Source organism: Streptococcus sp. HMSC076C09, assembly GCF_001837905.1.
Lineage (GTDB): Bacteria > Bacillota > Bacilli > Lactobacillales > Streptococcaceae > Streptococcus > Streptococcus parasanguinis_I.
The window spans coordinates 431-48578 of sequence record NZ_KV834642.1 but is presented as its reverse complement, the minus strand read 5'-3'; the positions used below and the strand labels follow the sequence as shown (position 1 = coordinate 48578).

Annotated in this window: 57 protein-coding genes and 2 pseudogenes; 7 read left to right on the top strand and 52 right to left on the bottom strand. The window is 42.1% G+C overall.

Features of this window, described 5'->3' with window-relative positions; all coding sequences use genetic code 11:
• Nucleotides 1–113: 113 nt before the first annotated feature.
• From HMPREF2704_RS05595 to tgt, 31 genes are all read right to left on the bottom strand, one after another.
• The gene (locus HMPREF2704_RS05595) at nucleotides 114–1385 is read right to left on the bottom strand and encodes a glutamate-cysteine ligase family protein (RefSeq protein ID WP_070845931.1); all 1272 of its coding nucleotides are present in this window, start codon (nucleotides 1383–1385) and stop codon (nucleotides 114–116) included.
• Nucleotides 1386–1638: 253 nt separating this feature from the next.
• Nucleotides 1639–2025 carry a 50S ribosomal protein L17 gene (rplQ, locus tag HMPREF2704_RS05590; RefSeq protein WP_003002399.1) on the bottom strand — a complete coding sequence of 129 codons (387 nt, stop codon included), beginning with the start codon at nucleotides 2023–2025 and terminating at the stop codon, nucleotides 1639–1641.
• A gap of 11 nt (nucleotides 2026–2036) precedes the next feature.
• Complete coding sequence (locus HMPREF2704_RS05585) at nucleotides 2037–2975, bottom strand: DNA-directed RNA polymerase subunit alpha (protein ID WP_003009635.1); 939 nt, start codon at nucleotides 2973–2975, stop codon at nucleotides 2037–2039.
• 45 nt (nucleotides 2976–3020) lie between these two features.
• On the bottom strand, nucleotides 3021–3404 hold the full coding sequence (gene rpsK, locus HMPREF2704_RS05580) for a 30S ribosomal protein S11 (protein ID WP_003002390.1): 384 nt from the start codon (nucleotides 3402–3404) through the stop codon (nucleotides 3021–3023).
• Between the two features lie 23 nt (nucleotides 3405–3427).
• Entirely contained in the window at nucleotides 3428–3793 is a 366-nt protein-coding gene (gene rpsM / locus HMPREF2704_RS05575) for a 30S ribosomal protein S13 (RefSeq protein WP_003009631.1), read from the bottom strand.
• A gap of 17 nt (nucleotides 3794–3810) precedes the next feature.
• Complete coding sequence (rpmJ, locus tag HMPREF2704_RS10825) at nucleotides 3811–3927, bottom strand: 50S ribosomal protein L36 (RefSeq protein ID WP_001808836.1); 117 nt, start codon at nucleotides 3925–3927, stop codon at nucleotides 3811–3813.
• A 23-nt stretch (nucleotides 3928–3950) separates the two neighbouring features.
• Entirely contained in the window at nucleotides 3951–4169 is a 219-nt protein-coding gene (gene infA, locus HMPREF2704_RS05570) for a translation initiation factor IF-1 (protein ID WP_001029883.1), read from the bottom strand.
• 116 nt (nucleotides 4170–4285) lie between these two features.
• Nucleotides 4286–4924: an adenylate kinase gene (locus tag HMPREF2704_RS05565; protein ID WP_021154254.1), complete on the bottom strand. Its 639-nt coding sequence runs from the start codon at nucleotides 4922–4924 to the stop codon at nucleotides 4286–4288.
• 96 nt (nucleotides 4925–5020) lie between these two features.
• On the bottom strand, nucleotides 5021–6331 hold the full coding sequence (secY, locus tag HMPREF2704_RS05560; protein WP_023920186.1) for a preprotein translocase subunit SecY: 1311 nt from the start codon (nucleotides 6329–6331) through the stop codon (nucleotides 5021–5023).
• Between the two features lie 12 nt (nucleotides 6332–6343).
• Nucleotides 6344–6784, bottom strand: coding sequence for a 50S ribosomal protein L15 (gene rplO / locus HMPREF2704_RS05555; RefSeq protein WP_003002405.1), 441 nt, complete (start codon nucleotides 6782–6784; stop codon nucleotides 6344–6346).
• Nucleotides 6785–6929: 145 nt separating this feature from the next.
• The gene (gene rpmD, locus HMPREF2704_RS05550; RefSeq protein WP_002894509.1) at nucleotides 6930–7112 is read right to left on the bottom strand and encodes a 50S ribosomal protein L30; all 183 of its coding nucleotides are present in this window, start codon (nucleotides 7110–7112) and stop codon (nucleotides 6930–6932) included.
• A 14-nt stretch (nucleotides 7113–7126) separates the two neighbouring features.
• On the bottom strand, nucleotides 7127–7621 hold the full coding sequence (gene rpsE / locus HMPREF2704_RS05545) for a 30S ribosomal protein S5 (RefSeq protein ID WP_003009617.1): 495 nt from the start codon (nucleotides 7619–7621) through the stop codon (nucleotides 7127–7129).
• A 17-nt stretch (nucleotides 7622–7638) separates the two neighbouring features.
• A complete protein-coding gene (gene rplR / locus HMPREF2704_RS05540) occupies nucleotides 7639–7995 on the bottom strand; it encodes a 50S ribosomal protein L18 (RefSeq protein ID WP_003010871.1) in 357 nt (118 codons plus the stop codon).
• 83 nt (nucleotides 7996–8078) lie between these two features.
• Complete coding sequence (gene rplF / locus HMPREF2704_RS05535; RefSeq protein ID WP_003009612.1) at nucleotides 8079–8615, bottom strand: 50S ribosomal protein L6; 537 nt, start codon at nucleotides 8613–8615, stop codon at nucleotides 8079–8081.
• A gap of 189 nt (nucleotides 8616–8804) precedes the next feature.
• Nucleotides 8805–9203 (bottom strand): 30S ribosomal protein S8, encoded by a 399-nt coding sequence (rpsH, locus tag HMPREF2704_RS05530; protein WP_003010897.1) that lies wholly within the window; start codon nucleotides 9201–9203, stop codon nucleotides 8805–8807.
• Between the two features lie 283 nt (nucleotides 9204–9486).
• Nucleotides 9487–9672, bottom strand: coding sequence for a type Z 30S ribosomal protein S14 (locus HMPREF2704_RS05525; protein ID WP_001085699.1), 186 nt, complete (start codon nucleotides 9670–9672; stop codon nucleotides 9487–9489).
• A 17-nt stretch (nucleotides 9673–9689) separates the two neighbouring features.
• A complete protein-coding gene (rplE, locus tag HMPREF2704_RS05520) occupies nucleotides 9690–10232 on the bottom strand; it encodes a 50S ribosomal protein L5 (RefSeq protein ID WP_003009606.1) in 543 nt (180 codons plus the stop codon).
• 23 nt (nucleotides 10233–10255) lie between these two features.
• Nucleotides 10256–10561: a 50S ribosomal protein L24 gene (rplX, locus tag HMPREF2704_RS05515; RefSeq protein ID WP_003002315.1), complete on the bottom strand. Its 306-nt coding sequence runs from the start codon at nucleotides 10559–10561 to the stop codon at nucleotides 10256–10258.
• Nucleotides 10562–10635: 74 nt separating this feature from the next.
• Nucleotides 10636–11004 carry a 50S ribosomal protein L14 gene (gene rplN / locus HMPREF2704_RS05510; protein WP_003002384.1) on the bottom strand — a complete coding sequence of 123 codons (369 nt, stop codon included), beginning with the start codon at nucleotides 11002–11004 and terminating at the stop codon, nucleotides 10636–10638.
• Nucleotides 11005–11029: 25 nt separating this feature from the next.
• Entirely contained in the window at nucleotides 11030–11290 is a 261-nt protein-coding gene (rpsQ, locus tag HMPREF2704_RS05505; RefSeq protein WP_003009600.1) for a 30S ribosomal protein S17, read from the bottom strand.
• A gap of 23 nt (nucleotides 11291–11313) precedes the next feature.
• The gene (gene rpmC / locus HMPREF2704_RS05500) at nucleotides 11314–11520 is read right to left on the bottom strand and encodes a 50S ribosomal protein L29 (protein ID WP_003002350.1); all 207 of its coding nucleotides are present in this window, start codon (nucleotides 11518–11520) and stop codon (nucleotides 11314–11316) included.
• Between the two features lie 9 nt (nucleotides 11521–11529).
• Nucleotides 11530–11943 (bottom strand): 50S ribosomal protein L16, encoded by a 414-nt coding sequence (rplP, locus tag HMPREF2704_RS05495; protein WP_000960947.1) that lies wholly within the window; start codon nucleotides 11941–11943, stop codon nucleotides 11530–11532.
• A gap of 3 nt (nucleotides 11944–11946) precedes the next feature.
• On the bottom strand, nucleotides 11947–12600 hold the full coding sequence (gene rpsC / locus HMPREF2704_RS05490; RefSeq protein ID WP_003002336.1) for a 30S ribosomal protein S3: 654 nt from the start codon (nucleotides 12598–12600) through the stop codon (nucleotides 11947–11949).
• 12 nt (nucleotides 12601–12612) lie between these two features.
• On the bottom strand, nucleotides 12613–12957 hold the full coding sequence (rplV, locus tag HMPREF2704_RS05485) for a 50S ribosomal protein L22 (protein WP_000818139.1): 345 nt from the start codon (nucleotides 12955–12957) through the stop codon (nucleotides 12613–12615).
• 11 nt (nucleotides 12958–12968) lie between these two features.
• On the bottom strand, nucleotides 12969–13250 hold the full coding sequence (gene rpsS, locus HMPREF2704_RS05480) for a 30S ribosomal protein S19 (RefSeq protein ID WP_000533766.1): 282 nt from the start codon (nucleotides 13248–13250) through the stop codon (nucleotides 12969–12971).
• A gap of 96 nt (nucleotides 13251–13346) precedes the next feature.
• A complete protein-coding gene (rplB, locus tag HMPREF2704_RS05475; protein ID WP_000512900.1) occupies nucleotides 13347–14180 on the bottom strand; it encodes a 50S ribosomal protein L2 in 834 nt (277 codons plus the stop codon).
• Nucleotides 14181–14197: 17 nt separating this feature from the next.
• Entirely contained in the window at nucleotides 14198–14494 is a 297-nt protein-coding gene (locus HMPREF2704_RS05470; RefSeq protein ID WP_003009593.1) for a 50S ribosomal protein L23, read from the bottom strand.
• Entirely contained in the window at nucleotides 14494–15117 is a 624-nt protein-coding gene (gene rplD, locus HMPREF2704_RS05465; RefSeq protein ID WP_003009591.1) for a 50S ribosomal protein L4, read from the bottom strand. The genes HMPREF2704_RS05470 and rplD overlap by 1 nt, the downstream gene beginning before the upstream one ends.
• Nucleotides 15118–15141: 24 nt before the next feature.
• The gene (gene rplC, locus HMPREF2704_RS05460) at nucleotides 15142–15768 is read right to left on the bottom strand and encodes a 50S ribosomal protein L3 (RefSeq protein WP_003010846.1); all 627 of its coding nucleotides are present in this window, start codon (nucleotides 15766–15768) and stop codon (nucleotides 15142–15144) included.
• Between the two features lie 81 nt (nucleotides 15769–15849).
• A complete protein-coding gene (rpsJ, locus tag HMPREF2704_RS05455; RefSeq protein ID WP_003009585.1) occupies nucleotides 15850–16158 on the bottom strand; it encodes a 30S ribosomal protein S10 in 309 nt (102 codons plus the stop codon).
• A gap of 432 nt (nucleotides 16159–16590) precedes the next feature.
• Nucleotides 16591–17733 (bottom strand): tRNA guanosine(34) transglycosylase Tgt, encoded by a 1143-nt coding sequence (tgt, locus tag HMPREF2704_RS05450; RefSeq protein WP_003010858.1) that lies wholly within the window; start codon nucleotides 17731–17733, stop codon nucleotides 16591–16593.
• A gap of 150 nt (nucleotides 17734–17883) precedes the next feature.
• On the opposite strand from tgt, the gene HMPREF2704_RS05445 reads away from it, so the two are divergent.
• Nucleotides 17884–18753: a DUF975 family protein gene (locus HMPREF2704_RS05445; RefSeq protein WP_041826175.1), complete on the top strand. Its 870-nt coding sequence runs from the start codon at nucleotides 17884–17886 to the stop codon at nucleotides 18751–18753.
• A 93-nt stretch (nucleotides 18754–18846) separates the two neighbouring features.
• Here the strand turns inward: HMPREF2704_RS05445 and HMPREF2704_RS05440 are convergent, their stop codons facing one another.
• The 16 genes and pseudogenes from HMPREF2704_RS05440 to hisS all read right to left on the bottom strand — a co-directional run bounded on the left by HMPREF2704_RS05440 (nucleotide 18847) and on the right by hisS (nucleotide 36713).
• Nucleotides 18847–19275 carry a CoA-binding protein gene (locus HMPREF2704_RS05440; RefSeq protein ID WP_003017033.1) on the bottom strand — a complete coding sequence of 143 codons (429 nt, stop codon included), beginning with the start codon at nucleotides 19273–19275 and terminating at the stop codon, nucleotides 18847–18849.
• Between the two features lie 134 nt (nucleotides 19276–19409).
• Entirely contained in the window at nucleotides 19410–22055 is a 2646-nt protein-coding gene (gene polA, locus HMPREF2704_RS05435) for a DNA polymerase I (protein WP_070845929.1), read from the bottom strand.
• Nucleotides 22056–22312: 257 nt separating this feature from the next.
• Nucleotides 22313–23776 (bottom strand): alpha-L-fucosidase, encoded by a 1464-nt coding sequence (locus tag HMPREF2704_RS05430; RefSeq protein WP_070845927.1) that lies wholly within the window; start codon nucleotides 23774–23776, stop codon nucleotides 22313–22315.
• Between the two features lie 141 nt (nucleotides 23777–23917).
• Nucleotides 23918–24694, bottom strand: coding sequence for a tryptophan synthase subunit alpha (trpA, locus tag HMPREF2704_RS05425; RefSeq protein WP_070845926.1), 777 nt, complete (start codon nucleotides 24692–24694; stop codon nucleotides 23918–23920).
• 1 nt (nucleotide 24695) lies between these two features.
• Nucleotides 24696–25901, bottom strand: a complete 1206-nt coding sequence (gene trpB / locus HMPREF2704_RS05420) for a tryptophan synthase subunit beta (protein WP_070845924.1) — start codon at nucleotides 25899–25901, stop codon at nucleotides 24696–24698.
• Entirely contained in the window at nucleotides 25891–26478 is a 588-nt protein-coding gene (locus tag HMPREF2704_RS05415; RefSeq protein WP_070845922.1) for a phosphoribosylanthranilate isomerase, read from the bottom strand. The genes trpB and HMPREF2704_RS05415 overlap by 11 nt, the downstream gene beginning before the upstream one ends.
• On the bottom strand, nucleotides 26465–27232 hold the full coding sequence (gene trpC / locus HMPREF2704_RS05410; protein WP_070845920.1) for an indole-3-glycerol phosphate synthase TrpC: 768 nt from the start codon (nucleotides 27230–27232) through the stop codon (nucleotides 26465–26467). Before trpC ends, HMPREF2704_RS05415 begins: the two co-directional genes overlap by 14 nt.
• A complete protein-coding gene (gene trpD / locus HMPREF2704_RS11525; protein WP_070845934.1) occupies nucleotides 27229–28233 on the bottom strand; it encodes an anthranilate phosphoribosyltransferase in 1005 nt (334 codons plus the stop codon). Before trpD ends, trpC begins: the two co-directional genes overlap by 4 nt.
• Nucleotides 28234–28242: 9 nt before the next feature.
• A pseudogene (locus HMPREF2704_RS11520) lies at nucleotides 28243–28803 on the bottom strand (aminodeoxychorismate/anthranilate synthase component II); the annotation flags it as partial.
• Entirely contained in the window at nucleotides 28800–30158 is a 1359-nt protein-coding gene (gene trpE, locus HMPREF2704_RS05400; RefSeq protein ID WP_049475263.1) for an anthranilate synthase component I, read from the bottom strand. The gene trpE and the pseudogene HMPREF2704_RS11520, both read right to left, overlap by 4 nt.
• 574 nt (nucleotides 30159–30732) lie before the next feature.
• The gene (locus tag HMPREF2704_RS05395; protein ID WP_003009544.1) at nucleotides 30733–31095 is read right to left on the bottom strand and encodes a DUF1304 domain-containing protein; all 363 of its coding nucleotides are present in this window, start codon (nucleotides 31093–31095) and stop codon (nucleotides 30733–30735) included.
• 15 nt (nucleotides 31096–31110) lie between these two features.
• Entirely contained in the window at nucleotides 31111–31539 is a 429-nt protein-coding gene (locus tag HMPREF2704_RS05390) for a MarR family winged helix-turn-helix transcriptional regulator (protein ID WP_070845918.1), read from the bottom strand.
• Nucleotides 31540–31807: 268 nt separating this feature from the next.
• Nucleotides 31808–32437, bottom strand: a complete 630-nt coding sequence (locus HMPREF2704_RS05385) for an HAD-IA family hydrolase (protein ID WP_070845916.1) — start codon at nucleotides 32435–32437, stop codon at nucleotides 31808–31810.
• The gene (locus HMPREF2704_RS05380) at nucleotides 32434–33714 is read right to left on the bottom strand and encodes an MATE family efflux transporter (RefSeq protein WP_070464639.1); all 1281 of its coding nucleotides are present in this window, start codon (nucleotides 33712–33714) and stop codon (nucleotides 32434–32436) included. Before HMPREF2704_RS05380 ends, HMPREF2704_RS05385 begins: the two co-directional genes overlap by 4 nt.
• Nucleotides 33715–33764: 50 nt before the next feature.
• Nucleotides 33765–35249 carry a threonine synthase gene (gene thrC / locus HMPREF2704_RS05375; RefSeq protein WP_070464636.1) on the bottom strand — a complete coding sequence of 495 codons (1485 nt, stop codon included), beginning with the start codon at nucleotides 35247–35249 and terminating at the stop codon, nucleotides 33765–33767.
• Between the two features lie 180 nt (nucleotides 35250–35429).
• Entirely contained in the window at nucleotides 35430–36713 is a 1284-nt protein-coding gene (gene hisS, locus HMPREF2704_RS05370) for a histidine--tRNA ligase (protein WP_070464633.1), read from the bottom strand.
• Between the two features lie 170 nt (nucleotides 36714–36883).
• Here hisS and HMPREF2704_RS05365 point away from each other — a divergent pair, with 170 nt between their 5' ends.
• Nucleotides 36884–37225 (top strand): metal-sulfur cluster assembly factor, encoded by a 342-nt coding sequence (locus tag HMPREF2704_RS05365; protein WP_003010891.1) that lies wholly within the window; start codon nucleotides 36884–36886, stop codon nucleotides 37223–37225.
• Nucleotides 37226–37386: 161 nt separating this feature from the next.
• On the opposite strand, the gene HMPREF2704_RS05360 is transcribed toward HMPREF2704_RS05365, so the two are convergent.
• Nucleotides 37387–38661 (bottom strand): uracil-xanthine permease family protein, encoded by a 1275-nt coding sequence (locus HMPREF2704_RS05360; protein WP_003011521.1) that lies wholly within the window; start codon nucleotides 38659–38661, stop codon nucleotides 37387–37389.
• Nucleotides 38662–39194: 533 nt separating this feature from the next.
• Nucleotides 39195–40898 carry a dihydroxy-acid dehydratase gene (ilvD, locus tag HMPREF2704_RS05355; RefSeq protein ID WP_070845914.1) on the bottom strand — a complete coding sequence of 568 codons (1704 nt, stop codon included), beginning with the start codon at nucleotides 40896–40898 and terminating at the stop codon, nucleotides 39195–39197.
• A 214-nt stretch (nucleotides 40899–41112) separates the two neighbouring features.
• Here ilvD and rpmF point away from each other — a divergent pair, with 214 nt between their 5' ends.
• Nucleotides 41113–41295, top strand: coding sequence for a 50S ribosomal protein L32 (rpmF, locus tag HMPREF2704_RS05350; RefSeq protein ID WP_003009516.1), 183 nt, complete (start codon nucleotides 41113–41115; stop codon nucleotides 41293–41295).
• 15 nt (nucleotides 41296–41310) lie between these two features.
• On the top strand, nucleotides 41311–41460 hold the full coding sequence (gene rpmG / locus HMPREF2704_RS05345) for a 50S ribosomal protein L33 (RefSeq protein ID WP_001265622.1): 150 nt from the start codon (nucleotides 41311–41313) through the stop codon (nucleotides 41458–41460).
• A 72-nt stretch (nucleotides 41461–41532) separates the two neighbouring features.
• On the opposite strand, the gene HMPREF2704_RS05340 is transcribed toward rpmG, so the two are convergent.
• The 3 genes from HMPREF2704_RS05340 to HMPREF2704_RS05330 all read right to left on the bottom strand — a co-directional run bounded on the left by HMPREF2704_RS05340 (nucleotide 41533) and on the right by HMPREF2704_RS05330 (nucleotide 44921).
• Complete coding sequence (locus HMPREF2704_RS05340; protein WP_070464630.1) at nucleotides 41533–42423, bottom strand: C39 family peptidase; 891 nt, start codon at nucleotides 42421–42423, stop codon at nucleotides 41533–41535.
• A gap of 14 nt (nucleotides 42424–42437) precedes the next feature.
• On the bottom strand, nucleotides 42438–43571 hold the full coding sequence (locus HMPREF2704_RS05335; RefSeq protein WP_070464629.1) for a hypothetical protein: 1134 nt from the start codon (nucleotides 43569–43571) through the stop codon (nucleotides 42438–42440).
• Nucleotides 43572–44072: 501 nt separating this feature from the next.
• Complete coding sequence (locus tag HMPREF2704_RS05330; RefSeq protein ID WP_070464624.1) at nucleotides 44073–44921, bottom strand: helix-turn-helix domain-containing protein; 849 nt, start codon at nucleotides 44919–44921, stop codon at nucleotides 44073–44075.
• A gap of 170 nt (nucleotides 44922–45091) precedes the next feature.
• Here HMPREF2704_RS05330 and HMPREF2704_RS10815 point away from each other — a divergent pair.
• From HMPREF2704_RS10815 to HMPREF2704_RS05320, 3 genes and pseudogenes are all read left to right on the top strand, one after another.
• Nucleotides 45092–45241, top strand: a pseudogene (locus HMPREF2704_RS10815) (lactococcin 972 family bacteriocin); the annotation flags it as partial.
• 66 nt (nucleotides 45242–45307) lie between these two features.
• Nucleotides 45308–47317, top strand: a complete 2010-nt coding sequence (locus tag HMPREF2704_RS05325; protein WP_070464620.1) for a DUF1430 domain-containing protein — start codon at nucleotides 45308–45310, stop codon at nucleotides 47315–47317.
• Between the two features lie 2 nt (nucleotides 47318–47319).
• The gene (locus HMPREF2704_RS05320) at nucleotides 47320–47955 is read left to right on the top strand and encodes an ABC transporter ATP-binding protein (RefSeq protein WP_061591032.1); all 636 of its coding nucleotides are present in this window, start codon (nucleotides 47320–47322) and stop codon (nucleotides 47953–47955) included.
• The last annotated feature ends 193 nt before the right edge of the window (nucleotides 47956–48148 follow it).

Genomic DNA, 48148 nt, shown 5'->3' with positions numbered 1-48148 from the left:
ATATTAGTATATCATGACCTACCCTTACTGTCAATACTTTTTCTCAAAAAATTTTATTTTTTTGAAAGTTTTTTTGAAAGCAACAAAGAAAAGCCTGTAATAAGGCTTTTCTATTAGTCTAGTTCTTTGTTAATGATGAGAAATTTTTCTTCCCCGTAGCCTCTTTTCATTAAACCCGCTCTAGCTATGTCTAGAAGATCTTTTGAAAAGGATTGGATCGCTTCTTTTTCTTCTTTACTTAGAATTTTCTTTGAATATTTCTTTCTAAGTTTTCGATAGTCCTGTTCTTCATTTTTAAAAAATGAAGAATCTTCTAAATAGTTTTCCAGTTTTTCTAATTCTACAAACAAGCCCAACTCAAAGGCAATCGGGGCAAAAGTGGTTTCTAACGGTTGCGTACAAACACTTCTAAATTCCACAGTCCCACGAGCAGTTAAATCTTGAAATTGGTAACTTCGATGTTGTTTTAGATCTTCTTTTACAGGCTTAATGATCTTCTCATTTCCATCAGCCGTATAGGCTGTAATTTCTTTTTGATCTAGATAGTCCTCGACTCGAATTGGTTTAAAATAATAAGATTTTCCCTCTCTAGTTACCGTAAAAATAGCCGTTCTAGCGAGATTATTAAAAAACTCTTCCTCGCTTTGGTAGTCTTTAGGATAAATCCCTACATTTTCCTTATAATAACCATGTAAGGATTCTTCCCAAAAAATATCTCTGGCAATTTTTGTATCCCAAGCTTCTGCTGAAAATTCTGAGTTAGAAAACAAATATGCTTTTGCTGCTTCAATTTTATTAAATGCATTAATGATGCGAATAAAATTATCGCGCCTTACATCCAATTGAACCTGGTTTCCGCATATAAATGCTCCGTACGAAGGATAGGAGTGTGTCTTCATCCCAGTGCCATTCATTGCAAGGAAAGCCATTAACATCTTGTATCGTTCGATTTTCACTGGGCTATTATCATTTTCTTGCCACAGAGGATGGATTCCGTGCCCTTGGATTTCGTGATTATTTTCTTTCAAAATCGGTTGAATAATCTTCAAATAGGCCTCAAAACGTTTGGCCACCTCATTTATAGAACGAGCTCTCTCAAATGCAAATTCAATTGTATTGTAACTCAACTCGAATAGAATACGATCTTTAGAAGAGCAGTGAACTAATTGAATTGGATTTTGATCGTCATCTATTTTTTCAACTTCAAAATCTGATAAGTTGGCTAAGGTTCGAAAAAGATTTTTCGTCACCTCTATATTTGTTTTGTTTCCATTTGTTTCTACAATCGGAAACTCTAATTCAACTCCGACAAAGAGTTCCGAATCCTCTTTCATATTACTAAGGTACTTCTCTTTTAGTAATTTAATTGCTTGTTGTTTTGTCATTGAATCCTTTTTCTTCTATTGGAGATATGGGTTCCATTATATCATTTTTTGCTATTCTCGACTACTCACGAAAACAAGACAAAACGCCTGCTTACGAAATTGTTTTAAATTAAAGCAATTTCGTAAACAAGCGTCTACCATTCATTCAATATGATGAGTGTTCCCGCTGGGGAAAATCCCCAGCGGTAGACCAGAGCTAGACTAAGAATAACAGTGTATTCCATCATCATAACACTCAACAAAATTGATGATATTATACCAATTCGATGATAGCCATTGGCGCAGCATCACCACGACGTGGTTCAGTTTTAAGGATACGAGTATATCCACCATTGCGCTCAGCATAACGAGGTGCTAATTCAGAGAACAATTTTTGAAGTGCAGTTGTTTCTGAGTATTTACCTGTTTCTTCATCAAAGTTTTGTGATGCAACTTCGTTACGTACGAATGCAGCAGCTTGACGACGTGCATGCAAATCACCACGTTTACCCAAAGTAATCATTTTTTCAACTGATTTACGGATTTCTTTCGCACGTGCTTCAGTTGTAACAATTGCTTCATTGATGATAAGATCTGTAGTCAAATCGCGAAGCATTGCTTTACGTTGTGAGCTAGTGCGTCCTAGTTTACGGTAAGCCATGTATTCCTCCTCTATTTATCGTTTTTTAACCCAAGGCCTAAGTCGGCAAGTTTGATTTTAACTTCTTCAAGACTCTTACGTCCCAAGTTACGAACTTTCATCATTTCTGCTTCTGATTTTTCAGTCAAATCGTAAACAGTATTAATGCCAGCACGTTTCAAACAGTTATATGAACGAACTGAAAGATCTAATTCTTCGATCGTACGTTCTAAAATGCGATCATCAGAAGTTGTATCCACTTCCTTCATAACATCTGTTGCAATAGCAATTTCAGTTAAGTTTGTGAATAGATTTAGGTGTTCTGTCAAAATACGAGCAGACAAACCTAAGGCATCTTCTGGAATGATTGTCCCATTTGTCAAAATTTCAAGGGTTAGCTTGTCAAAGCCATCGTTGCTACCAACGCGTGCTGGTTCAACTTGGTAATTGACTTTAGTCACTGGCGTATAGATTGAATCTACAGCAAGTGTTCCCACTGGTGCATCATCTTTTTTGTTTTGATCAGCTGGAACATAGCCACGTCCACTGTTTACAGTAAGCGTTGCTTTCAAAGATGCTCCTTCTCCGATTGTAAATAGATAATGATCAGGGTTTACAATTTCGATGTCACTATCAGTAAGAATGTCTCCGGCAGTTACTTCTGCAGGTCCTTCTACATCAAGTTCAATAATCTTTTCGTCTTGGACGTAAGATTTAACGGCGATTCCTTTAACGTTAAGAATAATTTGCATAACGTCTTCACGGACTCCTGGAACGGTATCAAATTCGTGGAGTACACCTTCAATGTTGATTGAAGTGACAGCTGCACCTGGAAGTGAAGCCAGAAGTACACGACGAAGTGAGTTTCCAAGTGTTGTACCATAGCCACGTTCAAGTGGTTCTACGACAAACACGCCATAATCTTTGTTTTCATCAATTTTTGTTATATTTGGTTTTTCAAACTCAATCATTTGCTATACTCCCTCTTAAACGAAAAGCTGTGTAATTGTTGATGATTATACACGGCGACGTTTTGGAGGACGAGCACCATTGTGTGGTACAGGAGTTACATCGCGGATTGCAGTTACTTCAAGACCAGCAGCAGCAAGTGCACGAATAGCAGACTCACGACCTGAACCGGGACCTTTAACAGTTACTTCAACAGATTTAAGTCCGTGTTCTTGAGCAGCTTTTGCAGCAGCTTCTGATGCCATTTGAGCAGCAAATGGTGTAGATTTACGAGAACCTTTAAATCCAAGTGCACCTGCAGATGACCAAGCGATTGCGTTACCATGCACATCAGTAATCATAACAATTGTGTTGTTAAATGTAGCGTGAATATGAGCAATACCAGATTCGATATTCTTTTTCACACGACGTTTACGTGTTGGTTTAGCCAAGATTTTTACCTCCTTATTTTATTTTATTTTTTCTTACCTGCAATCGCAACAGCTTTACCTTTACGAGTGCGAGCATTGTTTTTAGTGTTTTGTCCACGAACTGGAAGTCCACGACGGTGACGGATACCACGGTATGAACCGATTTCCATCAAGCGTTTGATGTTCAAGTTTACTTCACGACGAAGGTCACCTTCAACTTTGATTGCGTCAACTTCACGACGGATAGCATCTTCTTGATCTGGTGTAAGATCGCGAACACGAATATCTTCAGAAACGCCTGCAGCAGCAAGGATTTTCTTAGATGTTGGAAGTCCGATACCGTACACATAAGTCAATGAAATTACTACACGTTTGTCATTTGGAATGTCAACTCCAGCAATACGAGCCATGTTTTCTCCTTTCTATCTTATCCTTGACGTTGTTTGTGTTTTGGATTTGCTGGGCAAATTACCATAACACGACCATTACGACGAATTACTTTACAGTATTCGCAAATTGGTTTGACCGATGGTCTTACTTTCATTTTTATCCCTCCAAGTTTTTCGATTATTTAAAGCGGTATGTGATACGTCCACGTGTCAAATCGTACGGACTCATCTCCACTGTAACACGATCTCCCGCTAAAATACGAATATAGTTTTTACGAATTTTACCAGAAACTGTTGCTAAAATCTGATGTCCATTTTCAAGTTCAACCGTAAACATAGCATTCGGCATTGTATCGACTACTTTGCCTTCTACTTCAATCACATCGTCTTTTGCCACGCAAAAGTACCTCCATAAATTTCGATTCATTCCTCTGAGCACAGAGGTAACAATTATAAGTCAGACTAACTAATTGTAACACTAGTTGTCCAATATTGCAAGCATGAAAAACGCTTTTATTTCAAATTTGACAAGACTTTTTCAATGTCTGAAAATACATCATTGATATCTTGGTTCCCTTGGATGTCATGTACGAGTCCTTTTGAACGATAAAATTCAATGATTGGTTCACCTTGGGCAATATTAACATCCAAACGACGTTTTACTGTCTCAGGTTTATCATCTTCACGTTGGTAGTAATCTTCCTCTTTGTAATCAACTGGTGGATTGAATACTTTATGGAAAGTTTCTCCAGTTTGACGATGAATGATACGTCCGCTCAAACGCTCTAAAAGACTGTCTGGATTTACTTCGATGTTGATAACACCTTCAAGCTCAATACCAAGTTCAGCCAATGTTTTATCTAAAGCATGAGCTTGCTCAATGGTACGTGGATATCCGTCTAACAAGAAACCTGTTTCTTTAATATCATCTTGAGCAAGGCGTTCTTTTACAATTCCATTGGTTACTTCATCTGGTACCAACTCACCTTTATCAATGTATGATTTTGCAAGCACACCCATTTCAGTTTGGTTAGCCATCGCTGCGCGGAACATATCTCCAGTGGAGATATGCGCTACGTGAAATTCTTCAACGATTTTAGCTGCTTGAGTTCCTTTACCTGCTCCAGGCAACCCCATAATTAAAAGATTCATGATGAATTCTCCTTATTTTGTTTTTAAATGGAAGCAGGAGCGAATTCCTATTTCCATTTAAAAACAAAATAGAAGGCTGACAAAGTCAACCTTATTCTATTCTGTTGTTGTGTCCATAAATCCGACATACTTACGTTTTAATAAGTAGCCTTCTAATTGTTTCATTCCCTCAATACCTGTTGAAATAATGATTAACAAACTAGTTCCTCCAAGAGCCACTGCATCTGTCAAACCAAATAAATCTCGAGCCAGGATTGGAATGATGGTAATAAAGCCAAGGAATACTGATCCGACGCTTGCTAAACGACGTAGCAAACGAGACATAAACTCTTCTGTCCCCTTACCAGGGCGGACGCCTGGGATATAGGCACCACTCTTTTGAAGGTTTTCTGCCGTTTTTTCAGGATTGATCTGAACAAACGTGTAGAAGAAGGTGAAGAGAATGATCAATAAGGCATACATTGCCACACCAGTTGGTGTGTTTGTAGCCAACATGGCTTGAGCTGTTTTCACCCATCCTGCATTGTAACCCATAGCGCTAATCACTTGGAAAATTGCAGCAGGCGCTGCTGTAATCGAACTAGCGAAGATGACAGGAATAACTCCTGCTGGGTTTACTTTCAAAGGTAGGTAAGAACTTGATGGAGCTCCTTGTGCAATCTTTGTATATTGGATTGGAATCTTGTATTGTGCTTGCTCCACAAAGGTTGTAAAGTAAACAATAACCAAGACAGCAAGGATTAATACCCCAACAAAAATGAGGGAATTGGTCATTTGACCAGAACGAACATTCACAAATGCATTTTCATAGATTTCTTTAATCATCTCAGGAATTGATGACACAATCCCTGCAAAGATAATCATTGAAACACCATTACCGTACCCTTTATCTGTGATTTGTTCTCCAAGCCAAGTCACAATCATGGAACCGGTCGTCAGAATCGCACCGATTAATAGATAGGTCTTGGTATTTGGAGTTGCGACTAATTTCGCCTGAGACAAAGTGTGGAAGGTGGCTGTAATCCCGATGGATTGAACAAAGGCTAGAACCAAAGAAATATAGCGTGTTGCTTGGTTGAGCTTTCTTCGACCAACTTCCCCTTGTTTGCCCCATTCAACAAACTTAGGCAACAGATCCATTTGCAAAAGTTGCACGACGATCGAAGCTGTAATGTATGGGCTAACCCCTAATGCGAAAACTGAGAAGTTCCTCATGGCATTCCCAGAAACCAAACTGAGCATGTTCAAGAAGGACACATCTTGAAGGTTGTTCAGAATTTTCGCATTTACACCAGGCACTGTAATCGTGGTCCCAATGCGGAAAACAAGAATGATGAAGATCGTAAATAAAATCTTCGACCGTACTTGTTTCACCTTAAATGCATCTTTTAATAATTTAAAAAACATAGGTCACCTCACTTAGATGACTTCAACTGAACCACCTTTAGCAGTGATAGCTTCTTCAGCTGATTTAGAGAATTTAGCTGCTTTAACAGTCAACTTCTTAGTCAATTCTCCGTTACCAAGAATTTTGATACCTGATTTTTCAGCTTTTACAATTCCTGATTCTACAAGTACTACTGGAGTTACTTCAGCACCATCTTCAAAGGCGTTCAATTGATCAAGGTTCACAATAGCATATTCTTTAGCGTTGATGTTTGTAAATCCACGTTTTGGAAGACGACGGAACAATGGAGTTTGTCCACCTTCAAAACCAAGACGTACACCGCCACCGCTACGAGCTTTTTGACCTTTTTGACCACGGCCAGAAGTTTTACCATTACCAGATGAAGTACCACGACCAACACGGTTGCGGACTTTACGTGAACCTGTAGCAGGTTGTAATTCATGAAGTTTCATTATTTATTTTCTCCTCTTTTGTAAATTGCTAACGCATGTAATCAGGAAAAGGTGTCCTAACTACAAACTCGCCTATACTTATATTTAGTTTTAGGGGATGAGAATCTCTCATACCCCTGAAAACTTTGTTTCTATTTTAAATAGATTATTTTACTTCTTCAACTGTTACCAAGTGAGATACAGCAGTGATCATACCACGTACTGCTGGGTTATCTTCTTTAATAACAGAGCTGTTCAATTTGCCAAGTCCAAGTGCTACAACAGTTTTACGTTGTGACGGGATGCGTCCGATTGGAGACTTAGTCAAAGTAATTTTAATTTGAGCCATTTGAATCTCCTTTCTTAAGCCAAGTCAGAAACTGAAATACCACGAAGGGCAGCAACTTCATCAGCACGTTTCAATTGTGCCAAACCGTTAACAGTTGCACGAACGATGTTGATTGGAGTGTTTGATCCAAGTGATTTAGATGTAACATCTGCAATACCTGCCAATTCGACAACGGCACGAACTGCTCCACCTGCAGCAACCCCAGCCCCTTCGATAGCTGGTTTCAACAATACACGAGCTCCACCAAATACTGATGTTACTTCGTGTGGAATTGTTGTTCCAACCATAGGAACTTCGATCAAGTTTTTCTTAGCATCTTCAACAGCCTTACGGATTGCTTCTGGAACTTCTTGAGCTTTACCAGTACCAAATCCAACACGGCCATTACGGTCACCAACAACTACAAGAGCTGCAAAACGAAGACGACGTCCACCTTTAACAACTTTTGTTACACGGTTGATGGCAACTACGCGTTCTTCAAGTTCAACTGCATTATCTTTAAATGCCATTTTCTAGTGTCCTCCTATTAGAATTTCAATCCGTTTTCACGAGCTGCATCAGCCAAAGCTTTAACACGTCCGTGATATAGATATCCACCGCGGTCGAACACCACTTCAGAAATACCTTTAGCAACTGCACGTTCAGCAACAAGTTTGCCGACAACAACGGCTTGTTCAGTTTTAGTTCCTTTTGAAACTTCTTTGTCAAGAGTTGAAGCGCTTGCGAGCGTTACACCCGCTACGTCATCAATTACTTGAGCGTAGATGCCTGTATTAGAACGGAATACGTTCAAACGTGGGCGATCAGCAGTTCCAGAGAGTTTTCCGCGAACGCGACGGTGGCGTTTTTGACGGATTTTGTTTTTATCTGGTTTCGAAATCACAATTTTCACCTCTTAATTTTAAAATCATGTGCTAAGCACTGAGTTGGTAAGATGAAGGTTGGTTGAAAAACAACCAAACTACATTATTTACCTGTTTTACCTTCTTTGCGGCGAACGTATTCACCAACATAACGGATCCCTTTACCTTTGTATGGTTCAGGTGAACGAAGGCTACGTACATAAGCAGCTGTTTGACCAACTACTTCTTTTGAAATTCCGCTAACAACGATTGTTGTTGGGTTTGGAAGTTCAAAAGTAATTCCTTCTGGAGCTTCAACTTCGTCTGGGTGTGATTTACCAACAGCCAAAACAAGTTTTGATCCTTGAAGTTGTGCACGGTATCCAACCCCGCGCATTTCAAGTTCTTTCTTGAATCCTTCTGATACACCAGTAACCATGTTGTTCAAAAGGGCACGAGTTGTTCCGTGGATTGTTTTCATTTCTTTTGAATCGTTTGGACGGTGAAGTGTTACTTCAGTACCTTCCACACGGATTTCAATATCTTTTGAGAACTCACGAGTAAGTTCTCCTTTAGGTCCTTTTACAGTTACAACGTTGTCATTGTTAGTGATTTCAACACCAGCAGGCAACACGATAACTTTATTACCAATACGTGACATGTTTTTTATTCTCCTGTTAAATTGTCAGGCCTTTACGGGCCAGTTTTCACGGGGTTTAAATCTTTTTGATTTAAAAGTTAATGTTTAGGTCTCATTTTCTAAGTGAATCAAGGCATTGTCTCGCAGACATAACTTTGGGTTAGGCAAGAGACAATAACGAAGAGTCACAACGAAATTGGGAACTAAATATTACCAAACGTAAGCGATAACTTCCCCACCAACGTTCTTTTGGCGTGCTTCTTTATCAGTAAGCAAACCTTCAGAAGTTGAAAGGATAGCAATTCCAAGTCCGTTAAGAACTTTTGGAAGATCTTCACGTTTTTTGTAAACACGCAAACCTGGTTTAGATACACGTTTCAAGTTTGTGATAACTTTTTCACCGTTTTGTCCGTATTTCAAGAATACACGGATGATGCCTTGTTTGTCATCTTCGATGAATTCAACGTTTTTTACAAAACCTTCGCGTTTAAGGATTTCAGCAATCCCTTTTTTGATGTTTGATGCAGGTACTTCAAGTACTTCGTGTTTTGCTTGGTTAGCGTTACGAATACGTGTAAGGAAGTCTGCGATTGGGTCAGTCATAACCATTATAATTTCTCCTCTTACTAGTAGTTTGCAAGTTGCACTTGCTAGTTAATACATGATACAGAGAGCGTAACAGCGAGAGCAAAAATAGGCAATTTGATGCAGGAGCGATGCTCCAAAGAAAATTGGTCTTTTTTGCCAAAGCTGTAGCTCGTGTTCAAATTGGCAAGCCCAACTGAACCCGGGCTAAACTCTGTGTGAAAAAGATAAACTTTCCTAGAAACTAAAGTTTCTTCGTCAAGTTTCCTATTTTCACTTAGAGTTTTGACGCCCTAACTATCTTAAATTACCAAGATGCTTTTGTGACACCTGGGATTTGACCTTTGTATGCCAATTCACGGAAGCAAACACGGCAAAGTTTAAACTTGCGGTAAACTGAGTGTGGACGTCCACAACGTTCACAGCGAGTGTATGCTTGAGTAGAGAACTTCGCTGGGCGTTTGTTCTTAGCAATCATAGATTTTTTAGCCATTAGTTTTACCTCCTATATTATTTTGCAAACGGCATACCGAGGCCAGTAAGCAATGCACGTGATTCTTCGTCTGTGTTCGCTGTAGTTACGATTACGATATCCAAACCACGAGTTTTATCAACATCATCAAAGTTGATTTCTGGGAAGATCAATTGTTCTTTCACACCAAGTGTGTAGTTTCCGCGTCCATCAAATGATTTTGTTGGAACACCATGGAAGTCACGTACACGTGGAAGTGAAACTGTTACCAATTTATCCAAGAATTCGTACATACGTTCACCACGAAGGGTAACTTTTGCACCGATCGCAACACCTTCACGAAGACGGAAGCCGGCGATTGATTTTTTAGCCTTAGTGATCAATGGTTTTTGACCTGAGATCAAAGCAAGCTCTTCAGCAGCTTTTTCAAGGTTTTTAGCATTTGATACTGCATCACCGACACCCATGTTCAAAACGATTTTATCAACTTTTGGCACAGCCATAACTGATGAATAGTTGAACTGCTCAGTCAATGATGGTACTACTTCATTAAGGTATTTTTCTTTTAAACGATTAGCCATTATACTTCTCCTTTCCTTCGTGATTAGTCAAGCACTTCGCCTGATTTTTTGTTGTAGCGAACTTTTTTGCCGTCTACAAATTTGTAGCCAACACGTCCAGCAACACCGTTTTTGTCCAAAACTTGAACGTTAGAAGCATGGATTGGAGCTTCTTTTTCAACGATCGCACCTTGAGGGTTTTCGTTATTTGGACGTTGGTGTTTCTTAATGATGTTTACACCTTCTACAACAACTTTATTTACTTTTGGAAGAGCAGTAAGAACAACAGCTTCTACGCCTTTGTCTTTACCAGCAATAACGCGAACTTTGTCGCCTTTTTTTACAAACATTTTATTCTCCTTTTATTCTTACGCCCGATGGGCACCCTGGCTAAGCCAGGGGACTGTGTTTGTTTTTTTATTGATTAAAGTACTTCTGGAGCAAGTGATACGATCTTCATGAAACCACCGTCACGCAATTCACGTGCAACTGGGCCAAAGATACGAGTTCCGCGAGGAGTTTTGTCGTCACGGATGATCACTGCTGCATTTTCGTCGAACTTGATGTATGAACCATCTTTACGACGAGCACCTGATTTAGTACGAACGATAACAGCTTTTACAACGTCACCTTTCTTAACCGCACCACCAGGAGTAGCTTGTTTTACAGATGCAACGATTACATCACCGATGCTCGCGAATTTACGTTTTGAACCACCAAGAACTTTGATTGTCAAGATTTCGCGTGCGCCACTGTTGTCAGCGACTTTCAAACGAGTTTCTGTTTGAATCATTTACGTTTTCTCCTTTCAGGTATGATTAGATGATGACCGCTTTTTCAACGACTTCTACAAGACGGAAGCGTTTTGTAGCTGAAAGCGGACGAGTTTCCATGATACGAACGATATCGCCTTCTTTAGCAACATTGTTTTCATCATGAGCTTTGTATTTTTTAGAATAGTTGATACGTTTACCATAGACTGGGTGGTTACGTTTAGTTTCAACTACAACTGTGATTGTTTTGTCCATTTTGTCAGACACAACGCGTCCAACAAGAACTTTACGATTATTGCGTTCCATTGAAATTCTCCTTCCCTAGTCTATTATTTAGCTTCTGATTGAACAGTTTTGATACGAGCGATTTGTTTTTTCACTTCTTTCAAACGTCCAGTTTGTTCCAATTGACCAGCAGCTGCTTGGAAACGAAGTTCAAACAATTCTTTCTTCAATTCATTTTCACGCTTCGCGAGTTCTTCTTGAGAAAGACCACGAAGTTCTTTAACAAATTCTTTTACTTCTGTAAGTTTCATGACCTCTCCTTATTCTGCTTCACGTTTCACAAATTTAGTTTTAACTGGCAATTTGTGGCTAGCAAGACGAAGTGCTTCGCGCGCGATCTCTTCAGATACACCAGCGATTTCGAACATCACTTTACCACGTTTAACTGGTGCTACCCAACCTTCAGGAGCCCCTTTACCAGATCCCATACGTACCCCGATAGCTTTAGCGGTGTATGATTTGTGTGGGAAAATCTTAATCCAAACTTTACCACCACGTTTCATGTAACGAGTCATGGCGATACGAGCAGCTTCGATTTGACGGTTTGTGATCCAGTGGCTAGTTGTAGCTTGAAGACCGTATTCACCGAATGCTACTTCTTTTCCACCTTTTGCTTCACCGCGCATTTTACCACGGAATTCGCGACGGTGTTTTACACGTTTAGGTACTAACATTGGTTATTTACCTCCTTTAGCGTCTTTACGAGCTGGAAGAACTTCACCACGGTAGATCCATACTTTAACACCAAGTTTACCGTAAGTAGTGTCTGCTTCTTCCCAAGCGTAATCGATATCAGCGCGAAGTGTGTGAAGTGGAACAGTTCCTTCAGAGTATCCTTCTGCACGGGCGATATCTGCACCGTTCAAACGACCTGATACTTGAGTTTTGATTCCTTTAGCTCCAGCACGCATAGCACGTTGGATCGCTTGTTTTTGTGCACGACGGAAAGCAACACGTTGTTCCAATTGACGAGCAATTCCTTCACCAACAAGGTGAGCATCCAAGTCAGGACGTTTGATCTCAATGATGTTGATGTGTACTTGTTTACCAGTCAATTTGTTAAGAGCTGCACGAAGTGCATCAACGTTTGCTCCACCTTTACCGATAACCATACCTGGTTTAGCAGTGTGAAGTGAAACGTTAACTTTGTTTACTGCGCGTTCGATTTCAATAGTTGAAACGGCTGCGTCAGCCAATTCTTTTTGAATGAATTTACGGATTGCAAGATCTTCATGAAGGTAATCCGCGTATTCTTTTTCAGCATACCATTTGGCATCCCAATCACGGATGATACCAACACGCATACCAATTGGATGTACTTTTTGACCCACGAGTTTACCTCCTTATTTTTCTGCAACAGCTACTGTGATGTGAGCTGTACGTTTGTTGATTGGTGAAGCTGAACCTTTCGCACGTGGACGGAAACGTTTCATAGTTGGTCCTTCGTTTGCGAATGCTTCAGATACTACCAAGTTAGCTTTTTCCAAACCAAAGTTGTTTTCAGCGTTTGCTACTGCTGAGTTCAACACTTTAAGGATGATCCCTGCAGCTTTGTTTGGTGTGAATGTCAAAATAGCGATGGCATCGGCTACGCTTTTACCACGGATGTTGTCAAGAACAAGACGTGATTTACGAGGTGAAACACGCACTGTACGAGCCATTGCTTTAGCTGAAGTAATTTCTGCCATTTATGTTCTCCTTATTTTCTACGTGTCTTCTTGTCGTCTGCCGCGTGACCTTTGTAAGTACGAGTTGGTGCAAATTCACCAAGCTTGTGACCTACCATGTCTTCTTGGATGTAGACAGGTACATGTTTACGTCCATCATAAACTGCGATAGTGTATCCGATGAAACTTGGGAAGATCGTTGAACGACGTGACCAAGTTTTAATTACTTTTTTCTTTTCGTCGTTTGCTTGAGCTTCAACTTTTTTCATCAAATGCTCATCGACGAAAGGTCCTTTTTTAAGACTACGTCCCATTTTGTAATTTTCTCCTTTAAAATTTAGTACCACAGCGGCTTGCGCTGCTAAGCAGCGCTACCGAGCTGGCGGAAAGTGTAAGCTAGTTGCTTATGATTATTTTTGGTTGCGACGACGAACGATAAGTTTGTCAGATTTCGCTTTCTTGTTACGAGTTTTAAGACCAAGCGCAGGTTTACCCCAAGGAGTAGATGGCGCTTTACGTCCAACTGGTGCTTTACCTTCACCACCACCGTGTGGGTGATCATTCGGGTTCATTACAGAACCACGAACTGTAGGGCGAACACCTTTCCAGCGGTTACGTCCCGCTTTACCAAGGTTTACAAGTCCATGTTGTTCGTTTCCGACAACACCAACTGTAGCACGGCAAGTTCCAAGAATCATACGAACTTCGCCTGATTGAAGACGAACAAGTACATATTTACCTTCAGAACCCAACACTTGAGCAGAAGCTCCAGCAGCACGTACCAATTCTCCACCTTTACCAGGTTTCAATTCGATGTTGTGGATCAAAGTACCAACTGGGATGTTAGCAAGTGGAAGAGCGTTTCCGACTTTGATATCTGCTTCTGGTCCTGATACGATACGTTGACCTACTTCAAGACCTTTAGGGGCAATGATGTAAGCTTTCACACCGTCAGTGTAGTGTACAAGCGCGATGTTAGCTGAGCGGTTTGGATCGTATTCGATCGTTTTAACGACTGCTTCAACTCCATCTTTGTTACGTTTGAAATCGATCAAACGGTAATGACGTTTATGTCCACCACCTTGGTGACGAACAGTGATACGACCGTTGTTGTTACGACCTGCTTTGTTTTTAAGAGAAACAAGCAAAGTTTTCTCAGGTGTGTTTGTTGTGATTTCAGCGAAATCCAAAGAAGTCATATTACGGCGACCGTTTGTTGTTGGTTTATAAACACGAATTCCCACGATATTTCCTCCTTAGATTATTCAGCTTCAGTAGCAAACAACTCGATTGCTTTAGAATCAGCTGCAAGCGTGATGATAGCTTTTTTAGTTTTTGAAGTAAAACCAGTGTAACGTCCAACGCGTTTTGCTTTAGGTTTTACGTTTACAGTGTTCACATTCGCAACTTTTACACCTTCAAACGCAGCTTCAACAGCTTGTTTGATCAAAAGTTTGTGAGCGCGAGTGTCAACTTCGAATACATATTTGCCTGCTTCAAGTTGAGCCATTGACTTTTCAGTGATAACAGGTTTTTTGATAACATCATACAAATTCATTATGCAAGAACCTCCTCGATTTTAGAGATAGCTGCTTGAGTAACAAGAAGTTTGTCACTATTTGCGATGTCAAGAACACTTGCAGTTGTAGCAGTCGCAACTTTCACGTTTGGAAGGTTACGAGCTGAAAGAGCTGCGAATTCGTTTCCTTCTTCAAGAATAACAAGGACTTTAGAATCGATGCTCAAAGCTGCAAGAACTTTTGCAAATTCAGCAGTTTTTGGAGCTGTAAATTCAAGAGAATCAACGGCTACAAATTTGTTTTCAGCAACTTTTTCTGAGTAAACAGATTTAAGTGCAAGGCGACGAACTTTTTGAGGAAGTTTGTACGCATAGCTACGTGGAGTTGGTCCGAAGACGATTCCACCACCACGCCATTGTGGAGAGCGGATAGAACCTTGACGAGCACGTCCAGTTCCTTTTTGACGCCATGGTTTGCGTCCGCCACCTGAAACGGCTGAACGGTTTTTAACTGCGTGAGTTCCTTGACGAAGGCTAGCACGTTGGCTGATGATCACATCAAATACAACTGCTTGGTTTGGTTCGATACCAAAGATCGCATCGTTAAGAACAACTTCGCCCGCTTGTTTACCAGTTTGGTCGAATAATGTTACATTTGCCATTTTGACTGTATTCCCCTTTCCTTATTATTTACCAGCTTTAACTGCTGACTTGATAGTGATAAGAGATTTCTTAGCACCTGGTACGTTACCTTTGATAAGGATAACGTTCTTTTCTGGAACAACTTGTACAACTTCAAGGTTTTGAATCGTTACACGATCGCCACCCATGCGTCCTGCAAGGTTTTTACCTTTGAATACGCGGTTAGGTGCAACAGGTCCCATAGAACCTGGACGACGGTGGTAACGAGAACCGTGAGCCATAGGTCCACGTGATTGTCCGTGGCGTTTGATAACACCTTGGAAACCTTTACCTTTAGAAGTACCAGTTACATCAACAATGTCTCCAGCTTCGAAAGTGTCAACTGTGATTTCAGCACCAACTTCCAAGCCTTCAACGTTTTTGAATTCACGAATGAAGCGCTTAGGAGCCGTGTTAGCTTTTGCTACATGTCCTTTAGCAGGTTTGTTGCTCAATACTTCGCGTTTGTCATCGAAACCAACTTGGATAGCGTTGTAACCATCTGTTTCAACAGTTTTAACTTGAAGAACAACGTTTGGAGTTGCTTCGATAACTGTTACAGGGATCAATTCGCCAGCTTCAGTGAAGATTTGAGTCATTCCCACTTTTTTCCCTAAGATTCCTTTTGTCATGAGAAAATAGTTCCTTTTCTATAGTTTTTTATTCAAAAAGTTTTTAACGAGCGTTTTTTATGCTCTGGATCAAGCTTTAGATTAAAGTTTGATTTCTACGTTTACACCACTTGGAAGATCCAATTTCATCAAAGCGTCAACTGTTTTTTGAGTTGGGTTGATGATGTCGATCAAACGTTTGTGTGTACGCATTTCGAATTGTTCGCGAGAATCTTTGTATTTGTGAGTCGCACGAATGATTGTGTAGAGGCTACGCTCAGTTGGAAGTGGGATTGGACCCGCAACTTGTGCACCTGTACGAGTAGCTGATTCTACGATTTTTGCAGCCGCCGTGTCGAGTGTACGGTGTTCGTACGCTTTCAAACGGATGCGGATTTTTTTGTTTGCCATCTTTTTCTCCTTTTCGTCTATTTAAGATAATAGGCTAGCTCCACAAGAAAACCGACGCGCGTTGCGTGGCAATGCAACCGAGCGTGTCGCAACCTCTTGCATCAAAGCTAATAGCTGTTTTTCACAGCACCATAGTAGTTTAACACAAACAAAGGCCCAATGCAAGGGATTTGAGAAGATTTTTTTCGTTTTTTTGATGAAAGTGTTTTCGAAAGAAAAAGCGTGCTAAAAAAGTTGCTATTATATAGGAAAAAGGGAGCGAGACAGAACAAATTTATATCCAATTTGTTCATCGTCTCGCCCCCGCAAAGTTGATTAGGTTATCTTTGGAGCTTAACAAGCGAACAAAGATACCAATCAACCACTGCGTCTAGCAGTTATTCCTATTATTCTCAGATGGCTGTCGTCTTTTTTCTTCCTATTTATCTATTTCTAGAAATTCCGTCCTGATTTGTTATAGCCATATTTTTCGACGAAATGCTCACGGAATTCTAAGAGATTGTCATCCATAATGGCTTGACGGACCTGCTTCATGAGGTTGATCAAGAAGTACAGGTTGTGGTAGCTTGTCAAGCGAATGCCGAAGGTCTCATCTGCCTTGAGGAGGTGGCGAAGATAAGCTCGGGTGTAATTCTTACAGGTGTAGCAATCACATTCGGGATCCAGCGGTGTAAAGTCTTCTGCAAATTGCGCATTTTTCACCACCAGACGTCCTTGACTAGTCATACAGGTGCCATTTCGCGCAATTCGCGTCGGCAAGACACAGTCAAACATATCTACTCCACGAATAACGCCATCGATCAGACTGTCTGGAGCTCCTACTCCCATGAGATAGCGTGGCTTGTTCTCTGGTAAGAGCGGAGTTGTGAAATCTAGTACCGCATTCATCTCTTCATGGCTTTCCCCAACAGCTAAGCCGCCGATGGAATAGCCTGGGAAGTCCATGCTGACTAAATCTTGAGCAGACTGACGGCGCAAGTCTTCAAATCCAGCCCCTTGGACAATCCCGAAAAGACCTTGATCATGAGGGCGACGGTGAGCCTTCAGACCACGTTCTGCCCAACGACTGGTCCGTTCGATCGATTTTTTCACATAATCATAGGGTTGATAGAACTGAGGACATTCATCAAAGGACATCATGATGTCACTCCCTAGATTGTTTTGGATGGAGATGGCTTTTTCTGGAGAGAGGAACATCTTCGAGCCGTTGAGGTGGTTTTTAAAAGTTACCCCTTCTTCAGTAATATTGCGGGTATCCGCTAATGAATAGACCTGAAAGCCTCCACTATCTGTTAAAATGGGCTGGTCCCAGTTCATGAACTGGTGCAGTCCTCCTGCTTTTGCGACCAAGTCGTCCCCGGGACGAAGCCAGAGATGGTAGGTGTTGGCCAAGATAATGCCGGAACCCATTTCCTTGAGTTCTTCTGGCGATTGGGTCTTAACGGTTGCCTGAGTCCCTACAGGCATAAACATTGGGGTTGGGAAGGTCCCGTGAGGGGTGATAATTTCTCCCAGACGAGCACCTGTATGCTTTTCTTTTTTGATTAATCGATATTGAATCGGTGAATCTGTCATGGTTACCTCCGTACTGGGAAAAACAGTCCCAGCCTTCTTATTCCTGTCACAGTTTTCCTGTGATCACCTGTACGATTGTACCAAATTTTACCGGCTCTGTCACGGACTTATGTTATAATAAAAAGTACTACTATGAAGAGAGTGTCATCCATGAACCTTAAACTGATTCGCCTCCGGGCACGTACCATGCAAGTCCAGCAACCGGGCTTAGCTATCCTTTTTGCCTTGCCGGTCCTGTTGACCATTCTTGCTAACTTTCTATTAAGTGGGCAAGATCTGATCGATCTACTACCGGATATGACCTTGCAGCAAGCAGGTATCTACATGATCCAGCGGCAGCTCTTTCCTTCTGTCGTCTCCTTTGTCATCTCCATTTTAGTGGTCGGTGCAACTTTTAGCTATTTAGATACGATTAATCCCAAGATCGAACACCGAACACGCGTGTTAGATATCTTTAAACAAGATCGCTTTACCTCTGTATTTGCCACCTTGATCTTGAAGCAAGTCGTCCTCTTTTTATGGGGACTCATCCTCTATGTAGGGAGCCTCATCAGCACCTACGCCAGCATTCGATTTTTGGCGATTTACGACAAGGTGAGCAACCCTAGCACTCTGAGTGCTTCCAGTCCTGAATTCCAATCTCTCATGCAACAAATGCCTCTGATGACTACCGGTGTCGTGCTGGGCCTACTCGGCCTACTCTTTTACCTGCCACAATACTACAGTCTCAGCTTGGTCGAATTGATCCTCTATGAGCAATTACGAGACGGCGACTACAAGGGAGCCTTTGGAGTGCTTCGCCAAAGTCGTGAAACCATGAAAGGGTTCCGCAGCAATCGCTTGGTGCTCGATCTAACCTTGATTGGTTGGTACTTCTTGAATTACTTCACGCGCGATGTCATCGGCTTCTATACCATGCCTTACTTTATCAACTGCCAAATTGCATTTTATGATCAAATCAAGCAGATTAAACAAGGGCCGCGCCATTTCACAGGCCATCCAAGCCATGAAACTGAATAAGAGTAAGAAGAAAACCCCAGTTTCCTGCTGGGGTTTTCTTCTATAGCCCTACTGTTAATTTCTTGTCATTTATAAACCGTATAGGGAGTCTCCTCAGATCAGTCGGGTGTGTTCCCGTTTGATACAGCGGTTCATGACAATATCTTCTCGTCCAGCTCCACGAAGGATTTCTTCGGCTTCTTGATTTTCCAGCTCCAACTGTGCCCAGAAAATTTTCGCATCCGTCTCAATAAAATCACGTGCCACATCTGGTAAAAACTCACTGCGACGGTATACATCGACGATATCTACTGGGAAAGGGATCTCCTGCAAGCTAGCGTACACCGTTTCTCCAAGGATCTGGCCACCAGCTGCACGGGGGTTGACAGGAATAATCCGGTAGCCCCGCTCTTGCATCTCCTTGCTGACACGATGACTGGTCGTATCTTCACGGTCAGATAATCCAACTACAGCGATGATCTTGCTGGTTTCTAGGTAATGTTTGATAATGCCATCACTAGGATTGCGAAATGAATAAGCCATAAGAATCTCCTTTTGTATGCGTTTCCTTTCTTTAAATAGTATAACAATACGGAGGGCATTGCAAGTGTTTGTCGTTAAAAGCGGTAGGAAACTGAAAAGTTTCCTACCGCTTTCTGTTTTGAACAAACTTAATCTTATTTGGCTTCATACCATGTTTTGCCTTCGTTCTCATCAGCTTCCAGTGGTACTGCAAGTTCAATAGCGGATTCCATGGTCTCTTTGACGAGTTCTTTGATCGCTGCCAGTTCATCACTTGGTACTTGCAGAACGATTTCATCGTGCACCTGAAGAAGCATCTTGGTCTTGTATGCTCCTGCTTCTAGCGCTTGGTCCAAGTGGATCATGGCAATTTTCAAGATATCTGCTGCAGATCCTTGGATTGGTGAGTTGATAGCCGTCCGCTCCGCAAAGCCTCGAACATTGAAGTTGCGAGAATTGATATCTGGAATCTCCCGACGACGCTTGAAGAGGGTCTCCACATAGCCTTTATCACGCGCTTCCCGTACCACTCTCTCCATATAGTCCTTGATGCCAGGGTAGCGTTCGAAGTAGGTCTCAATATAAGCCTTGGCTTCTTTTCGACTGATCCCTAGGTTGTTAGACAGTCCAAAGTCGGAAATTCCATAAACCACACCGAAGTTTACTGCTTTTGCATTGCGACGGTCGTTCGGCGTCACATCTTCAGGTTTTGCAATATTGAAAACGCGCATAGCAGTCGATGTATGGATATCTGCCCCATGTTTAAAGGCGTCAATCAAATGCTCATCTCCCGAAATATGGGCCAAGACGCGCAGTTCGATTTGTGAATAGTCCGAACTCAGCAAGACACTGTTTTCCTCTTCTGGGACAAAGGCCTTACGAATAAGACGACCTTGTTCCAAACGGACAGGAATGTTTTGCAGGTTGGGATCCACACTGGACAAACGGCCTGTCTGCGTCAAATCCTGTACATAGCGGGTATGGATCTTCCCATCTTCCAAAATCCAATCTTGAAGACCGATGACATAGGTCGACTGGATCTTAGCAATTTGGCGGTATTCAAGAATCTTAGACACAATCGGTGCAATTGGAGCCAGGCGTTCCAAGACATCAACGGCTGTTGAATAGCCGGTTTTTGTCTTCTTAGTATATTCAAGAGGGAGTCCCAATTTTTCAAAGAGAATGACCCCCAATTGTTTTGGAGAATTGATATTAAACTCTTCTCCTGCAAGCTCGTAGATTTCTTGAGTCAAGCGCTCCAAGACCACTTCGTTTTCCACCTGCATATCCTCTAGGGTCTGGCGCTCTACCTTGATCCCCGCGATTTCCATCTTGGCCAAAATAGCTGCTAGTGGTTGCTCCATATCATAGAGCAAATCTAGCTGGTCATGGGCTTGCAACTGTTCCACCATGGGCTCTTCGGTATCCAGTAAAACAGCGACTTTCCGTGCCAAATGCTCTAATAGGACCGCCTTTTCTGGGATAGCTTTTTTGGCTCCCTTGCCATAAACGACTTCGTCCAGCGGTAGCGCAATCTGACTATAGAGACTCGCAATGGTTGAAATTTCATTGTCCTCTACGGTCGACAAGAGATACTTGGCCAATCGACTGTCAAACGCGGGATTTTGAAGGGTAATGCCCAAGTGGCTAAGCAAGACCTTGGCCCGCTTGAAGTCATAGACCTTGAGGGGCGTTTTTTCGAGAAATTCTTTGAAAATCGGTGTTTGTAAAAGACCAGTATCTGTACTCGCGTAGAGCTGACCTTTGGTCCCCCATGCGAAACCGATGATGGGTTCCGTATGGTAATTGTCCCCAAAAATCTCAAAATGGAAGAAACTATCTTCCGTGAGCATATCTGAAGTGACTTGCTCGACTTCTGTATAGTCAATAGCTACAGGAGCTGCTTCTTCTCCACTGAGATCCAAGGCCTGACGGAGTTGCTTGAAGCCCATCTCCTCATAAAACTTGGCGAGATTTTCTAGATGAGGACCCGAATAAGTGATATCGTCCAGGCCAATTTCAATAGGCGCATTGGTATCGATGGTTGCGAGAGTCTTAGACAGATAGGCCTGCTCCTTGTCGTTGATGAGGTTTTCCTTCATCTTAGAAGCCTTCATCTCGTCGATATGCTCATAAATACCATCGAGAGACCCGTACTCTAGGAGTAGTTTGATCCCGGTCTTTTCTCCGATTTTGGTGACACCTGGGATATTATCCGACTTATCTCCCATCAAGGCCTTGAGGTCGATAAATTGCTCTGGTGTCAGTCCCATCTTTTCTTTCAGATAGGCTGGAGTGAATTCTTCAAACTCTGCCACCCCTTTTTTGGAGATTTCAACCACCGTATTGTCATCCGTCAGCTGGATCAAATCCTTGTCCCCAGAGACAATGGTGACTTCAAAGGGTACTGAGGTAGCTTCTGCCATCTTATCAAGCGTTCCAATAATATCATCCGCTTCATACTGGGCTAGCTCATAATGGCGGATTCCCAGATGGTCTAATTGCTCACGAATGAAAGGAAACTGCTCGCGGAACTCATCTGGAGTTTTTGCACGGCCCCCTTTGTAGTCGGCATACATCTCCGTCCGAAAAGTCGTCTTTCCTGCATCAAAAGCAACGAGGACATGGGTCGGTTGGATGCGCTCTAAGAGATGGCTCAACATGAGATTAAAGCCATAGACCGCATTGGTATGCAGACCATTGGCATTTTTGAAGCGATCGATTTGATTATAGAGTGCGAAAAAGGCACGAAAAGCGACGGATGACCCGTCGATGAGTAGTAATTTATTCTTTTTTTCCATAGGCCTATTATACCACGAATCACAAGGTCTCTGGTACATAAAAACTCTACCCTTTCGGGTAGAGCCTTCTTTAGGAGTTTCTTATGAAAAATGAAGAGAAGTGTTTATTCGCCGTAACAAGAACCTTGTTGTGGCAATTTCTTAAAGCGTTTTGGATAATTAACTGAGATTTTCATTTTCTGTACCTCATTTCTTATTGGATGAGTACAGTATACAAGAGAAACCTAAACGATTCCTTATAGAAAGCTTCAAGAAAACTAAAAGCTGAGGCGCAAAACACGCGGTTGTTTTTTGCTACAAGCTGGTAACTGAAGATGAAGCCCTGTCTCATCTTGGCTCCAAGAAAGAAGCTGACTTTCTCCAAGGGGTTCCACCTTTTGAATGCGCGCATGAAGAATTTTCGGTTGCTTGAGGTCATAGGCGAGAGACGGCAAGGTCAACTCTTCCGTCCTTCCACTTGGTTCCAGCTGGATAGCATAAAGAAAGCCATCACGCATGGTATAGCGGAAATCTTGGCTGGTATAGAGTGGCGCTTCCCCATCTGAGAAGGAACCTTCCTGGGCCTCGGTTGGTCCGTCCGATGACACCCGCCAAGGCCGACTCTGATAAATGGCTTCTCCATTTACCGCCAGCCAGTCCCCGATCTCTGTGAGGATGTCTTGGTCTTGCTCAGGGATCGTGCCATCTGCCTTGGGTCCAATATTGAGCAGAAGATTGCCATTTTTGGCCACAACATCAACTAAATTTTGTAGCAATTCCTTACTGGTCTTGTAGGCTAGATCCTGAGTATAACACCAAGAATTACGGGCGATCGCGGTATCCATTTGCCACGGAAAGGCTTGCGTCTCTCCGTAGCCTCCCCGCTCCATCTCAACGATTCCTGAACCGAAAGGGAGGGCATCCTGTTTGTAACAAACAGCCACCTTGCGATCCTCTTGTGCTGCTAGATTGTAATAATAAGCCAAAAAGCGCATCAAGTAGGGACGGAAACTCTCATGCTGGATCCACCAGTCAAAATAAAGGAGCTCTGGCTGGTAGTCCCGCACCAGTTCACAGGTTCGCAACAGCCAGTCTTCCAAGAATTCTTTGCTTGGATAAGGCTGGGAAGTCAGATCAAAATGATCCTTGGGCTCTGGCTCCGCTGGCCAATAAAGGCTGTCTCTTGGGACTTCCTGCGAAATGTCACTGACGAATTCCTTGCCATGTGAAAAGAAAAACTGGTGTTCTGCCCGGTGAGAAGACGTACAGAAGTGCAGGCCACGTTTTTCTGCTTCCTCCCTCAGCTCTCCTAAGACATCTCGTCTCGGCCCCATTTCTAAGCTATTATAAGGCGAGAGAGTAGAGGCATACATCTGAAAACCATCGTGGTGCTCCGCAACTGGAAAAAGATACTGGGCTCCCGCTTTTTGAAAGAGATCCAGCCAAGATGCCGGATCAAATCGATCGGCTGTAAAAAGAGGAATGAGAGCCTTGTAGCCAAAGCTGGCCTGGTCTCCAAAATGCTCTCGATGATAGTCATAGCAAGGATTCCCTTGGATATACATATTTCGCGAATACCATTCTGAACCAAAGGCAGGTACACTGTAGACGCCCCAGTGGATAAACATTCCAAATTTGGCATCTCGATACCAATCTGGACAGACTTGATGGCTAAGAGAGTCCCAGGTTGGTTCAAAAGGACCTGACTGGACAACTTGATCAATTTCTTCAAGGCTTATCATTCTCTTCTCCTCTTTTCTTGTTACTACCTCTATTGTAACGAGAAACCCTCGTTTGTAAAGACAAACGAGGGGAATGTTTAAAATAGTAGACAAAGAGCTTGATCTAGGAGAATCAAGCTGATGATGAATGAAATGAAGCTTCTAGCCCTTCACTGCTTGAGAAATAAAACGAGCGATGGCGTCTGTCTCCCCTTGGTGGAGAGCCTTAACGATTTTGGACCCCACAATCACTCCATCTGAGACCTTGTTGAAACGGTGAACATCCTCCATGCTGGAAACTCCAAAACCTGTTAAAACAGGAATGGACGCTATTTCGTGTAATTGGGCCAAGTGATGGTCCAAGTCATCTCGATAGCTACCAGCTTTCCCCGTCACTCCATTGACAGCAACGGCATAGATAAATCCTTCTGCATCATGGATCAATTTCTTCTGGCGCTCGATTCCTGTGGTTAAGCTCACTAGCGGCACCAAAGCGATGTCTTTATCCACTAAGAGAGGCTCTACCAGATCTGCATGCTCATGAGGAAGATCCGGAATAATCACTCCCTTGACCGCTGTTCCTTCTACATCTCTAAAGAAGTTTTTAAGCCCATATTGGAACAAGGGATTGAAATAGGTCATGATGACCAAAGGAACACTTGTCTCCAGACGCTGGATCGTTTGTACCAGTTCCTCTGTCGTCGTCCCATGGGCTAAACTTCTTAGTCCCGCCTCTTCAATCACAGGGCCATCTGCCACCGGATCTGAAAAAGGAATGCCAACTTCAATGGCTGAGACACCAAGCTCCTCCAAAAATTGGATGGTTTCCTGCAAACCTTCCAAGCCTTTTTCATGATCTCCTGCCATGATATAAGGAACAAAGATCCCTTGCTGCTGGTCTTTCAGCTTTTGTAAATGCTCTGTTAAGGTCTTTCCCATCTTACTCTCCTCTCTCTTGTTCTAGGCGGTCTTTGACTTGTACCACATCTTTATCCCCACGACCTGATAAGCAAACGATCATAGATTTTTCAGGCCCCATTTCCTTGGCCAATTTCACCGCATAGGCGATAGCATGGCTCGATTCCAGGGCTGGAATGATTCCTTCTACTTTCGAAAGCAATTGAAAGGCTTCTAGGGCTTCTTTGTCTGTCACTGGCACATAGGTTGCCCGCTTGATGTCATGGAAATAAGAATGCTCTGGCCCAATTCCTGGATAATCGAGACCTGCTGAAATCGAGAAGGCTTCTAAAATCTGTCCATGGGCATCCTGTAAAACATCCATCAAGGCACCGTGAAGGACTCCCGGACGTCCCTTGGTCAAGGTTGCTGCATGCTGGTCTGTATCTACTCCAAGCCCAGCAGCTTCTGCCCCATACATGGCAACAGATGTATCTTCAACAAAAGGATAAAAGAGGCCAATGGCGTTCGATCCGCCTCCTACACAGGCTAAAACTGCATTTGGTAATGCACCATCATTTTGCTCTGCAAATTGGCGTTTGGCTTCTCGGCCAATGACACTTTGAAAATCACGGACAATTTCTGGGAATGGGTGAGGTCCTAGAGCAGAACCCATGATATAGTGGGTATCCTCCACATTTGCTACCCAGCCTCTAAGGGCAGCATTGACTGCATCCTTGAGGACACGCGACCCATCTGTTACCGATTGAACCTTTGCCCCCAACAACTCCATCCGAAAGACATTAAGGGCTTGGCGTCTGACATCTTCTTCCCCCATGTAGATGGTGCATTCCATATCAAATAAAGCAGCGGCCGTTGCCGTTGCAACACCGTGCTGTCCAGCCCCTGTTTCTGCGATGATCTTCTTTTTACCCATTCGGTGTGCCAGCAAAACCTGTCCTAGGGCATTATTAATTTTATGAGCTCCTGTGTGGTTGAGATCTTCTCTTTTAAGAAAGATCTTGGCTCCACCGACATACTTGGTTAGATTCTTAGCATAATAGAGCGGTGTTTCCCGACCGACATATTGTTTCAGAAGCTGATCCAATTCTGCTTGAAAAGAAGGATCTGCTTGACTTTCTCTGTAGGCTTCTTCTAATTCTAAAACTGCTGTCATCAAGGTTTCAGGGACAAATCGTCCCCCGAACCGCCCGTAAAATCCGTTTTGATCTGGTTGTTTATATGCCATGCTTGACCCTTTCTATAAATCGTTTTATCTTTTCTTGATCTTTTATTCCATTTGTCTCGACCCCACTGGATACATCCACCGCATAAGGATGAAAGAAGCGAATGGCATCTGCTACATTGTCTTCCGTCAAGCCTCCTGCAATAAAGAAGGGCTTTGTAAAGTTTTGACTTTCGAGCTTTTGCCAGTCAAAGGTCTGCCCACTTCCTGCTACAGGAGCATCAAAGAGCAGATAATCGGCACTGGTCTCAGGAAGAGCTGCATCTTTCCCCACTTGAACAGCGCGAATCGTTTGTTGGGGAAGGTCTTGCAAGATGGTTTCATCCATCGGCCCATGCACTTGTATCAGGTCCAAGCCCACAACTTGGCAAGCTTGCTCCACTTCTTCTCTTTGTGGCGATACAAAAACACCGACTTTTTGAACCCCCTCTGGAATCCCTGTAGCCAACTGCCGGGCTTGCTCCAGTGTTACTTGCCGTTTGCTTGGTGCAAAGACAAAACCAATGTAGTCCGCACCAGCTTCAACAGCTGTCTGGACAGCTTCTGGAGTGGACAGTCCGCAAATTTTAACCTTTGTCAATCTGCAACTCCTTTACTTTTTCAGCCACATTGTCTGCCTTCATGAGGGCTGTCCCAACGAGAATGCCATTAAAATAAGGAGCCAGCATGCGAGCGTCTGCTGCTGTGAAAATAGCAGACTCAGAGATGTAAACCGGTTCTTGTTCAAAGCTTGTCGCCAATTCAAGGCTAGTATGGAGGTCTGTCTCAAAGGTCACCAAGTTGCGATTATTGACCCCGATGATCTGAGCCCCAATCCGGTGAGCTACCTCTAGTTCTGTCAGATTATGGGTCTCCACCAAGACCTCCAGGCCAAGATGGGTCGCAAACTCATAGAGCTCTTTCAGACGAGTCTCTGATAAGGCTGCAACAATCAACAAGATCACGGTTGCCCCTGCATTTCGCGCCCGAATTATTTGCTTTTCATCCACAATGAAATCTTTGTTGAGGGTGGGGATACGCACCTGACTAGATATTTCGCGGAGATACTCGATACTGCCCTTGAAAAACACTTCATCAGTCAAGACAGAAATCATCACGGCCCCATTTTCTTCGTAAATCTTAGCCTGCGCGACGATATCCACATCGACATGAATATCTCCCAGACTCGGGCTAGCCTTTTTCACCTCTGCGATGATCTGAAGCTTTTCTGGATGACTCTTTAGGTAATCATACAGGCGGTAGGTCTCGCGCAAAGGTTGGAGTTTCTCTTCTTTCATCGCAGCCACTTCACGCGCCTTTTCCTTTAGAATCTTTGGCAAGAATTCTTGACTCATTTTTGATACTCCTGTAATAATCTCAATTTCTCAAGGGCAGCCCCACTGGCAATCACTTCACGTGCCAAGGCAATTCCCTCCTTGATAGAATCTACCTTGCCGTTGGCATAAAAACCAAGGCCTGCATTTAAGACCGTCACCTCTAAGAAGGGACTCGCTTCATTCTTCAAGACACTGAGCAAAATTTCCGCATTGCGTTTGGCGTCTCCACCTCGTACTTGATCAATTTCGATGCGCTCCATTTCGATATCTTCTGGTTGAAAGCTGGATAAGGTAACCTGTCCATTTTCCAGAATAGCGAGCTGGGTTGCCCCATCAAGGCCTGCCTCGTCTAAACCTTGTGGACCACTCACCACCACTGCGCGTTTCCGACCCAAATTCTTTAGAATCTCCGCCGTACTTTCCAGCATATCTGGACGACTGGTTCCCAATAGCTGGGTTTCTAGAGGAATCGGATTGATAAGAGGACCGGTTAAGTTCATCACCGTTGGAACCCCTAGCGCCAAGCGAGCGGGCATAATATAGCGCATGCCAGGGTGCAGATTTTTGGCGAACAGAAAGACAATGCCCGCCTTTTCAAACACTCGTCCCAAGTCTTCTGGACCCAAATCAAGGTTAATCCCTAGAGCTTCTAATACATCCGCAGAACCAGATTTAGAAGAAATCGAACGATTGCCGTGTTTCGCCATCTTGATGCCACCACCAGCAAGGACGAAGGCAGCTGTTGTTGAAATATTGAAACTATACGAACGATCGCCCCCTGTTCCACAATTGTCCATTGCTCCTTGAACTTCTGTAGGAATAGCGACTGCATAGGCCTGCATCACTTTTGCAATAGCCGTCCGCTCTTCAACCGTTTCTCCCTTCATTTTGAGACCTAGAAGAAGGGCCGTCACCTGTGCTTCTGAAGCACGACCAGCAACGACTTCCTCCATGGTTGCTTCTAACTCTGCACTAGTTAGATCCATTCCTTCCGCTACTTTTGCAAGCACTTGTTTCATCTTCCGCTCCTTGACTAGTTTGACAAAATTTTCGATGGTCTTGAGCCCATCTGGCGTCCCGATACTTTCTGGATGGTATTGAAAACCATAAATCGGTAAGCTACGGTGTTGAATTCCCATAATCGCTTGATCATCCGTCGTTCGAGAGGTAATGACAAAATCCTCTGGCATGTCTTCAATCGTCAGCGAATGGTAACGCATGACTGGGACCTCTTTTGCAACACCCGCGTATAGCGGAGAGGGAGCTTCTAGCTGGATCTGGCTTTGTTTGCCATGCATGACCTGTGGTGCCAATCCCAAGCGCCCTCCAAAAACTTCCGCAATCGCTTGATGCCCCAAGCAAATCCCCAAGATTGGTTTGATCCCTGCGAAATCTCGGATCATCTCCTCCATCTTGCCCGCATCCTTTGGCCAACCTGGACCTGGAGAAAAGACCAAGGCATCTGCTTCTTGGGCAACTTGGTACAAGTCCGGATCATCATTTCGAAGCACCTGGACCTCATCAAATTTTCCGATATACTGTGCTAAATTGTAGGTAAATGAATCGTAATTATCGACTAATAAAATCATCCTTCTTCTCCAATCCTTGTCATCGATTTTGCCTTATTGACGGTTTCTTGGTATTCATTTTCAGCGATCGAATCATAAACGATTCCTGCTCCAGCCTGCACATAAGCCTTCTTATTTTTGAGGATCATGGTTCGAATCGCAATAGCAAAATCGAGATCCCCCGTCACAGAGAGATAGCCAATAGCACCCGCATAGACGCCTCGTTTCTCTTTTTCAGCCTCATAGATTCGCTTCATGGCTCGAATCTTGGGAGCCCCCGAAACGGTCCCCGCTGGAAGAGTTGCCTTCAGAGCCTCAATGGAGGCTAGTCCAGGAAGCAATTGTCCCTTGACCACACTGGTCAGGTGCATGACATAACGGAAGAATTCCACTTCCATATATTTGGTCACTTCAACCGACCCATTTTGGGCGATACGCCCAATATCGTTTCGCCCTAGATCCACCAACATCCGGTGTTCTGCGACTTCTTTTGGATCCCCTGCCAAATCAGCTGCCAATTGCCGATCACTCTCTTCATCGATCCCTCTTGGACGCGTGCCCGCAATGGGATTAGTTGTCACCACTCGGTCCTTGACCGACACCAGACTTTCTGGACTAGCACCGATAATTTGGTACTCCCCAAAATCATAAAAGTAGAGATAATTCGAAGGGTTGGTCACGCGCAAATTGCGGTAATAATCTAGTGGTTTTCCTGAAAAGTCAGCTGAAAAACGTTGACTGAGCACGCATTGGAACATATCTCCTTTTCGAATATAGTCCCGCGCTAGGGCCACCATTTCCTCAAACTCTTTTTGCTCCAAATGATTGTGGAAATGAAGCGCATGCAGGTCCTTGTCCTGAAACTCTTCTTTTGCAGGTCTTGCCAATTGTGCTAATACTTGCTCCAAGCTCGACGCTTGCTCTGCTTCACTCCGTCCACTATAGAGGTTCTCTTCCACCACATAGACCTTTTCCTTTTTGTGATCAAAAATCACATAGCTTTCATATAAGAAAAAGTGAAGATCTGGTGTGCCGATCGTATCTTCAGGAATGGAACCAATGTTCTCATAGAAGCCAATCAAGTCATAGCCGACAAATCCAATCGCCCCACCGTTAAAAGGAAGTTCTTCTGAAGTTTTCGTTTTGACCGTGATGCGATTCAAAAAATCCAAAGGATCCTCTTCAACAATTTGATCATTGTAATAGAGAATGCCATTTTCAAACTTGACTTCACTGACTGGCCGATAGGCTACAATTGAAAAACGTGCATTCTCTTTTTCACGAGGGATCGACTCCAAGATCATTTTATGGGGCGCATCCAAACGCATATAAGCCAAAATTGGACTCAACACATCAGCAGATAAAACTTTTTTCATATCAGAAACCTCTCTTTTATTCTAAGGAATTCAGCCGCACCCTACTTCGCTTGCTAAGGCTATCAAGGATATCCCACGCTCTATTTGCGCTTTGGGATCAATGTGCCTAAGCGCGCTTCGCTTGCTAAGGCAAGCAAGGGTATCCCATCGCTCAATTCTCGCTTTGGGATCAATGTGCCTAAGCTCGCTTCGCTTGCTAAGGCACATAGAAAAGCCCTCACACAAAAACTGTGTGAGGGCGTAGTGTCCGCGGTACCACCTCTTTTATAGGGAAAAATAGCTGGTCTTTCCCTACATCTCTATCTCCTCTATCAAGGAGTTGCACGGTAAGGGGTGCCAACCGAATTCACATGGGTTAGAATTCATTAATCATAACAGTCCAATTTTCATCAGTCGCTATTGCTTGTTCACAATTCCCACAAGCTCCCTGAAAATAGCTGACTCATTACTTTTCTGTTGCTACCATTATAACCCTTTTTCTTAGAAAGTCAATAAAATTTTTAGTCTTTTTTTATACTTTTTTCTACACTTATTTAATAAAATCAGCTCAAAGAGCCCTAGCGGCCCGTCCTTTTTATCCCAACAATAGGATACTCAATAAAGCTAAAATTGCAGGACCACCTTGGGTCAAGATAATCTTTTTATTGGCTGTCATCGCACCGTAGGCCGCAGCTCCAATAATAAAAAGCACAAAAATTGTAACAACTTCACTATTTTTAGAGACAAACAATCCATACAAGAGGAACACCCCAATCAAGGCATTGTATATCCCTTGATTCTTAAATAAAGAAGTCACAGATGGGCGAGCGAGTTCTTCTTTATCCATGTTGAAAACCCGACTTGTGGTATCAGATGTGGTTCTGATGCTCTCCAAATAAAAAATATACAAATGCTCCAGTGCAGCAAGACTTGCTAAAATAATCGTCAGTAATGACATCGTAGATTCTCCTTTTTATTCAACTGTTATTTGTTCAATGCCAGATACTAATTTGTCCAGCAGGTAAGAAAATTGCTCTTGTTCTTGAGCAGTTAAAATCCGACTCATCTGTTCTTTCACCGCCACATGATGGCGAGGGGGATGTTTGACCAAACGATTATAGGCCGTATCCGTCAAATGAATTAAGATTTCCCGATGATTCTTTGGATTTCGACTCCGATGGACAAATCCTTCCTTTTCCAATATTTTGAAATGCCGGGTTAAAGCCGCTGGATCAATCTGCAAGCGCTCCTGAACCGCGATCTGATTGCAAGGTGCTTGTTCTAATAAATCCTGCAAAATTTGATAACGTGTTAAGCTAATCCCTAGGCACTTTTCAAAAAGTTGCGTAGTTGATTGATCCGCCAAGCGTAGTTGGTAGAGCAAATCATTTATTTCTGCCATATTCCTTCTCCGTATTATTTTTGATAAATCAATAATTGATAGGTCAATTATAAACTTTTTCTTCTATCCTAGCAAGGAAAAGAGCTTGTACTGTTTTTTCGCACAAAAAAAGCCGCCTGATTTGGCGACTCTTAGGGAGATTATTATGAAAAAGAAAAGTTTTAGGATTTTTCTAAACAAAGTTAGGAGGTCTTTGTTTATGCTTCTATTATAGCGGACATTTCTTAAAGAAAGCTTACGACTTTATTTCAAAATGAAAACAAATTCTTTACAGATTCTTTTCAGCGTTTAAAATACCTGGAATATCTAGTAAGGTGTTCATCTGATGATTGCCTTGATAGTCAGACGTCAAAAAATTGATACTCTGAATCTGGCTATTTCTTGCAAAGTCAATATCCAGGCTCCGATCCCCAATATAGTAGGTATTTTCTGGCTCCACCCCGTACTTCTCCATCAGATACCTGGCAGCTTCTGGGTCAGGCTTGCGAGCAAAACCACTTTGACTGGTCAAAATCTCTGTAAAAAAAGATTCCAAACCCAAGTCCCGCAGGATGACAAAGGCGTTCTCTCCCTTATGGGTATAGACAAACTGCTCAATTCCAGCTTCTTGTGCCCAGGATAGGACATCACGCGCCCCATCCATCAGAAGGACCTGGGCATTTTTCTCTGCTAGACTTTCTGCTCGACGCTGATTTAAGTCCGTCACATCCAGATGATACTCTTCCGCCACGGCTACTAAAAGATCTTGAACCGAATGCTTCAAGATGTAGTCTTTAATGCTGGCTCGGTCAAATGGAAGCTGATAAGTTGCATAGGTCTCCTCAAGACCTGCCAGAATAGCATCATAGGAATCTAGCAAGGTCCCATCCAAATCCCAAATAAAGGCTTGTTTTGTCATTTTTTCTTCTCTCCTACTTTTCGTCTATATAGCTGACTCAAAAATAGCCAACGAAAGCCATTGTCGAGCAGTGTCCCCGTCCAGACCCCTGGAAGGCCAAAGCCAAGGGTTACTCCAAGCAGATAACCGGCTCCAATTCGAATGACCCACATACCAATCGTCGTTGCATAAAATGGAAGTTTCCCATTTCCCAAGCCTTGCCAAACAGCTGTATAGATGACCGTTCCTGCTGTAAACGGCGTTCCCAACAAAGAAAAGAGGACAACCGATAGACTAGCTTCTACCGCTTTTGTATCTTGTGTGTAGAGATGGGTCAGAAGGGTGCCCCCAAAAAAGATACTCAGAGCAATGGGCAACATCAACACAAAGGACAAGCAGTAAGACTGCTTTCGAAGGCGGTCAATCTGCTCAAGATCCCCTTCGCCTAGGCTCCGTGCTACGAGCATGACCGTCGCTGTGGCCACTCCAAACACAGGCATGTAGTTGAACTGGGTCAGGGTCTCTCCGATGGCATTTCCTGCGACTGCCTCGGTCCCAAAAGCAACCACGATCGCAATGATCACCACATCTCCAGCCCGCATCATCAGCCGCTCTCCGGCAGCTGGAAGTGCTAAGTTCAAGAGCTTACGATCCAATCCCCAACGAAGGGGGGCAAAGGGTAGCCGGACCTTTTGCCACAAGAGGACAACCCCAACCAGACGGGCCAGCACAGTCCCCAAGGCTGCTCCGACAATTCCCCAACCAAAAAGGAAAATGGCCACAGAGGAGAATAGAGCATTCAAAACATTGGTCAACAGGCTCACATACATAGGAAGACGTGGATTGTTGGCCACCCGAACCAAGGAGCCCAAGGTCGTCATCAAGCCTAAGAGAACTATGGTCCCGCCGACCAAGGAAAGGTAAATCCCCCCGCTTTCGGCTACTGCAGCTTCAGTCCCCAACAGCGAAATCATCTGGCGTCCAAATAACAGCGAAGCCCCTCCTAAGAGAGCACTCAACAACAAGGTCACCTTCAGTGACTCTGTCGCATGGTAGGCAATGTTGGCTTGATTTTTTTCACCCAAGCTTTTGGACATAACACTGGCAACTGCCGCACCCAGTGCCAAAAAGATGGCTTGATAGATGGTGATGATGTTTCCTGCGACGGAAACACCTGAAATGGCAATCAAGCCCAGGTGAGCCACTAAATAAGAGTCCACCATACCCATCAGCATTTGTAAGAAATTTTCACCCATGGCAGGGAGGGCAATGTTTAAGATTTTTTTGTATGAATTCATGAGTATATAAAAGAGCCAAACGGCTCTTTTGATCTTTCTAATAGGGAGAATTACAGTCCCAAGTAGTCTTCTACTGCTGCTTGCATGTCTTTAGCAGCTACGCTTGTACGATGGCGAACCGGCGCAGTTTCAAGTCCATCTACGGCCGGTGGCACAGGAACACCTGAGAGGGTGTGTAATTTGGCCAAGGCTTCGAAATCGCCTAGACCTGTCTCGCCTGTCACCGCTTCTACTGCTACAACTGGGAATTTATAAGGACTTGCTGTAGAGGCAATGACTGTTTTAGCAGCATCTCCTGTTTGAGTCCGGTATTTTTGATAAACGGCTGATGCTACAGCTGTATGAGGGTCTTCGATGTAATCAGACGCTTCATAGACCCGCTTGATCTCTGCAGCAGTTTCTGCTTCATCTGCGTATGCAGCCGCAAACAAATCTAAGATATCTGCATCAAAGTCGGACAATTGGTATTGACCTGTTGCAACGAGGCTTTCCATCAACTCTTTGGTCTTTGTGGCATCATTGCCTACCAAGTGGAAGATCAAGCGTTCCAAGTTTGAAGAGACCAAGATATCCATCGATGGACTAGTGGTTACTTTGAAGCTGCGTTTCTTATCATAGACACGTGTTGTAAAGAAGTCTGTCAAGACATTGTTCTCGTTTGAGGCACAGATCAATTTTCCAACTGGAAGACCGATTTGTTTGGCATAGAAAGCTGCCAAGATATTTCCAAAGTTCCCTGTTGGAACGGTGAAGTTGACTTTTTCTCCCGCTGTGATTTGACCTGTCTTCACCAATTGCGCGTAGGCGTATACGTAATAAACAATTTGGGGCACCAAACGGCCGATATTCATGGAGTTGGCTGATGAGAATTGCATCTTGTTGGCTGCCAATTTTTCACGTAGTTCAACATCGTTGAACATATGTTTGACATTGGTTTGGGCATCGTCAAAGTTTCCATCGATCGCGATGACATGGGTATTGTCCCCAGTTTGAGTCGTCATTTGCAATTCTTGCACCTTGCTGACACCATCTTTTGGATAAAAGACAATGATCTCTGTTCCTGGAACATCAGCAAAACCTGCCATCGCAGCTTTTCCTGTATCTCCAGAAGTCGCCGTCAAGATGACAATTTTATTTTCCAGACCGTGCTTTTTAGCTGCTGTTGTCATAAAGTAAGGCAAGATCGACAAAGCCATATCTTTAAAGGCAATGGTGGAACCGTGGAAGAGCTCCAAGTTGTATTGCCCATCGAGTTTGACAAGAGGAGCAATAGCTGGGGTATCAAACTTGCTGTCATAAGCATGAGAAATACAGTAGTCCAACTCTTCTGCTGTAAAGTCGTCCAAAAAGGCTGACAAAACAAGCTTGGCCACTTCTTGGTAAGAAGCGTCTTTGAGGGTATCAAAATCCAGCTCTACTTGAGGATAAGAGACTGGAGTAAACAAACCGCCATCTGTCGCCAATCCTTGAAGGATGGCTTGACTAGCTGTTACAGTATTTTTTTCATCTCGTGTTGATTGATAAACTAATGTCATGACTGTTTCATTCCTTTACTAGTAGTCTTCTCATTATATCATAAATGTCAGAAAATTTAACGGCTTTTCGCCAAATCTTGGCAAAGGTCGGCAAACAGAAGCTAGATAAAAGAGAGCAGGCGCAACGACTTTGCTCCTACTCCCATGCGAATCTGTTTTTCAGGTGTCTGCAAGACTTGATCAAGCCAATCCCAACTCTGCTAAAACAGATGGGAAGTCTTTCTTCAAGGTTTCAAGAGCTACCGTTACTTCTTGACGAGTTTGGTTATTTTTCACAGTAACTTGACCGCTCTCAACTTCACTACTTCCTAAGGTAATCAAGGCTTTGGCCGCAAAGACATCTGCTGACTTAAATTGTGCCTTGAGCTTGCGTCCAAGGTAATCACGTTCTGCCTTGAAACCTTGGATTCGAAGGGCCTGAACCAAGCTAAGCGCTGCTTCATTGACCTCATCTCCTAGGACAGCGATATAGGCATCTAGGCCTGTTTCGATCGGTAATTCAATGCCTTTCTTTTCAAGAACGAGAAGGATCCGTTCCACACCGATACCAAATCCAAAACCAGCTGTCGCAGGGCCACCGAAGTATTCAACCAAACCATCATAGCGACCACCCGCACAAACTGTCAATTCATTGCCTTCAATTTCTGTAATGAACTCAAAAATCGTGTGGTTGTAGTAATCCAAGCCACGCACCATATTGGTATCGATGACATAGGCTACCCCCAAATCTTCCAACATCCGACGAACCGCATCAAAATGCGCTTGGCTTTCTTCATCAAGATAGTCTAGGATGGAAGGAGCCTGTTCAACCGCCGCCTTGTCTTCTTTTTCTTTTGAATCCAAGACACGAAGCGGATTTTCTTCTAAGCGACGTTGGCTGTCCTTAGACAATTGATCCTTCATTGGCAAGAGGTAATCAATCAAGGCTTGACGATAAGCCTGACGACTAGCAGGACTTCCCAAGGTGTTCAAGTGCAAGGTCACATTGTCAATCCCTAGTTCTTTCAGGAATTGCGCTGCCATGGCAATGGTTTCGACATCCGTTGCAGGATTGCTCGATCCAAAGCATTCTACCCCAATTTGGTGGAATTGACGCAAACGACCTGCTTGAGGACGTTCGTAGCGGAACATTGGGCCTATGTAATAGAACTTACTTGGTTTTTGTACCTCAGGCGCAAAGAGTTTATTTTCTACATACGAGCGGACAACAGGAGCTGTTCCTTCTGGACGAAGCGTGATATGACGGTCTCCCTTGTCATAGAAATCATACATTTCTTTGGTAACGATATCCGTCGTATCCCCTACTGAACGGCTGATGACTTCATAATGTTCGAAGATCGGTGTGCGGATTTCATCATAATTGTATCGCGCAAAGACCTTGCGTGCAAAGCCTTCTACATATTGCCATTTCGCTGAATCGCCAGGAAGGATATCCTGGGTCCCTTTTGGTTTTTGTAATTTCATAGCCTTCATCCTTTGTCTTACTTTTGCCTCTATTTTACCACAAATTCGAAGAGAAATGGAGACTGGACCGAATTTCCTTCGTTCGACACGTTCAAATCCTCTTTCTCTTCTTGCCTTATCAGCCGAATTATGAGAAAATGGAAGCCATACTACACTGAAAGGATCTTGCGATGAGAGAGGATATCAAAATCAATGACCGCGCCCTGGCACTAGAGAAGCCGTTAATCGAAAAATTGGAGCTTGTATTTGATACCGATGTTGAGTTAGATGTCTATAACCTAGGACTGATCTACGAGATCCATCTAGATGAAGCCGGCACTTGCAAGGTGGTTATGACCTTTACCGATACGGCTTGTAGCTGTGCTGAGAGCCTTCCGATCGAGATCGTCGCTCGCCTAAAAGAAATCGAGGGGATCGAAGATGTCAAGGTTGAAGTGACTTGGTCACCCGCTTGGAAAATTACACGAATCAGCCGATACGGGCGCATCGCCCTTGGCCTTCCACCACGATAATAAACATTACCTTTTTAAAAATGAAGTCAACTAATGAAGGAAGGCCTCTTTGGAAGTCCAATCCATCATAAAAAAACGAGGAACAAACTCTGCCATCAGAGTTTGTTCCTCGTTTTTTATAATGATTGAATCCATTCAAACTTTTTCACTACCAGAATGGACTAAGCCTCGTCAGCTTTTGGTTCTGGAAGGATTTGATACAACACAATTCCAAGAATTGTTGACGTTGCCACACCCGTGATTTGAAGACCACCGAGGTCAATCATCAAACCACCGATCCCTGATACCAAGATCACACTTGCAATCAAGAGATTCTTTTTATTATCAAAATCAATCTTATGTTCAACTAAAATTTTCAAACCACTAGCAGCGATAACCCCAAAGAGGGCAATAGACAAACCTCCCAATACAGGAGTTGGAATAGAGTGCAAGAGTGCTGATAGCTTCCCAATAAAGCTCATGACAACCGCAATCACTGCTGCGCCTGAAATAACGTAAACTGAGTAGACCTTACTAAGGGCCATAACCCCAATGTTTTCCCCATAAGAAGTTACTGGAGGAGCTCCAAAGAATCCAGCAATAATCTGTGCCAAGCCATCACCAGTAAGCGTATGGTCAAGCCCTGGATCCTTGAAGTAATCACGCTCAGTCAAACTATTTAAAACCATGAGGTGGCCAAAATGTTCCGTCATGGTCACAAAGGCAATCGGAGCCATGGTCAAAATCGCACTTGGATAGAGCTTAAAACTATAATCCACAAATGGAATGTCAAAGTTTGGAACTTGAATCCAATGCGCCGCACTTACCTCTGAGAAATTGACAAAACTATGTCCTGTCAGCAAACCAAGAGCCAATGAGAAAATATAGCCCACAATTAATCCAAGTAAAATTGGGACGACACCGACAATCTTCTTGCCATACATGTTAAAGAGGATAACCGCAAAGAGGGTCACCATCGAAATCAATAGAGCATAGCCGCTGTAGCTATTATTTAAGGTTGTCGCATCAGTGACGGCATTCTTCGCAAGACTCAAACCAATTACCATGATAATGGGACCAACCACGATTGGTGGAAGGACCTTATTAATCCAATCTTTACCCGCATGCTTAACAATCAGAGCTACAAACAAGTAGACCAAACCACCCGCCATGGCACCCTGGGCAACTGCCGCGATCCCATCTGACTTCATCAGCATTTGCATCGCTGCAATATAAGCAAAACTAGACCCCATGTAAGCAGGGATCTTATACTTGGTCACGGTCAAGTGAGCCAAGGTCCCCAAACCAGATGAGAACAAAGCAATGGCAGGATCAATCCCAACCAAAATCGGCACCAGCACTGTCGCCCCAAACATGGCAAACAAATGCTGGAAAGATAAACCAACCAATAAACCAGGTTTTGGCATATCATTCACATCATATTTAACGTCATTCACGATCGTAAAAACCTCCTAAAATTAAGATGCGACAAGCTATGGCTGAACAAAAACGTCTACCTTCGATGACCAAATCATAAGGATGCACTCCCTACTTCCATCATCGACGATTTCTTTTTTATCAAACCACTTTTCAACTATACAAAAAAATCCCCCACAACAAGGAGATACACAAAATATAGGCTGGTCTTCCCAGGCCTTTCATTTCCATAGCTCCTTGCCTGCCTCTCTGGACAGTATTAAAGGATTGATTCGATTAGTCACAATTATAGCAAATTATAGACGGATTTACAAGAAAAATGACAGATGATACACTCAAATCCCCAAAAAAGTAATATTCATACGATTCAGCGACAGGGTTAAAATTAGCGACTTTGAGCCAAAAAAGAGGCTGGGACAAAAATCCTAGCCTCTCAATTTTCTTTGGATTGTCGAGCAAGACGCAGTGGTTGAGTGGGCTCTACTACGCTGATTTCATCAGCTTTTACAGCCCTACTCAACTGTGCGGAGGTGGGACAAAGTCGTCCTTGTAATTACTGTTTACCAGACTGTTCCATATTCCAGAAGTCGGTTACAGCACCACGTGATGCTGAAGAAACGATGTGGGCGTATTTACCCAGAACCCCACGGCTATACAGTGGTGGCAAGGTTGTTTCAGCTTTCCGTTTCGCCAACTCTTCGTCTGAGACGTGCATGGTGATTTCTTTGGTATCTTGGTCAACTGTTACCAGATCCCCTGTGTGGAGGTAGGCGATTGGACCGCCGACCTGAGCTTCAGGCGCGATGTGTCCAACAACGAGACCATACGTACCACCAGAGAAGCGTCCGTCTGTCAAGAGGGCCACCTTGTCTCCTTGGCCTTTACCAACGATCATGGATGACAAGGACAGCATTTCCGGCATACCAGGACCACCCTTAGGACCCACGAAACGAACAACAACAACGTCGCCATCCACAATTTCATCCGAAAGAACCGCTTCAATGGCAGCTTCTTCTGAGTCAAAGACCTTAGCAGGACCAGTGATGTTACGAACTTTCACACCTGATACTTTGGCAACCGCCCCTTCTGGAGCCAAGTTCCCTTTCAAGATGATCAATGGACCATCCGCACGTTTTGGATTTTCAAGTGGCATGATGACTTTTTGACCTGGTGTCAAATCAGCAAAGGCTTCCAAGTTCTCAGCTACTGTTTTACCAGTACATGTGATGCGATCCCCATGAAGGAAACCATTCTTAAGAAGATATTTCATGACGGCTGGCACACCACCGACATTGTAAAGATCTTGGAAGACGTATTGACCAGAAGGTTTCAAGTCTGCCAAGTGAGGCACACGCTCTTGGAAATCATTGAAGTCTTCAAGTGTCAAATCAACGTTGGCCGCATGAGCGATCGCGAGCAAGTGAAGGGTCGCATTGGTGGAGCCACCCAGCGCCATAGTCACTGTAATCGCATCTTCAAAGGCTTCACGAGTTAAGATGTCAGATGGTTTCAGTCCCATTTCCAACATCTTGACAACAGCACGACCTGCTTCTTCGATATCGGCCTTTTTATCAGCTGATTCAGCAGGGTGAGAAGAGGAACCTGGTAAGCTCATCCCAAGGACCTCGATCGCTGTCGCCATGGTATTGGCCGTATACATCCCACCACAGCCACCAGGGCCAGGGCAGGCATTACACTCTAATTGCTTCACTTCTTCAGCGGTCATATCACCGTGATTCCATTTCCCGATACCTTCGAAAACAGAAACCAAGTCGATATTTTTTCCATCGAGATTCCCTGGAGCAATGGTCCCACCGTAGGCAAAGATCGCTGGGATATCCATATTGGCAATGGCAATCATGGAACCAGGCATGTTCTTATCACAGCCCCCGATGGCTACAAAAGCATCCACGTTGTGACCGCCCATAGCAGCTTCGATAGAATCCGCAATGATATCACGTGACGTCAAAGAGAAGCGCATTCCTGGTGTCCCCATAGCGATCCCATCCGCAACCGTAATGGTTCCGAATTGAACCGGCCAAGCTCCTGCATCTTTCACACCTTCTTTGGCCAGTTTTCCAAAATCGTGAAGGTGGATGTTACAAGGGGTATTTTCCGCCCATGTCGAAATCACTCCGACAATCGGTTTCTCAAAGCTTTCATCGGTCATTCCCGTCGCGCGAAGCATGGCACGGTTGGGAGATTTTACCATGCTATCGTAGACACTACTACGATGGCGTTTGTCTAATTCTGTCATGTCATTCCTCTCGTTCCATTTTTTACCATTATAGCATAAAAGAAGGCCCAAAGACAGATCCAAACTTTGAGATCAACTAGGGAGAAGAAACTTTTCCCAAAAATTTCATTTTTTTTGTCAAGTAACTTTACTTTACAAAAAAGTTTTGTTATACTGTTACAGTTGATGAAAATCAAACCTAATTGAATTTATATCTTAAAAGGAGAAAAACGAAATGGCAGTACCTGCACGTCGCACATCAAAAGCGAAGAAAAACAAACGTCGTACGCACTACAAAGTAACAGCTCCATCTGTAAACTTTGACGAAGCAACTGGAGATTACTCACGTTCACACCGTGTATCACTTAAAGGATACTACAAAGGACGTAAGATCGCTAAAGCTGCATCAGCTGAATAATAGAAGGGAGATACCATGCGCGTAAATATTACACTTGAACACAAAGAATCTGGTGAACGCTTGTACCTTACTTCTAAAAACAAACGTAACACTCCAGACCGTCTTCAATTGAAGAAATACTCACCAAAACTTCGCAAACACGTTGTGTTTACAGAAGTTAAATAATAGAGTTTAAAAAGCCTTTGAAATCAATGTTTCAAAGGCTTTTTTCTTTTATTCATTTCACGACTTACTTTTTCACCAAGCATAATTTTTCTCACCACACGTAGCCATTGCTGCTAACAGCTCCTCTGGTGTCAGTTTCTTCAAGCCTCCATAGGTTGGATCCTGTACATGTGTATCGGGGTCTAGATAATAGATTGCTGCGATGTCCTTGCTATCTGCTGTTAATTCATAGCCTACTCCAATCACATTATGTTCCCCACGTTTTCCAGGATAGATTTGAGCTACATTAAAGGTGTAATAGAGAGGATAGCCATCATCAATATCTTTGCGCACGCGTTCTTTAAAGAGGCGGACATCTTCAGAACCTGGACGAGCGTCTGTTACAGTAGCTAGTCGATAACCTGCTTGGTTTCCACTTGGTTCTGGATAGCCAAATAGATTCTGATTCAAGACGCGAATCGCATCTCGATTATGAGTCCCATAGGGATTATAAGTCCCCATTTCCTTAGCTAATTGATGTTGAGAGACGCTAACCCCTCGACTAGCCAGCATCATATGGACTGTCGCCGGAGCACAGAAATACCATTCTTCTTGAAGTTTTAGAGGAATAGGCAATAGTTTTCGGATCACTTGATTCTCTTTGCTAGATGATTCTTGCTTGAGCGATTGAGAAGGTTGCGTGTTCTCTGGCATTGAAACTTGTTCCTGTTTTGAAGATGGCAAAGTTTGCTGAGTTCCAACTTCTGCGCCGTCTTCCTTGATTTTTAATCGCTCTGCTACTTCTGCTGGCATTGGAGGATTAGGTTCTGTACGCTCCTTTGTTTTTACACTAACTGTTGTTGATGAAGCAGATGTGACCTTACGAGAGCTGGAAGGACTTGTTTGGCTTTCTTTTTGTGTCTCTGTACAGCCAGATAAACCAAGCAAAGCTAGAAATACAAGAAATAAATGAACTTTTCTCATGATTTTTCTCCTTTCTACCATTCCTGATAGCGCATTACGGAGTATTCATTTCGATAGATTTCACCTTTTGGAATCTCACTATCCTTCTTTTTGAATTGAATCCATAGAATCCCTTTATCCGATAGTAAAATGGGGCCATGATCATATAAATAATGAATCCGATGCTTTAAATCCCACAAATAATATTGAGATTTAACACGCTCCTCACTTCTTCTTTCTCCCATATATGTGAGATAAATATTGCGATATATGGAGGTTTCTGCCTGTGAAGTAGAAAATATCTTTTTATGGTTTTTATTTTCGAAGGTAAGCGAAGCATCTTTATTATTTGCAACCAAGTAAAGGAGATTGTGCCCGTTCGTCAATAAATCGACATAATAGCGTTGATCATCCTTTGTTTGATCTATAACTTTTTTCTGCCCATCATTTAAGGAGTAGGCTACAATTTTTGTAGTTAAAGCTGTATTATCAATTTGTACATAATACAAGTGATCTTTAAAGACAGTCGGAAAACCGCTATTTTCTGATTCAATCGTCTGATGAGTCCCTGTTTCAAGGTCAAATTCTTCAATTTGATATAGGCTATCGCCTACTTCATAATTTATAAAGAGTTTCTGGTTGGATCGAGCTACTTGAGTAACTGGAACCGTTCCAATAGGTCTCCTATCGATCAGTGTCGTTAAAGATTTGTCTTTTATCTTCCAAAGATAGTAAATCCCTGTCTGATTGAGTTGATCATACTCTTCAAAAACAACAATATCATGATCTACATAGCTAACAGCTACATGAGTCAGATTAGATGTCTTTTCAACATCTTTTATCTTTTGAAATTCCTTGGTATGTAAATTTATACTGGCAAGATAATTCTGATCTTCGTGTCCTTGGTCAACAGCCTCGCCATAAGCAATCCCATCATTTGACAGCGCGGTAGGTGTAAAGATTTTCCCATCTGGATAAGGGATAGAAATAGAATTTTTTAATAAATCTTCTGCCTTTCTTTCCTCGAATCCTATTTTCCTAGACACATTGGTACTACCGGAAGGAGATTTTTTTTGTGGTCCTACAAGAGTGCAGGCTGATAAGAGAATGATAATACCAAGGATGATAAAAGTTAAAAATTTTTGTTTGACAAGATCTTTTTTCTTCATCAGCCTATACCTCCTGACTTAAGCATTACTTCATTACCTATTTATCTACAATAAAAAGATAACGAACGATTTTAAAATTGAAATCTATTTTTTTCTTTCTAGAATAATAATACACAAAATAAAAAAGCAAATGTCAAATTGTCTCTTATATACACATTGTATAACTAGATAAATGAACTCAAAATATTTTCCCCAGTATTTAGTGGTTCAAACTATGCTATCAAAGTCTTCTGAACGGAAATCTCTTTATTTGATAATTGAAAATAATTGTATTTCATATTAAAAACACCTCAAATATTAGATGAACTCTAACATTTGAGGTGCAATTCAAAATTATTATTTGTTAAATTAAATGATCATTTTTTCAAATATTGCTTAACTAGCTGATCTAACGGGATAATGTGTAGGTTGCCATCCCTTACCCAATAACCATTGAGCATGGATACAACAATATGTCGATTATATCTTCAAACCGTTTTATGACTAAATCCATTTAGAAACTCATTCCTTGAAAAAGCGATTCACATCTGACTGACATGCTTCCAACAGTGTTTTTTCATCCGTTAATTCGAGTAGCTGCAATCCTTCATCGACCAACTTTTTATCCGTTAAACAAATTCCAAGTGTAACTTTAGCATTTCCTAGAAAATCATATCGCTTACTTTTTTTTGCCGTATCTAACAATAGATAACTAATCCTCGTACATTTCTCCATCAAACCATTCCACAGAAAAATACTAGCTAAATTTGAGAGTAATTTATACTTGGTGGGAAGAATTTCTGTATAATCAGAGTAATCATTGAGCCTATCTATCACTTCATCACAGATAGAAATCACTGTTTCTAGTGGAAGTGTAAATAAAATAACGACAATTAATTTGAGGTCACTATGATACCAGACATCCTGATTTTTGATTTCGTTCCAAGCTTCCGTGGCCATCATTCTTGCCTTCTCATTTGGACCAGATTCTCGTAAACAAAGAATGACCTCTACTCTCTTTAGTATATTTGACACAGGAATATCATTAGGATGTTTTTTTAAATAAGCTACACTCTTATTCTTCAGTTCCAATAATTTATCATTTGATTGGTAGGCATTGTTATCTTCTGCCAATAAGATAATTTCTTCTCTATCGGAATGGTGGTAAGAATGGCATATATATCGAAATTCTTCGAAATCTAGGCCAACTTGCTTTAGAAGATGCTCCATCAACTCAAAACTAGGCACTACTTGGTTCGATTCAATACGCGACAAGTGCGCTCTTGAAGTGTAATCCTGGCAAACTTCCTCTTGACTAATATGTTTTGACTTCCGTATTTTTTTATAGATCGTACCGTAATCCCAACGCATAACAACTTCACCTCTAATTATGTGTATAAATGTTACATTTTTACACTTCGTTATGTGTTTAGTATATCATATATATAGAAAAAGGAGGTACAGATATGCAAAAGAAAATCACTATTTATTTTTTGTATTAATGCTTTCACAATCCAAATAACTGGGGTGCATTTTCAAATTATTACCATGATTACAAATATCACTGGTCAAGCGTAACTCGTGCAAGAGATAGTAAATCATCATATGCTTACGCTCCTTCTCATCAGACCTCAAGAGCTTTTATAAATAGAAATTTTGGTGAAACAGTATATTTTAATTACGGATTTTAAAAAAATTCATAGCTCATAGAAAAGATTATATTACAATTCATGAAAATTTTAGAAAGTGAGTAAAGTATGAAGCGCTTCTTTGTCATCCTTTCAAATATCTTTATAACAAGTTTTCTACTTTGGATTTGTTTTTCAACCTCATATGTGGTTATTCACAATAGTTTTCCAGCTATTGCTATTCTTTCCCAGAACAAAGAGGTATCAAAAGATCAGGTAAAATACAGTTTAGATCAATTAGCAAATGAAACAGACAGTGTGATTGGTGAACAAATTGAAACAATAGACGATAAAGGTAAGGTTCATTTTTCCTATGCAATATTTGGATCTGGCCATATCCCAAATGGCCTTGTTAAAGCTAGTGAAGAAGATTTTTACAATAGTGGCTTATTGTCCAATTATTATATTTTATCTGGAAATCTCACTCTAGATAGATTAAATCATGAACTTCAATCATTGGGTTTCACACAAACATTTGTTTCATATCCAAATATTTTTCTTAGCTTATTTACGTATATGGGAAATGGTAGTCAATTACTCGTTTTGGTCATTTTTCTACTAACTTTTATAGCCTTAATGATTATTCAAAAAACCAAGGAAATGCGAACAGTTGGGATTCGATATATTTCTGGATTGCACCTAACTCAGATTTTTGGAAACTCAATTATTAGTGATTGTGGAGATTTACTTTTAGGGATAATTACAGGGGTTTTTCTTGGAATCTGTGGTGTAAGTCTATTCCATATCACACCATTTTCTATTCCAGTTATTTTTTCAGCTAGCATAACTTATAATTTGTTACTTTTGTTCCTTTCTATACTCTTTAGCTTTCTTTATGTTTTAAGTATTAAAGCGGTACATTTGGTTTCTTTACTCAAAGGAAAGTTACCTTTGAAACCGATTATGGGTATTCTTTACTTGGGGCAATTGGTTGCTTTTCTTTTAATAGTACTTACCATTCATAGAACAAGTATCTATTCAACTATTTGGCAATTGCATCAGGCTGGAGATACAGCATGGTCAAATCAAAAAGATTGGGTATTGCTTTCAACAAATAGGGAGTTTGGGGCAGAGGCTAGAAATCAGGATAGTAGAAAAATGTTGGAAGAACAATGGAAAAACTTCATAGAAACTGGCATTCAGAATGGAGGAATGCTTGTTCAGCATCCATTAGCATCATTCGATCTAAAAGGTCTGTCTTCACATCCCTTAATGGGAAAAATGTCGATAAATGACTACAATCCGTATGCTAATAGCTTATATGTGACTCCTAATTATCTAGATGTTCAGAATGTAGAATTAAATGAAGAAGATAAGAAGAGCATTAATAGCCTTGGAGAAGGAGAATTTGGACTACTATTGCCTGAAAAATTAAAAGATCAAGAAGATAAATTGCGTCAAATTTATGAAGATTTCCTAGCGATTCGAAACGATAAGGGAAATAAAATTCAACAGGCTATGAAAGCTCGTGTTTTCTATATTTCAAACAATAAGAAGCGTTTCGTATATAATTCTACACCAATCTCATATCAACAATTTCTAAGTGATCCTATACTTATTGTCCTTAAACCAAGCTCTTTTGGAAAAAATCGAAATGATTTCTTCACTTATCCATCTGATTATCTGTATTTTAAAGGTTTGGATGCCACTAAAAAACTAGTTGAACAAGGTGGAATAAAGAAATATATCAGTCAGTATGATCTTGCCTATTATGTTTATCGTGGTATGAGTCACAACATTCAAGTTGAAATATTGACAATCATTGCTGGTGGTTTTCTCGGTATTGCTACCTCAATTCTACTCTTTAATACAATGACAATCCTCTACTTTGAAGAATTTCGTAAAACTATTCTTATTAAGAAAATATCAGGATTAAATTTTTTTGAGTTACACCAGAAATTTTTTATCTGGCAAATAGTTATCTTCATTTTGGGAGGGGCTATTGGTCTTTTGCTAACAAATAAACTTTGGGTAGTCTTTCTAACCTCTTGCGTCTTTGGTTTGAATTCTATTTTAATACTAATGCATCGTTCTCGTAAGGAAGATAGGATGGCTAGTATTATATTGAAAGGAGCATAGAAATGATTAAGATCCATCAACTAACAAAAACCTTTGGGAACCGGACGGTATTTAGTGATTTGAACTTAAATTTTGATGCAGGTAAAGTCTATGCTCTTATCGGAAATAGTGGTTGTGGCAAAACAACCTTACTAAATATGGTAGCCAAGCTAGAACCTTATGATCAGGGAAGTATTCAATATAAAGGAAAAGATTTACGAAAGATTAAACCAACAAACTATTTCAGAAATGAACTCGGTTATCTCTTCCAGAATTTTGGACTTATCGATAATAAAACTGTTTCAGAAAATTTAGATTTGGGATTAATTGGTCATAAATTAGACAAACAAAAAAAGAGAGAGACCAAAGAAGAAGTATTAGATAGAGTAGGACTATCTTATATTCAACTAGATCAAAAAGTATATGAGCTTTCTGGAGGAGAAGCACAACGTGTAGCCTTGGCAAAAATCATTTTAAAAGATCCTCCTCTAATTTTGGCAGATGAATTAACTGCCGCTCTTGATCCTGAGACCTCACAGGAGATTATGGACTTACTCCTAACATTAAAAAATAAGGAACGTCTGATCATTATTGCAACACATAATCCAACCATTTGGAAACAAGCTGATCAAGTGGTAAGCCTAAAAACTAGTCAATGAAGAATAGGGTAATAGCACAGATTTTCATTACGTTACATATTCATTTCCTGACAAAACATCCCGAAGGTTAAGTGCACCCAAATAGTTAGATTAATAATTTATCCAAAGGATTTAGTTCTGTATTGCACAGGACTGAGTCCTTTTCTACTATTTGTATAAAAGTGTATACATTTTTAATCTATAGTCGTAGAGA

Bases quoted from the DNA above. Each gene is read 5' to 3' on its own strand.
- HMPREF2704_RS05595 (WP_070845931.1), bottom strand. From the start codon at position 1,385: ATGACAAAACAACAAGCAATTAAATTACTAAAAGAGAAGTACCTTAGT.
- rplQ (WP_003002399.1), bottom strand. From the start codon at position 2,025: ATGGCTTACCGTAAACTAGGACGCACTAGCTCACAACGTAAAGCAATG.
- HMPREF2704_RS05585 (WP_003009635.1), bottom strand. From the start codon at position 2,975: ATGATTGAGTTTGAAAAACCAAATATAACAAAAATTGATGAAAACAAA.
- rpsM (WP_003009631.1), bottom strand. From the start codon at position 3,793: ATGGCTCGTATTGCTGGAGTTGACATTCCAAATGACAAACGTGTAGTA.
- rpmJ (WP_001808836.1), bottom strand. From the start codon at position 3,927: ATGAAAGTAAGACCATCGGTCAAACCAATTTGCGAATACTGTAAAGTA.
- HMPREF2704_RS05565 (WP_021154254.1), bottom strand. From the start codon at position 4,924: ATGAATCTTTTAATTATGGGGTTGCCTGGAGCAGGTAAAGGAACTCAA.
- secY (WP_023920186.1), bottom strand. From the start codon at position 6,331: ATGTTTTTTAAATTATTAAAAGATGCATTTAAGGTGAAACAAGTACGG.
- rplO (WP_003002405.1), bottom strand. From the start codon at position 6,784: ATGAAACTTCATGAATTACAACCTGCTACAGGTTCACGTAAAGTCCGC.
- rpmD (WP_002894509.1), bottom strand. From the start codon at position 7,112: ATGGCTCAAATTAAAATTACTTTGACTAAGTCTCCAATCGGACGCATC.
- rpsE (WP_003009617.1), bottom strand. From the start codon at position 7,621: ATGGCATTTAAAGATAATGCAGTTGAACTTGAAGAACGCGTAGTTGCC.
- rplF (WP_003009612.1), bottom strand. From the start codon at position 8,615: ATGTCACGTATTGGTAATAAAGTTATCGTGTTGCCTGCTGGTGTTGAA.
- rpsH (WP_003010897.1), bottom strand. From the start codon at position 9,203: ATGGTTATGACTGACCCAATCGCAGACTTCCTTACACGTATTCGTAAC.
- HMPREF2704_RS05525 (WP_001085699.1), bottom strand. From the start codon at position 9,672: ATGGCTAAAAAATCTATGATTGCTAAGAACAAACGCCCAGCGAAGTTC.
- rplE (WP_003009606.1), bottom strand. From the start codon at position 10,232: ATGGCTAATCGTTTAAAAGAAAAATACCTTAATGAAGTAGTACCATCA.
- rplX (WP_003002315.1), bottom strand. From the start codon at position 10,561: ATGTTTGTAAAAAAAGGCGACAAAGTTCGCGTTATTGCTGGTAAAGAC.
- rplN (WP_003002384.1), bottom strand. From the start codon at position 11,004: ATGATTCAAACAGAAACTCGTTTGAAAGTCGCTGACAACAGTGGCGCA.
- rpsQ (WP_003009600.1), bottom strand. From the start codon at position 11,290: ATGGAACGCAATAATCGTAAAGTTCTTGTTGGACGCGTTGTGTCTGAC.
- rpmC (WP_003002350.1), bottom strand. From the start codon at position 11,520: ATGAAACTTACAGAAGTAAAAGAATTTGTTAAAGAACTTCGTGGTCTT.
- rplP (WP_000960947.1), bottom strand. From the start codon at position 11,943: ATGTTAGTACCTAAACGTGTAAAACACCGTCGCGAATTCCGTGGTAAA.
- rplV (WP_000818139.1), bottom strand. From the start codon at position 12,957: ATGGCAGAAATTACTTCAGCTAAAGCAATGGCTCGTACAGTGCGTGTT.
- rpsS (WP_000533766.1), bottom strand. From the start codon at position 13,250: ATGGGACGTAGTCTTAAAAAAGGACCTTTCGTCGATGAGCATTTGATG.
- HMPREF2704_RS05470 (WP_003009593.1), bottom strand. From the start codon at position 14,494: ATGAATTTGTATGATGTTATCAAAAAACCTGTTATCACTGAAAAGTCA.
- rplD (WP_003009591.1), bottom strand. From the start codon at position 15,117: ATGGCAAATGTAACATTATTCGACCAAACTGGTAAACAAGCGGGCGAA.
- rplC (WP_003010846.1), bottom strand. From the start codon at position 15,768: ATGACAAAAGGAATCTTAGGGAAAAAAGTGGGAATGACTCAAATCTTC.
- rpsJ (WP_003009585.1), bottom strand. From the start codon at position 16,158: ATGGCAAACAAAAAAATCCGCATCCGTTTGAAAGCGTACGAACACCGT.
- tgt (WP_003010858.1), bottom strand. From the start codon at position 17,733: ATGACAGATTCACCGATTCAATATCGATTAATCAAAAAAGAAAAGCAT.
- HMPREF2704_RS05445 (WP_041826175.1), top strand. From the start codon at position 17,884: ATGAACCTTAAACTGATTCGCCTCCGGGCACGTACCATGCAAGTCCAG.
- HMPREF2704_RS05440 (WP_003017033.1), bottom strand. From the start codon at position 19,275: ATGGCTTATTCATTTCGCAATCCTAGTGATGGCATTATCAAACATTAC.
- polA (WP_070845929.1), bottom strand. From the start codon at position 22,055: ATGGAAAAAAAGAATAAATTACTACTCATCGACGGGTCATCCGTCGCT.
- HMPREF2704_RS05430 (WP_070845927.1), bottom strand. From the start codon at position 23,776: ATGATAAGCCTTGAAGAAATTGATCAAGTTGTCCAGTCAGGTCCTTTT.
- trpA (WP_070845926.1), bottom strand. From the start codon at position 24,694: ATGGGAAAGACCTTAACAGAGCATTTACAAAAGCTGAAAGACCAGCAG.
- trpB (WP_070845924.1), bottom strand. From the start codon at position 25,901: ATGGCATATAAACAACCAGATCAAAACGGATTTTACGGGCGGTTCGGG.
- trpC (WP_070845920.1), bottom strand. From the start codon at position 27,232: ATGAGTCAAGAATTCTTGCCAAAGATTCTAAAGGAAAAGGCGCGTGAA.
- trpD (WP_070845934.1), bottom strand. From the start codon at position 28,233: ATGAAACAAGTGCTTGCAAAAGTAGCGGAAGGAATGGATCTAACTAGT.
- trpE (WP_049475263.1), bottom strand. From the start codon at position 30,158: ATGAAAAAAGTTTTATCTGCTGATGTGTTGAGTCCAATTTTGGCTTAT.
- HMPREF2704_RS05395 (WP_003009544.1), bottom strand. From the start codon at position 31,095: ATGTCATTACTGACGATTATTTTAGCAAGTCTTGCTGCACTGGAGCAT.
- HMPREF2704_RS05390 (WP_070845918.1), bottom strand. From the start codon at position 31,539: ATGGCAGAAATAAATGATTTGCTCTACCAACTACGCTTGGCGGATCAA.
- HMPREF2704_RS05385 (WP_070845916.1), bottom strand. From the start codon at position 32,437: ATGACAAAACAAGCCTTTATTTGGGATTTGGATGGGACCTTGCTAGAT.
- HMPREF2704_RS05380 (WP_070464639.1), bottom strand. From the start codon at position 33,714: ATGAATTCATACAAAAAAATCTTAAACATTGCCCTCCCTGCCATGGGT.
- thrC (WP_070464636.1), bottom strand. From the start codon at position 35,249: ATGACATTAGTTTATCAATCAACACGAGATGAAAAAAATACTGTAACA.
- hisS (WP_070464633.1), bottom strand. From the start codon at position 36,713: ATGAAATTACAAAAACCAAAAGGGACCCAGGATATCCTTCCTGGCGAT.
- HMPREF2704_RS05365 (WP_003010891.1), top strand. From the start codon at position 36,884: ATGAGAGAGGATATCAAAATCAATGACCGCGCCCTGGCACTAGAGAAG.
- ilvD (WP_070845914.1), bottom strand. From the start codon at position 40,898: ATGACAGAATTAGACAAACGCCATCGTAGTAGTGTCTACGATAGCATG.
- rpmF (WP_003009516.1), top strand. From the start codon at position 41,113: ATGGCAGTACCTGCACGTCGCACATCAAAAGCGAAGAAAAACAAACGT.
- rpmG (WP_001265622.1), top strand. From the start codon at position 41,311: ATGCGCGTAAATATTACACTTGAACACAAAGAATCTGGTGAACGCTTG.
- HMPREF2704_RS05340 (WP_070464630.1), bottom strand. From the start codon at position 42,423: ATGAGAAAAGTTCATTTATTTCTTGTATTTCTAGCTTTGCTTGGTTTA.
- HMPREF2704_RS05335 (WP_070464629.1), bottom strand. From the start codon at position 43,571: ATGAAGAAAAAAGATCTTGTCAAACAAAAATTTTTAACTTTTATCATC.
- HMPREF2704_RS05330 (WP_070464624.1), bottom strand. From the start codon at position 44,921: ATGCGTTGGGATTACGGTACGATCTATAAAAAAATACGGAAGTCAAAA.
- HMPREF2704_RS05325 (WP_070464620.1), top strand. From the start codon at position 45,308: ATGAAGCGCTTCTTTGTCATCCTTTCAAATATCTTTATAACAAGTTTT.
- HMPREF2704_RS05320 (WP_061591032.1), top strand. From the start codon at position 47,320: ATGATTAAGATCCATCAACTAACAAAAACCTTTGGGAACCGGACGGTA.